Source organism: Streptomyces sp. NPDC001339, assembly GCF_042895955.1.
Taxonomy (GTDB): domain Bacteria; phylum Actinomycetota; class Actinomycetes; order Streptomycetales; family Streptomycetaceae; genus Streptomyces.
In genome coordinates this window covers 1-57,671 of record NZ_JBIAWT010000004.1, presented here as the reverse complement: position 1 = coordinate 57,671, position 57,671 = coordinate 1, and the positions used below count along the sequence as shown (strand labels likewise).

Sequence of the window (57,671 nt, the reverse complement as noted above, 5' to 3'; positions counted from 1 at the left end):
TGAACACCTGAGAGGGCAATTCCATCGGTTTGGCCGACGTGGCTGGACAGATGGTGTAGTTGTAGTGCCGAGGACAAGCCGTTCGTCCTATAACCGACTCGGCCCGCGTCCGCCATTTCGGGCAACGCGGGCCAAGGTGCAGAATTTAGAGGAAAGAACCGTGATGGTTCGGTTCTCCCGAGGAGGCCGCTCATGACCGCTCGCACCCCTGACGCCGAGCCGCTGCTGACCCCTGCCGAGGTAGCCACGATGTTCCGCGTGGACCCCAAGACGGTCACCCGCTGGGCCAAGGCAGGCAAGCTCACGTCCATCCGAACGCTCGGAGGGCATCGGCGTTACCGCGAGGCTGAGGTCCGCGCACTGCTCGCGGGTATCCCGCAGCAGCGCAGCGAGGCCTGAACAACCGCATAGCCGGGCTGTTTTCGGGTCCCCCAACCCGAAAAGGCCCACTTCGCACCACCTAGCTCCACCTGCTCTACAGAGCTTCCCGTGACGCGGCGCCTGCCCCAACAGGCCCCACGCCCGCTCCATCTGGGTACGTCACCGATCGCGCTGGACTCCGCCGGGTCCAGCGCGATCTTTTTGTATACGGCCGCTCCAGGGCCCCGCGGGGCGCTCGGGCCGACCTGCCGCCGCCACCGCCTCCGGCGGCGCTCAGCGCCCCTTCAGGCGCCCTGAGGGGGCCTCCGCGAACAGACTCCGTGGTCTCCTTCCGGGTCCGCCTCGAGGGTGGTGCAATTGCACATATTAAATTGACAGGTTGTAGGGAGGCGGTAAGTTCCCCTTCCCGCCCAACTTGTTCAGTGACACCCGTCACATCGTGTGCCGCTTGTGGCCCAACGCCCCCTGGGGTAAAGGACACTCCCTGTCAGCAGCCCGGGCCGTAACTCACACCCTGTCACCGCACAGCGGGCGGCACAGGCGTCATTGGTCACCGACTCGCGGGACTTTTGTCCTCGCCGGCGGACGACGGCACGGGCGCGGGCACCGGCGGTCCGGCGGGCCCCGTACGCGGCTCCATGGCGAGCCTCAGCAGCTGATGGCAGATGGGACAGTGCCGCGTCAGATGGCGGTACCCCGTGGCGGCCGACAGATGCGCCCGCAACAGCGCCTTGATCTCATGCCGTACCGCAGTTGTCATCGCACAGTCCTCCCCGTTCGGGCTGGCGCCTTTCCATGTGCTTACCGGTGGCGCTACGTGCCGTCAATCCCCACGTTCCGCTGCGCTTGGCCGGCTTCCCACGTTGTCGGCCGTCCCGCCGCGGGTGTTTCTCGCCGTTGCGCCTGCGGCGGGCGTGGGTGTGCCGGCCACGGGTCCACTCCTCCGGACTTCGTCCTGCGGCGCGGCCCCTCCCGTAGGTGGGAGGAAAGACGGTTGGTGGGGGCGGACGCGAGCGGTCCCCCACCGCTCGTGGACGAGGGACACCCAGCCACCCACCACAGTCCCAGTCCTGCCGCAACGGCGATCAGCCACAACGACGAGGGTCCGGCAGCATCGACGACGGCAGAAGCGACGACATCACCCACCACCCACGGGAGGGGGCGCACCGCAGGACGCCAGTCCGGAGGGGCGCACCCGCGACGTACAGCCCCGCGCAGCGGCAACGGCCCGCCGCAGGCGAAACGGCGAGGAACGCCAAGAACAAACGGGGCGCCGCGACGGGCGCAACGGCGAGAAACCCCCACGGCGGGAGAGCCGAAACCAAACAGAGGGAAAACAAAAAACTGGCCCGCATCCGTGATGGATGCGGGCCGTTGCGGTCCTGACGGGATTTGAACCCGCGGCCTCCACCTTGACAGGGTGGCGAGCACTCCAAACTGCTCCACAGGACCTCGTGTGTGCTTCCCGCTTGCGGCGGGCTGCGAAGCAAGACTGTACAGCAGGTCAGGGGGTGCGGTCGAACTCGATCCCGGAGACCGGCCCCCGGGCGGCAGCGGGGGCCTGTGGCCCGGGAGCCGCACCCGGCCCCCGGGTCAGGGCGCGGCCGCGTCCACGGCCTTGACGATCCGCTTGTCGGAGACGGGATACGCCGTCCCCAGGGCGTGCGCGAAGTAGCTCACCCGGAGTTCCTCGATCATCCAGCGGATCTCCAGGGCCGCCGCCGGTACCGGGCGGCCGGGCGGGAACTGCTCCAGCAGCCAGGCGTATTCGTCCTGCATCTCCTTCACCTTCGCCATACGGGTGCGGTCCCGTTCGGCGTGGGTGGGCAGCTGCTGGAGCCGGCGGTCGGCGGCGACCAGGTAGCGCATCAGGTCCGGCAGCCGCTTGGCGCCGTGTGCCGTGACGAAGCCCGGCTTGATCAGCGCCGCCAGTTGCTCCTTGACGTCGGCGAGCGACGGCAGCAGCGAGGGGAACGTGGTCGCCTTGAGCCGGCGCTCGCACGCCTGCCAGGCGGCCAGCACCTCCTGGACCTGCTGGATGGTCCGCAGCGTGACGTCCACGAGGTCGGTCCGGACCGCGTCGAACAGCTTCCGGAAGGACTCCTCGTCCCACGCCGGGCCGCCCCGCGCCGCGATCAGCCGGTCGGCCGCGGCGGTCACGCAGTCCTCGAAGAGCGCCGCGATCGAGCCGTGCGGATTACGGGACAGTGCGAGCTTCTGCTGGTTGCTGAGCTTGTCCTGGGCGAACTTGGCGGGGTTGGTGGGGATGTTGAGCAGGATGAGGCGGCGGGTGCCCGCCCACATCGCCGTCAGCTGCTCGGCCTCGGTGTCGAAGAGCCGTACCGCGACGCTGTCGCCCTCGTCGACCAGCGCCGGATACGCCTTGAGGGGCTGGCCCGCCCGCCGGGTCTCGAACGTGCGCGGCAGGCTGCCGATCGTCCACGACGTCAGCCCGGTCCGCTGCTCCAGGCCGGCCAGCGCCGGTCCGCCGCCCGCGGCCCCCTGGCCGCCGCCCCTGCGGTCCTTGGCGGGCCGCTCGGCGGCCTGCTCGAAGGCCTTGGAGATGGCGGCCCGGGTCTTCGGCCTGAGCTTCAGCCGGAGCGCCTCCAGGTCCTTGGCCTCGGCGAGCTTGCGGCGCCGCTCGTCGACCACGCGGAAGGTGATCTTGAGGTGGTCGGGGATCCGGCCGGTGTCGAAGTCGGCGGCCTCGACGGGGACGCCCACCATCCGCTGCAGCCCCGCGGCCAGGGACGCCGTCAGGGCGCCCTGGAGCGGAACGGTGGAGTCCAGGAAGCGGGCGGCGAAGTTGGGCGCCGGGACGTAATTGCGCCGGATCGGCTTGGGCAGCGACCGGATCAGCTCCGTCACCAGTTGCTCCCGCAGACCCGGGATCTGCCAGTCGAAGCCCTCCGAGGAGACCTGGTTGAGCACCTGGAGCGGGATGTGGACGGTCACGCCGTCCGCGTCCGCGCCCGGCTCGAACTGGTAGGTGACCTTGAACTTCAGCTTTCCCTGGCGCCAGGAATCCGGGTAGTCGTCCTTGGTGACGGCCTCCGCGGATTCGTTGATGAGCATGGAGTGCTCGAAATTCAGCAGCTCCGGCTCGTCCCGGTGTTTCTGCTTCCACCAGGAATCGAAGTGCGCCCCGGAGACCACCTCCGCCGGGATGCGCTGGTCGTAGAAGTCGAAGAGCGTCTCGTCGTCGACGAGAATGTCGCGGCGCCGGGCGCGGTGCTCCAACTCCTCGACCTCGCCGAGCAGTTTGCGGTTGTCATGGAAGAACTGGTGGTGGGTGCGCCAGTCGCCCTCGACCAGGGCGTTGCGGATGAACAGATCGCGCGAGGTCTCCGGATCGATCCGGCCGTAGTTCACCTTGCGCTGGGCGACGACCGGGACGCCGTAGAGCGTCACCCGCTCGTACGCCATCACCGCGGCCATCTTCTGTTCCCAGTGCGGCTCGCTGTACGTGCGCTTGACCAGGTGGCCGGCGAGCGGCTCGATCCACTCGGGCTCGATCTTCGCGTTCACCCGCGCCCACAGGCGGGACGTCTCGACCAGCTCCGCCGACATCACCCAGCGCGGCGGCTTCTTGAAGAGCGCCGAGCCGGGGAAGACCGCGAATTTGGCGCTGCGCGCGCCCACGTATTCGTTCTTGGCCTCGGTGTCCTTCAGTCCGATGTGCGAAAGCAAACCCGAGAGCAGGGCGGTGTGGATAGGGTCCGGCGCCGCGTCCTGCTCCGACAGGTGAATCCCCATGGACTTGGCGACCGTACGCAGCTGGGAGTAGATGTCCTGCCACTCACGTATCCGGAGGTAGTTGAGGAACTCGCTCCGGCACATCCGGCGGAACGCGGAGGAGGACAGCTCCTTCTGCCGTTCGCGGATATAGCGCCACAGATTCAGGAACGCGAGGAAGTCGGAGGTCTCGTCCTTGAAACGGGCGTGCTGCTGATCGGCCTGCGCCTGTTTGTCGGCCGGGCGCTCCCGCGGGTCCTGGATGGACAGCGCCGCCGCGATGACCATGACCTCGCGGACACAGCCGTTGCGGTCCGCCTCGAGCACCATCCGCGCCAGCCGCGGGTCCACCGGCAGCTGCGACAGCTGCCGGCCGGTCTGGGTGAGCCGCTTCTTCGGATCCTTCTGCTGCGGATCGAGCGCCCCCAGCTCCTCCAGGAGCTGGACGCCGTCCTTGATGTTGCGCCGGTCCGGCGGATCGATGAAGGGGAACTTCTCGATGTCGCCGAGCCCGGCCGCGGTCATCTGGAGGATGACGGAGGCGAGGTTCGTACGGAGGATCTCCGCGTCCGTGAACTCCGGACGGCTGAGGAAGTCGTCCTCCGAATACAGCCGGACGCAGATGCCGTCGCTGAGGCGACCGCAGCGGCCCTTGCGCTGATTGGCGCTGGCCTGGCTGATCGGCTCGATCGGCAGCCGCTGCACCTTGGTGCGGTAGCTGTAGCGCGAGATACGCGCCATACCGGTGTCGATCACGTACCGGATGCCGGGGACGGTCAGCGACGTCTCGGCGACGTTGGTGGCCAGCACGATGCGCCGGCCGGTGTGCCGCTGGAAGACTCGGTGCTGCTCGGCGTGCGACAGCCGGGCGTACAGCGGCAGCACCTCGGTGTCCCTGAGCCGCTGCTTGTTGAGGGCGTCGGCGGTGTCCCGGATCTCGCGCTCACCGGAGAGGAACACCAGGATGTCGCCCGGCCCCTCGGCCTGCAGTTCACCGACCGCGTCGCAGATGGCGGTGATCTGGTCCCGGTCGGCGTCTTCGCCGCCCTCCTCCAGGAGGGGCCGGTAGCGCACCTCGACGGGGTACGTCCGTCCGCTGACCTCGACGATCGGCGCGCTCGGCGCCCCCTCGCCGTCGCCCTCACTGGTGCCGGTGCCGCTCTGCCCACCGTCCACGGAGGCGAAGCTCCCGAAGTGCCGGGCGAAGCGCTCCGGGTCGATCGTCGCCGAGGTGATGACGACCTTGAGATCGGGGCGGCGCGGCAGCAGCTGCGCCAGATAGCCGAGGATGAAGTCGATGTTGAGGCTGCGCTCGTGCGCCTCGTCGATGATGATCGTGTCGTACTGGCGCAGCTCGCGGTCCGTCTGGATCTCGGCGAGCAGGATGCCGTCCGTCATCAGCTTGATGTGGGTGTCCGGGCTCACCTGGTCGGTGAAGCGGACCTTCCAGCCGACGGACTCGCCGAGCGGGGTGCGCAGCTCCTCGGCGACCCGCTCCGCGACCGTACGGGCGGCGATCCGGCGCGGCTGGGTGTGCCCGATCAGGCCCCGGATGCCCCGCCCCAGCTCCAGACAGATCTTCGGGATCTGTGTGGTCTTACCGGAACCCGTCTCACCGGCGACGATCACGACCTGGTGGTCGCGGATCGCCTCGAGGATCTCGTCCTTCTTCTGGCTTACCGGCAGCGCCTCGGGGTAGCGGATCTCGGGCACGGCGGCGCGGCGGCCTGCCACGCGCAGCTCCGCCTGCTCGACCTCCGCGGCGATCTCGGCGAGCACGGCGGACCGGGCCTCGGGCTTCCGGATCCGGCGTACGCCGTCGAGCCGGCGCCCCAGCCGCTGCTGGTCGCGCAGCATCAGCTCGGGCAGGCGCGTGAGCAGGCCGGGCAGGGTGAGGGCGGCGCCGTCGGGCAGGGCGGGAGCAGGCTGACTGGACATACGTCCCCCAGGATCGCACCTCGGGTGAATGACTGGCGAACCATTTGCGCGGGCGACCGATCGCCGGTGCCGGCCGCGGGGAGCGAACGGGGAGCGGATACGGCGGGGGAGCGGATACGCAGAAGGCGGTAGCGGATACGCAAAAGGCCCCGGTTCCAGGAACCGGGACCGTGCGGCAAGAGGTGTGGCTGGGGCCGGGGTCGAACCGGCGACCTTCCGCTTTTCAGGCGGACGCTCGTACCAACTGAGCTACCCAGCCGCAGCGGTCCTGACGGGATTTGAACCCGCGGCCTCCACCTTGACAGGGTGGCGAGCACTCCAAACTGCTCCACAGGACCTTGCTTTGTGCGAGAGCGGCGTGCACCAGTCTCGCACAGGGTGTTGCGTGCCCCCAACGGGATTCGAACCCGTGCTACCGCCTTGAAAGGGCGGCGTCCTGGGCCACTAGACGATGAGGGCTGGTGGCCACCTTGGCGTCGTTGCCGGCGCCGTCGGGGACGAGAAGAAGCATATGGGATGGGAGGTCCGTTCGCCAAAACGGTTTACCCGGGGCCCGTGGGAAGCGCTTTGGGAAGCGTTTCTGGAGGGGCAGGAAGAGGTGGGGGAGGCGCCGGTGGCGGCTGGGTTCAGTGGCGGGGCTGGTGATCGGACGGGGGCCGGGTTGCTGGGCCGGACGAGTGAGGCGAACCGGACGGTGCCGGTGTTGGTGTGGGTGTCGGTGCCGGGGTGGGCGTCGGTGTGGCGGCGGGCTGGTTCTCGTGGGGAAGGTGGCGGCTGACCTCCGCGCGGGCCAGGCCCAGCCCGCCGAGGGTGATCTCGTCCCACGCCTGCAGCCGTTTGGTGCGCCGGTCCAGGTAGAGCACCGACGCCTGGACCGGCTCCGGCTTCTTGTTCTGCACCGCGCGCAGCCCGCCGCCGCCCGTGGAGCCCTCGACCATCAGCCGGGTGCCCCGGGGGAGTGTGCTGTGCGCGCGGTGGTGGAGATGGCCCGCCAGCGCCAGCGGGACCAGGCCGTCCGCCTCGGTCACGGCGGCGGGGTTGTGGGACAGCGCGAGGTCGGCGGGCCGGCCGGCGAGCCGCTCGGTGCGGAGCGCGTCGGCGAGCCGGCCGCCGGCGGTGCGCTCCGCGGGGTCGCCGGCCGGTACGACCGAGCGGTCCGGGGTGAACTGCGGGTCGCCGACACCGGCGATGCGCAGGCCGGCGATCGCGGTGGCCTCACCGTTGTCGAGGACGGTGATGTTGCGGCGGCCGGCCAGGTACTTCTGGGTGGTGCGCGAGTCGTGGTTGCCGCGTACCCACACGTACGGCGCGCCGAGGGTGGACGCCGGGTCCAGGAAGTGGTTCTCGGCGGCCGAGCCGTGGTCCATGGTGTCGCCGGTGTCGACGATCACGTTGATCCGGTACTGGTTCACCAGAGAGGCGATGATCCTCCAGGCGGCCGGGTTGAGGTGGATGTCGGAGACGTGCAGGACGCGGATGGTGGTGGGGTCGGGCCGGTACGCGGGCAGCGTCGAGGTGGCGTCGTAGAGCTTGGTGACGTTGGTGACCAGGCGCGCCAACTCCTTTTGGTAGACGTCGAATTCGCTGACGATGTGGCGGGCGTTGCCGACCACGGACGGGGCCGAGGAGAGCAGCCCGGAGAACTTCGGCTCCAGGACCGACTGCGGGTTCCAGGTGGCGTACGCGGCGCCCGCGGAGGCGGCGAGCAAAGCGAGCGCCAGCCCGCCGGCGGCCAGCGCGCGGCGCGGGCGGCGGTGGACGACCAGGCCCAGCGCGAGGGCGCCGGACACCACGGCGACGCAGGAGTGCAGCGCCAGTCCCAGGGCGCCGCGGGTGAGGTCACGGGTGACCTCGGCCTGGAGGCCGGCGAACCGTTCGGGGTGGTCGACCAGCGCCTGGGAGCGGGCCGGGTCCAGCCGGTCGACGTCCACCCGGAGCCGTACGGGCGCGTAGTGGCTGCTCAGCTCCAGGTCGCCGAGCGGCGGGACGGTGATGCGGGTGCCGCCGGTCAGCGAGGGCCGGAGCGCCATGCTGGTGTCCATCGGGCCGACCGGTGCGTGGACGGTGCCGATGAGGAGCAGCCCCAGCCAGGCGCCGAGGACGGCGACGGCCGCCAGCCCGAGGGCGGAGCGCAGGGGGTGGTGCGGAATGTCGCTGTCGAGGTGTGGGAGGTCTCCGGGGCGTGGGAGGCCACTGGGGTGTGGGAGGTCTCCGGGGAGGCCTCGGAGGTAGGGGAGGCCTCGGAAGTCGGGGAGGCCTCGGAAGTCGGGGAGGCTCTTTCGTCGTCTCCGGGAGCGCGCGCCGCGGGCCATTGGTCCCGTATGCCCCGCCTGATGGTCGTTACGCCGGGGCCGGCGGCGCTGTTGGCGGATACCCGGCGGCGTTGTCGGCGGATGCCCGGCGGCTCCGTTGACGGAGAATGGTGTTGTGCTGGAAATGACGCGCGAGGAGTTCGAGGAACTGGTCGCCGAGGCGCTGGACCGGATCCCGCCGGAGCTGACCCGGCTGATGGACAACGTGGCGGTGTTCGTGGAGGACGAGCCCCCGGCCGCCGACCCCGAGCTGCTCGGCTTGTACGAGGGGACGCCGCTGACCGACCGGGGGGAGTGGTACGCCGGCGTGCTGCCGGACCGGATCACCATCTACCGAGGGCCGACGCTCCGGATGTGCGAGTCTCGCGAAGACGTGGTCGCGGAGACGGAAGTGACAGTCGTTCATGAAGTGGCGCATCACTTCGGGATCGACGACGAGCGGCTGCACGCGTTGGGTTATGGCTGACGAGCGGCTGCACGCGTTGGGTTACGGCTGAGGAGCGCTGCTCGGGGCGGGTACCGGTCCGTTCGCGGGGCGACCGGTACCCGTCACGGCCGCCGGTTCGCGGGGCGATCGGTACCTGTCACGGCCGCCGGTTCGCGGGCGGGTGCCGGTGACCGTGGGGCCGGCGGTGCGGGATCGGCCCGGCGGTGCGCGTGTCCTCGGGCGGGGAGCGGGAGTTGGGCAGGGCGTCCGTGCCGCCGTCCCTGCGCTCCGGATCCGGAGGTCCCGCCGTGCGCCCGAGCCCCTGCCGTCACACATCCCCGAAACCACCCGGTGCCCCCGCACCCGCGCCCGCCCGGGGCCGCGCCGCCTCGTCGCCGTCACCGCCGGCAAGGGGCGCGCTACCGCCGGCAAGGGGTGCGCTCTCCCGCGTCGCCGTCGCCGCCCTGACCGTCTCCGCGCTGGCCGCGTCCCTGGCCGGTTGCCTGAGCGTCAGCGAAGCGGCCCGGCCGAAGCCGTCCGGCAGCGCCGCGCAGCAGGACGGCAAGGAGGCCCGGCCCGCCCCCGGTGTGACCGCGGACGGCCGTGGCGACGGTCGGCGGCGGGCGGTGCGCGATGGTGAGGCGCGGCCGGCCGGCGGCGAGAAGGGGGGCGAGCCGTCCGCGGCGGCGACGCGCACCCCGTCCGCGTCGCCCGGTACGCCGTCCCGGACGGTGAAGCCGTCGGGCCCGGAGCCCGGCGCGAGCGGCGGACACGACGGCTCGGACGGCCAGGGCGACCCGGACGGCCAGAGCGGCTCCGGGACGCCGGAACCCTCGCCGTCCCGCACGCACCGGCCGTCCACCCCGCCCGCCTCGCCCACTCCCGGTACGCCCAGCGCGGAGCCGACCTCGCCGTCGGCCAGCCCCGAACCGCCCCCGCCGAGCGCCCATGCCTCCGGTCCGTCCCCCGTCTCGCCGATGTTTTCCTACGGCGATCAAGGCGATCAAGGCGATCGCGATCACGGCGATCCGAGCGGCGAATTCGGGGCGTGAGGGCTCGCAGGGCCGGTAGCAGAGTCGGTATGGGAGTCTGTACGGGGACTTGTACAGGGGTTGCACGGGGAAACCGTGCGGGGTTGTACGGGCCCGTACGGACCTCGTAGCGGCTCTGTGAGGGCGCTGCCGGAAGGGGAGCGGCAAGGGGCGGCAAGGGCCGCGACAGCGGGGGCGGCGGGCGAGGGCCGGGAGGCCATTTGCCAGCCGGGGGGCTGAGTGCGTATGGTGGTAGATCGTTTGATCCCATTTGCCCGGCGCCATGAAGAAGCGCGCCGCGTGGCGCGTACTCTCCCTTGCCGTGGCCGGACCGCATTGAGGCGGTCGTTGTGAAACACACGGAGTTTGGGCGCGTGCCGAGACTCCGGAAGGTTTCGCATTTCGCATGTCCATTTCCACTGAGCAGTCCGTCGTGCCCGCACTCGACCCGCAGGTCGAGCAGCCGGCCGTCGAGGTGACCGAGGCCGACGACAACACCAGCGTCGAGGCCGAGGCCGAGGCCGCTGCCGACGCCAACGTCGCCGACACCGACACCGACACCGACACCGACGCTGACGCCGAGGCCGAGGCCCCCACCATCACCTTCGCCGACCTGGGACTGCCCGAGGGCGTCGTCCGCAAGCTGGCGCAGAACGGCGTCACCACCCCCTTCCCGATCCAGGCCGCGACCATCCCGGACGCGCTGGCCGGCAAGGACATCCTCGGCCGCGGCCGCACCGGCTCCGGCAAGACCCTCTCCTTCGGTCTGCCGACCCTGGCCCGGCTGGCCGGTGGCCACACCGAGAAGAAGAAGCCGCGCGCCGTCCTGCTCACCCCGACCCGTGAGCTGGCGATGCAGGTCGCGGACTCCCTCCAGCCCTACGGCGACGTCCTCGGCCTGAAGATGAAGGTCGTCTGCGGCGGTACGTCCATGGGCAACCAGATCTACGCCCTGGAGCGTGGCGTCGACATCCTGGTCGCCACCCCGGGCCGCCTGCGCGACATCATCAACCGCGGCGCCTGCTCCCTGGAGGCCGTCGAGGTCGCCGTCCTCGACGAGGCCGACCAGATGTCCGACCTGGGCTTCCTGCCCGAGGTCACCGAGCTGCTCGACCAGGTGCCGGCCGGCGGCCAGCGGATGCTCTTCTCCGCCACGATGGAGAACGAGATCGGCACGCTGGTCAAGCGCTACCTGAGCAACCCGGTCAGCCACGAGGTCGACAGCGCCCAGGGCAACGTCACGACCATGACCCACCACGTCCTCGTCGTGAAGCCGAAGGACAAGGCGCCGGTCACCGCCGCCATCGCCGCCCGCAAGGGCCGCACCATCATCTTCGTCCGCACCCAGCTGGGCGCCGACCGGATCGCCGAGCAGCTCGTCGACGCCGGTGTGAAGGCGGACGCGCTGCACGGCGGTATGACCCAGGGCGCGCGCACCCGCGTCCTCGCCGACTTCAAGGACGGTTACGTCAACGCGCTGGTCGCCACCGACGTCGCCGCCCGCGGCATCCACGTCGACGGCATCGACCTGGTCCTGAACGTCGACCCGGCCGGTGACCACAAGGACTACCTGCACCGCAGCGGCCGTACCGCCCGCGCCGGCCGGTCCGGCACCGTCGTCTCCCTCTCCCTGCCGCACCAGCGCCGTCAGATCTTCCGTCTGATGGAGGATGCCGGTGTGGACGCCTCGCGGCACATCGTCAGCGGCTCCGGCGCCTTCGACGAGGAGCTGGCCCGGATCACCGGCGCCCGCTCGCTCACCGAGGTCCAGGCCGAGTCCGTCAACAACTCCGCCAAGCAGGCCGAGCGTGAGGTGAACCAGCTCACCCGTGAGCTGGAGCGCCTCCAGCGCCGCGCCACCGAGCTGCGCGAGGAGGCGGACCGGCTGACCGCCAGGGCCGCCCGTGAGCGCGGTGAGGACCCGGCCGAGGTGCTCGCCGCGGCCGCCGAGCAGGCCGAGGCCGAGGCCGAAGCCGCCACCGAGACCGCTGTCGAGGCCGCGGTGCCGGCCCAGGCCACGTCCACCGACCGTCGCCGCGATGACCGCCGCGATGATCGTCGTAACGACCGTCGTGACGACCGGGGCAACTTCGACCGCCGCGACCGTCGCGATGACCGTGGTGGCTTCCGTCGTGACGAGCGTCGTGACGACCGTGGTGGCTTCGGCCGCGACGACCGTGGTGACCGTGGTGGCTTCGGCCGTGACCGTCGTGACGACCGTGCCGGTGGCCGTTCCTTCGACCGCGACCGTCGCGATGACCGTGGTGGCTTCCGTCGTGACGAGCGTCGTGACGACCGTGGTGGCTTCGGCCGCGACGACCGTGGTGACCGTGGCGGTTTCGGCCGTGACCGTCGTGACGACCGTGCCGGTGGCCGTTCCTTCGACCGTGACCGCCGCGACGAGCGTGGTGACCGGGGCGACCGCGGTGGCTTCAGCCGTGACCGTCGCGATGACCGTGCCGGTGGCCGTTCCTTCGACCGCGACCGTCGTGACGACCGTGGTGGCTTCCGTCGTGACGAGCGTCGTGACGACCGGGGCGACCGTGGTGGCTTCGGCCGCGACCGGGGCGACCGTCCGAGCCGCCCGTTCGGCCGTGACGACCGTTCCGGCGGCCGGCCCTCCGGCGGCTACCGCCCCAGCGGCGGCGACCGCCCCTTCAACCGTGACGACCGTTCCGGCGGCCGCCCGTCCTCCGGCCACCGCCCGTACGGCCGCCGCGACGACCACCGCGGCGCCCCGGCCGGCTCCTACGGCCGCCGTGACGACAAGCCGCGCTGGAAGCGCAACGGCTGACCGTCGGCGCCGCCGGTCCACCGGCCGCAGCCGAAAGGCCAGTACCGCCGGAGCTGACCTCCGACGGTGACCCAGGGCCCGTACGCACTCAAGTGCCGTACGGGCCCTGTGCGTTGGGGCGACGGCCTGTGGGGCGGGCCCGGCATCCGGTGTACGACGTGCACCTGCTCCGGCCGTCCGGCCGCGACGGCCGTCACGGCGGCCACACGCGATCCGTCCGCCCCCCGCCGAAGCTCCCGAAGCGCCCTTCCGGCTGCCCGGTGCACGCCCTTCCGGCCGCCCGGTGCCGTCCTTCCGGCGGGCCCGTGACACCCGTCCGACCGGTCCATGACACCATTCCGACTAGCCCGACCCCCCATGCCTTCGGGCTGCGGCCGGTCCTCGGGCTATGCTGCTCGGTGCGGGCCATTAGCTCAATTGGCAGAGCAGTGGACTTTTAATCCATTGGTTCAGGGTTCGAGCCCCTGATGGCCCACCACCCGCAGTGCCAGCGGTTCCCCCGCTGACCTGCAACTTAGCGTCCCGTCCGGGCTCCACCGGGCGGGGCGCACTGTCGTTCCCACCCTTCTTTCCGCCCTCATGTGAGCCCGAGGTGAGCCCGGCGGTACGGCTGGTGGTGCGGTTGGCCTGCCGCGGGACGAGCCGTGCGGCTGCCTCGGCGACCTCCATGTCGACCTCGGGGAGCAGGCTCGTGTACGTGTCCGAGGTCAGCGTGATCGTGGAGTGCCGCAACGCCTCCTTGATGGTGCGGAGATCGCCGCCGCCGGCGTGCGTGAGAGTCGCGGCGACGTGTCGCAGGTCTCTCAGATTGATCGGGGGAAGCCCGGCCGCCTTGTGGTGCGCCGGAAGGCCGCTGACACGGTCTCAGGGTGCAGCCAAGCGCCGTCCTCCCGCGTGAAGACCTTCCCCGTGTCCGCCGTCCTCCCGCGTGAAGACCTTGCCCGTGTCCGCCGTCCTCCTGCGTGAAGACCTTGCCCGTGTCCGTCCAGGCCTCGCCCCACTTGAGCCGCGCCTTGTGCTGTCGCGCTCGGTGCGCCCGCAGAACGGCCACGGTGCCGCTGTCGAGGCCGATCGTCGCCGCACTGCCGTCCGTCTTCGGTTCGGACTCGTAGGGCGCCCAGCCGTCCTGCACGATCTCTTTGGAGACCGTCAGCAGACCCGCGTCCAGGTTCACATCGACCCAGTCCTGCCCCACCGCTTCACCCCGCCGCAGGCCGCGGAACGCGACCAGGCGGAAGAACGCGTACAGCCGGTCGCCGGTTGCCTGACCCTGTACGAGGACCCCACCGCCCGAACCATCAGCCGGACACGCATGGCTGACGCGCTCGGCCTGGCCCCGTACTTCATCGCTCACGCCAAAGCCGCCTTCGACCTCATGAGCCGCGACAGTGAGGGCACCCTGCGCCCGCTGCGCGACCTGCTCGCGTGGCTGCGCACTCGTTCCGACCCTGCCGCGGTGTTCACTGCCCGGGAGGCGTGGCAGGCGCTCAAGGGCCGTTCCTGGGCACAGGGTATGGACGCCATGGCCGACGCGTTGACCGCCCTCGAAGACCTCAAAGACCTCGAAGACTACGGATGGATAGCCCTCGTGCCACTGGTCGAGGCGCCCGGCAAGCGTGCGCGCAAACCCTCCCCGCGCTACGAACCGCCCCCATGGATCGGCGCCCCGCCGCAACCCTCAACGTCCGCACGCCCACTGTGCGCCGCCTAAAGCCGAACACCCACCGCGCGCCCACCCTCCGGGGTCACTTCGGAAGGTGGGGGCCTTCACTCCACGAAGCACCTACCTCGAAATGTCGTACCGCGACCAGTCGCGTCTTGCGCGCGCGGGTGCGGGTGCGGGTGCGCGAGTACCAAGCAGTACCGACAGCGGTGCATCGGCTGACCGGCTCGACGCATTGACCGGTCGACACCCCTCCCACGCGCGCGAGGCGAACAACCATCCGCACCCATGTGCTTGGCGTCTCGGCGCGACCTGGGCCAGCTCTGCGACCTGGAGACGGCAGGCGCGGTCCGCCGCCGAGTGCGGTCCGGCGCGGAAGTCGACAGGCGACGCGCTGTGCCATGCGGACGGCTGACAGACAGCGCCCTCCGGCCACGGCTGAGGGCTGACGCGGTCCGGTCTTCCTACATTGACGCCCATGACTAGACGCGCGTTTGTCGGGGGGTACAGGTGGGTGTTCGATCTCCTCGACCTCGCCATGCTGGGAGAGTCCGTGTCGTTGGCGCTCCAGGCAGGGAAGACGGTCGCCGACCAGGTCAGCTATTTCACCTTCCTCAGCAATCTGCTCGCCACGGTCGTCCTGCTGGCCGGGGCCTGGCCGTGGACCGGGCGCGACTCCCGCATCTACGACCTGCTGCGCGTCGCCGCCACCACCTACATGGTCATCACCGGCATCGTCTACAACCTGCTGCTGTCGCACACCCTGCTGGGGATGTCGGCCCTGGTCAACACAGTGCACCACCGGATCATGCCGGTCGTCGTCGTGCTGGACCGGCTCATCGCCCCCGTCAGGCAACGGCCCACACGCCGGGCCCGGCTGCTGGTCCCCCTCCTCCCCCTGCTGTACGTCGTCTACACCGAGGTCCGCGGCCTCGCCGTCGACTGGTACCCGTACTACTTCCTCGACCCCAGGCCGCATGGGTACGGGCGCGTGGCCCTGTACGTGGGAGCCATGATCGTGTCGGGCGCGCTCCTCAAGCTCCTCAAGCTTCTCAAGCCGGGAACGACCTTCGTGGGCCGCGCCGTGGCCAGGAGGCGTCGGGGCAGGGCCGGCCGCCCGGGCCAGCCGCCGGGTCATGATGGTGAGCAGTGACCACGTCAGGTGGGCTTCGGCATGCTCGGGCAGGCGTTCGTAGTCCCGGGCATTGCGGCGGGCTTTCATCAGCCGGCCAAGGGCGCGTTCACTCTTTCGGGTTGCCCGCGCGGCGGTAGCGTCGGTGCCATGATCGTATGGCTCAACGGCACCCACGGCGCAGGCAAGACGACGACCAGTGCACTTGTGCAGCAGCTGATCCCGGATTCACGGGTGTTCGACGCCGAGAAGGTCGGCGAGACACTCATGGACATCACGCCGGGGCTGCCCGACACGGACAACTTCCAGCACTGGCCGCCGTGGCGGCCGCTCGTAGTCGAGACCGCCCGCCGCGTACTCGACTACACCGGCGGCACTCTGGTGATGCCCATGACTGTCCTGATCGAGGAGTACTGGCGCGAGATCAGTACGGGCCTCGCCAACCATGCCATTCCGGTACGGCACTTCGTCCTCCACGCCGACCAGGACACCCTCCGTGAGCGCATCGCGGGCGACACTGTTCTTGGCCCCAACTCCCCGTTCCGTCTCAAATATCTTGAGCCCTATGCCGAGGCGGCCCGCACGTGGCTACACGGTGAGGCCGAGGTCATCGACACCACCCACCTCACGCCCGCACAGGCAGCCCTGCAGATCGCAGAGGCCGTCAAGAATTGAGGGCCGCCCGCCACGCGAAACAGGCCCGGCGAGGATTGGACACGGTTCTGCGGAACGCGTTCGGAGGACACGAGCGCGGAATGTCGAAGCCCTGCAGGTCATGGCGATGCTGTTGGACACCGAAAACACGGAACCTGCACGTACGTCACGCACCTCGGGCTGTTGGCAGCGGGCGCGCTCGTAGTCGCCACTGGGGGATCACCCCCAGGCCCCGGGGCGAGGGACCGCCGGGGAGGGCGCCGGCCGGCCCGTCAGGTTCAACATGTTCAGCCGCCGAGGGCTGCCCTCGCCGACCGCCTGCCCAAGCCGAAGGGCGCCGCACTCCGTGCCCGCCTCGGCCTCGACGAACTCGAACCCGGCCTCCGCGAAACCCTCGCTGGACTGCGCCGTGACGTCGACGGCAACTCCGGTTCCGACAATGGCCTCCGCAGTGCCATCGCGGCCCGCCTCGCCGACCAGCAGGCGGCCCCGTTGCTCAGCACGTAGGCCACCTCGACACCACCCCGCGCCCCGGCACGGCCCCGCCGACCGCGGCGCGGCCGCTACTCGACGATGTCCTGGATAGTAATAATCCCCCGTGCGAGCAGAACCCGTCGGATGCGCTCAGCGATGTTGAGGCTCAGACGGTCATCGAGGGTTTTGTACGTCTCGAGCAGGTAGAGCCCCTCCTCTTTGTTTGTCACCAGAGACTCGGCGCCCGGAAACGTAATGGCCCGGAACTCCTCCTTCAGAGTGGAGAACTTCTTCCACAGGTACGGGGCAACATCCGGGTTTTGCAGGAGGTACTCGTGGATCTGGACACGGTAGAAGCGCTGCAGACGGCGCGGCGTCAGCTCACCGGGATCGATTTTCGACTGTAGACTCAGGTCGTCTCGGACGTCGAACTCCCGGTAGATTTGCTTGACGTTGATCTTCTCGCCGTTCATCTCGAACTCGCCGAATACTTTGTTGCCGGAGCCGACGATGGCGGTCTGGATGGCGCAGAACAAAAGGATCTTCAGGCCGCCCTTGGCCGTAATGGTCTTGAGGATCTCCCCGTCCGAGTAGCTGTCCGTGGAGACGGGCTGGAAGCCTTTGAAGTCCTCGATGGCTACCAGATCCTTGAGCTGCTGGCTGTTCAGGTACGGCTGCTCGGTCATGGCTGGGGCCCCTGTCCTCGGCACGTGCGTGTGTGTGTCGGCCCGTCAGGTGGACCGATCCCTCGCTGACTACCCCGGGCCCAGACGGGGGTATGCGGATAGGACGGACAGTTAAGCCCACGGAGGGACAACGGTTTGATCTTGTGTCTCGTCTGCCTCGGTCGGGCGGCGAGGTGCTTCATGAAATGGTCCCGAGGCTCGCAACTCATCAGCGAGAATTTCCGGCCCGATGGTCGCAAGTGCCCGCAAGGCGCTGGCCTCGCGTGCGGACCGCCAGATGCCGGACAGGGAAAGGAAGTGACCGGGAGCCGGAAGGGGACGACGACAATGCCCAGCGTGGCGAACGGCTCAACGTCGAGGTATCGCATTCCGCCGGTCCCGCACAGGTAGGTATCGCTTCCCGCTGCCGCAGCGAGGTCGGCGAGACGCTCGCCGTGACCGGCCCGCGCGGGCGGGGAGGGTACTGCTTCGCACCATCATGCCTTGCCGGCCCAGCAAGGCGAGCAGAGCATACATAGGCAGACGACTTGGCGATATCGGCCGTGCGATCCGTTGTTCCGAAGCGGTCGAGAACGGGTTCGAGGGCCGTCTGTACGGCTTTCCAGTGGGTGCTGGTGCTGCGGTCCCGTAGTGCTGCCGGACGCGTTCGGCAACCCTGCGGCGGCTCTTGGGCGGCTCGACGAGCCGCCCCTCGTTGATCAGCGTTGGCCGCCCGTTGGGCAGGCGCGGCGCCCGGCGTTCGTCCAGTGCGTGGCGAACGTGACTGGCCTGCGGGCCGTACTGCCCACGCCCAAGTCTGTGCAGGTCGAGGCGCGGCGCCAGATCGAGGCCGACGGGTACGCGTGCGACACCTTGACGCGCGACCTGTTCGCCGACGTCGACCGCGCCGTCCGATACGTCGAGGTGCGCGCCGCCGGCCGCCCGGTCGTGCTGCTCGACGTCGGCGGGTACTTCGCCCCAGCCCTCGACGCGCTGTGCGACCGTTTCTCGAGCCGCATCCTAGGAGTGGACCCCGAGGACTTCCTTGTCGGTCGTTCGGTCGTCCGGTCGTCTTCTCGACCGAGGCCCTGATGCGTAGCCGTGGCGACATCCTGCACGGTCGTACAGCGCTCGTGATCGGCTTCGGCAGGCTGGGGAGCTTTGCCGCGCGTCTGTTGCGTGCCAAGGGCGTACGGGTGACCGTCTACGACATCGACCCGGTGTGCCGTACACAGGCCCTCTCACAGGGGTTCACGGTGGCCTGGCCCGTGACCGCGTGAGCGGCCTTGAGGGCGCCGGGCTCGTGCTGTGCGCGACCGGCTCGCTCTCGCTACGTGGCGAGGACTTCCCCAGGCTGCGCAACGGTGCGTACGTGGCGACCGTGACCAGCAGCGAGGACGAGCTCGAACTCGACGGCCTGCCGGACGTCGTGAGAGGGCATGCGGAGTGAGCCCGACGTGAGCCCGGACGCCTTTGAACGCCCTTCGCCTCTCTCCAGTCTCCAGCGGAAACGGCATCGGTGATCAGGGGGCATCCGGCCGCGTCATGTCCCCCTCGGGACTTTTCATCCATGGGTTCACGGCCCTTCTGTGGGCCGTGTGCGCCCGCGGCGGCCCTCGGGGCCTCGGGCTCACCCGCGTACGCCCCTGTCACGGGTAAGGCACTGAATGCTAACGAACTGGTTAAAAGGCGATCTGACTGTAGGTCAAGTCGATCTAGTCCGGTTTGACTCTTATTCAGCAAAAATTAAGACTTGGTGGCTCTCCGCCTTGTTCGTACGTGGGTGGCCCATACGGGGGCTAGAGGGGTTCTTGAGAACAGCAATGCACAACAGCAGCAGCACCAGCACCAGCACCAGCTCCGGCACCGGCACCAGCTCCGGGTCCGGCTCCGCTCGTACGCGGACGTTCCTCACCCGTGGGATCGTGACCGCTACCGCTCTGGCCGCCATGGGCGGGATCGCCGTGCCGGCGACGACCGCGGTCGCGGCGCCCGCTGGCGAGGTGAGCATGGCCGCGGGCATCGGCACCAGTGAAGAGCAGCGGGTCAACGCGGCGGCGGTGGTCCGCCTCGACGTGATCAACAACCCGGACGTGCTCCTGCTCAGCGACCGTGACTTCGTCTTCGCCCTGTGGGAGAAGGCGAAGGACGCGGGCGAGAGCCGGGAAGCCGTGCGCCTGGCCGCCGAGGAGGCCATGGACCTCGACGCGACCGCTGAGGACCACGTCCGGTTCATCACCACCGGCATCCATGAGGCGAACAAGCTCGACCAGAAGCGGGAGCAGGACCGTGCCGCCATCGAGCGTGAGGCTCGTGAGGCCAAGGCCCGGGCCCTGATCGCGGTGGGCATCCCCAGCAGCCCGGAGCTGCTGGGCCTGAGCGACGACAATTTCATTCGCTCGGTGATGAAGCACTCCGCCGCCGGGCCGGAGGTCAAGGCAGCGGCCGCGGCCGCCCTGGCCAAGGACGACGCGGCCGCATGGCGGGAGTTCATCGACAACGGTGTCCGCGACGCCAAGAAGCGCGACGTGGAAAACGAGCTCAAGGAGCTCGAGAAGAAGAGCCGCGAGGAGGCGCAGCGCCGTAAGGAGCAGGCGGCGCGTGAGAACACCGCCGCGCTGTTCGGCATCACGCCGTCCGAGGCCATGATGCGCCTGAGCGATGACAACTTCATCCGTGAGCTGATCCGCCTCACCCCGGCCGACGCCCAGGGCACGGAGCTGTTCGCGGCGGCGCAGAAGGCGTTGAACAGTTCTGCCGCGGCGGACTGGAGCGAGTTCCTGCACACCGGTGCCGAGCAGGCCTTCAAGCGCGACGACGAGAACCGCCGTAAGAAGATCGCCCAGGCCAACCGCGAGCTGGCCACGCGTATCCAGGCCGCCGCGCAGAAGACCGGCGTGCGTCCGAACCTGGTCGCCGCGGCGAAGAAGGCACTGGCCGGGAGCGACGCGGATGTCGCCGCCTTCCTCCGTGAGGACAGCCTCTACCGGGCCAAGCGGCAGTCCCTGGCGCCGAGCGGCGCCAAGCTGTCGGGCTGGTACGTCCGCCAGTCCAGCGTGGACGGCGGCGAGGCGTTCCTCACCCCCGTCGACGCCAAGGGCAAGCAGGGCGACCGTGAGGACGCCACCTGGGTCGTGGTGGACGGGCTCGCCGCGCAGCCCGGCTGCTACTCCTTCAAGTCCCCCACCAAGCCCGAGCACTACCTGACCCTGAACGGCCTCAAGGTCAAGATGGCCGCCAACGACGGCAGCGCCAAGTTCCGCAAGGACGCCACCTGGTGCGCCCGCAAGGCCCTGGCCGGTTCGGGAACGTCGTTCGAGTCGGCCAGCAACAAGGGCCGCTACCTGCGGCACTTCTGGGGCGACCTCTACGCCGCCAAGAAGGACGACAAGAGCGGCAACCGCTTCGACCGTTCCAAGGACTTCGCCCAGGACGCGACCTGGAAGATCTCCAGCCCGCTCGCGCGCTGACCCGATCCCCGATCAGCCGCCGAGCGCCTGCCCGATCAGCCGCCGAGGGCCTGCCTGATCACCCTCCGATGAGCTCATCCACGTCTGAGCTCGTCGTCCACGTCTGAGCTCGTCGTCCATGCCTGAGCTCGTCGTCTTTGTCTGAGCTCGTCAAACATCTGAGCTCATCCACGTCTTTGACCGAGAAGAACGGAACCCACGATGTCCCGGCCCATCCGAGCCGCGCTGGCCATCGCCGCCAGTGTCACCGCGCTGGTCGGCGCCACCGCGACTGCCACCGCCCACGCCGACCAGGCCACGCTCCGCGCGGCCGCCGCACCTCAGTTCACGAAGCTGCAGCTCGCCAAGAGCGAGAAGTGCCTCACCATCGCCAAGGGCAGCTTCCGTAACGGTGCCAACGCCGAGCAGCAGACCTGCGCCGACGGCCTGGACAACCAGGTCTTCGAGATGATTCCCACCGGTTCGGCAACCTTCGAGCTGCGGGCCAAGCACAGCGGCAAGTGCCTCGAAGTGTCAGGCAGCAGCAAGGAGATCCGCGCCAATGTCCAGCAGTGGTGGTGTGTCGACACCCCGGCTCAGCGCTGGAAGGTCGTCCTGGTCGACACCGCCAAGGAGCTCTACCAGCTGAGCCCCACCCACGCCCTGGACCGGTGCCTGGACATCAGCGGTGGCAGCGTGAAGGACGGCGCGAACGCGAACCAGTGGTACTGCAACGGCAGCGACGCCCAGCGCTGGCGGCTTCTGCCCGTCCAGGCCTGACATTCCCGCCCGCGTCCAGGGCTCCTGAGTTCCTGAGCTTCAGGGCTTCAGGGCTTCAGGGCTCCTGAGCTCCTGGGCGCCAACGATTCTGTGAAGGAAGCGAATTCCACGATGGCACGGATCATCCGAGCCGCGCTGGCTATGGCCGGTAGCGTCGCCGCGCTGGCCGGCGGAACGACCACCGCACACGCGGCAGGACCCGCACCCCTCGCCGCTGCCCCCGCCGCGGAGACGGTCGTGCAGCTGCAGGTGGCAGGCAGCGGCAAATGCCTGGACATCCCCGGGGCCAGTAAGGCCGATGGCAAGCGGGCGCAGCAGTACACCTGCAATGGGACCAATGCCCAGCAGTGGCGCACGGTTCCCGTCGACAAGTCCGCCTTCGAACTGCGCAACGTCGCCAGTGGCAAGTGCCTTGAGGTGAGGCGGGAGAGCAAGGAGGTCCGCGCCGAGGTCGGGCAGTGGGGCTGCAAGGGCCTCAAGCACCAGCGCTGGCAGTTCGTCCTGGTCGACCCCGTCGAGAAGCTCTTCCAGCTGCGTCCGACGCATGTCCAGGACCGTTGCCTGGACATCCCTGGGGGGAAGAAGGACAACGGCGTGCTGGCGCAGCAGTGGTACTGCAACCAGACGCCGGCCCAGCTGTGGCGGCTCACGCCCGTCTCGCCGGCCGCGTGACCGGGTGACCGCGTGACCGGGCGACCGCGTGACCGGGCGACCGGGTGACCGGGCGACCGGGTGACCGAGCGGGTCCGTGCCGTGTGAGGACGGCGGATAGGCGCGCGGTGGAGGGAGGGACAGTGCCGTGCTGACGGCACTGTCCTTCTTGGTCCTTATGGGACTTGGGGCTTGGTACTGGGGCTTGGGACTTGGGGCTCGGGGCCTGCTTGGCCCTGCTTAGCCGTTCTTGGCACTTTTGATCTTTTTGATCCTTTCGTTCCGTTTGTTCCTCTTGTGCATTCCGGCGGACGTGTTGGGGTGCCATGTTGATTCTTTTCTGAGGGGTTTTGTGTGAAGCGTCAGTGGTGGGTTGCGCAGGCGTTGACGGTTGGTGTGCTGGCCGGGGCGAGTGCGGTCGCTGGAACGGTCCCGGCGTGGGCCGAGGCGGGTCAGGATGCGGTCGGCCCGGTCGCTGTCCTGTCTCCTGCCCCGTCCCTGTCCTCCGCCCCGTCCGCGTCGTCGGTCCCCGGGCAGCCGTCCGGTGAGGTTTCGCTGATGAGGACCGCGGCGGCGGACAGTGCGCGCAAGGAGGTCCGTCGGCTGGCTACGGGGCACCCGGCCGCCGAAGTACGCGTCTCGGCGTGGAACGTGCTGCGCAACTCCCGGGGTGACGAGGCGATCGCGGAGTGGTTGGCCCCTGGTGGGGGTTACGACTACGCGCGGGACCGGGCGCGTACTACCCGCTCCCGGAACAAGGCCTTTTGCGAGCGGGTCATCCGTACGCACCCCCAGGAGTTCTCTCCGCAGGTGCGGGCGGCGGCCGAGCGTGCGCTGAAGGGCACGGCCGCTGATCAGGCGGCGTTCGCGAAGACAGGGTATGCCGAGGCCCAGCGGCGTGACCGGGCCGCGCGCGAGGTCGATGACCAGCGCCAGCAGGAAGTCTCCGCCAAGGAGCGGGAGTTCGTGCGGCAGCTGGCTGAGCGTGATCCGGGTGAGCAGGTGCGGGTGGCGGCGCAGTGGGCGCTGCGGGCCGGTGCCACGGACGCGGACGTCGCGGAGTTCTACGGCTATGGGTGGGTGTCCGGTGCCACGCTGGACCTCGAGGCCTACCGGGCGCGGATCGCGGACGCCGAAACAGTTCGCCACCACACCTTGTCGCGCCTGATCGCAGAGGCTGCGGCGGCCGAGGCGGCGGTCAAGGACGCGGCTGATGCGGCGAAGGCCAGGGCCGAGGCCGAACGGGCCTGGCAGGCGGTGGCCGACCACGCCGATGCCGCGCGGAAGGCGTGGCTGGCCGAGCAGGCCGCGGCGGAGACACAGTCGAAGAACTGGCGGTCCATCGCGGAGGCCGCCAAGGGCTCGGCGGACGGGATCTGGAAGAACATCACCGACCCGGCCGAGGCCAACCGGGACACCTGGGCCAAGGAGCAGGCGGACGCGGCCGAGACGGCCGGCTTCTGGCAGAACATGTTCGACCAGGCCCGGGACGGCGAGCAGCGCGTCAAGGGCTGACCGTCCTCGTCTGGTCCGGCCTGTCTGTCTTCTCTGTCTTCTCTATTTTCTCTGTCTTGTCTATCTGGTCTGTCTGGTCTGGATGCCTCCGGCCGGACAGGCCAGACGGCTGCTTTCGCTCTTGCCGGTGCTTTCTTCTCTTCTCTTCTCTTCATTCTCGTCTTCGCTTCATCTCGCTTCTTTTTTCTGCGTTCTTCTTCTCATTCGTCCCTGTCCTGCGCTGGTGCGCGGCGGCAGGGGTCTTTTCCATGTCCTTTCGTTCAAGGGGGATTTCCGTTGATAGGTAGATTCCGGCTTCGGGCCGGACGTTCGCGGGCTGCTGTGGCCGGCACGGCGAGAACGGCTGTGTCGGCTGCGGTGGTGATGGCGTTGCTCAGTGGTACGGCCACCGAAGCAGCCGCCACCGTCACCACCGCCGCTCCGCCGTCCGCCGCCGCCCAGACGGGCTCCTACGCACAGGCGTTGTCGGCGTTCGACCGGCTGGCCGCCTCACTGCCGAAGACGACCACCGCCACACCGGCTGCTGCGCCGCGTTCGGAGCTGGAGCGGATCAGCTCCGAGCGTGACCGGCAACTGGTCGAGGACTTCGCCGAGTTCGACGAGGAGGAGGAGGTCCGCGAGGCCGCGAAGAAGGTGCTGGAGAGCAGCGATCCGAATGCGATTCGGGAGTTCTTGGAGCATGGTGAGGCTGAGGCCCGCCAGCGTGCCAAGGACAAGAAGAACAACACCGACGTTGAGAACGTCAAGAAGATCGAGGCGCTGCGCGGCACGGGTGGGCCGTATTTCAACGCTGAGGTCGAACGTGTCCTGGGTCCGAAGGCCACTGCGCGTGACCGTGCCGATTTCCTCGCTTTTGGTGCGGAGATTGCGCGGGCGCGGGACAAGAAGGACGAGCAGACCGCCAAGGAGCGTGCGGCGGAGCTCCGCAAGCGTGTGGAGATGCTGGTCGGTGTCGGTGGGCCGGAGGTGAAGAAGGCCGCGCAGGCCGCTCTGGACGCCGGGTCGGATAAGGCGATTGAGGAGTTCCTGGAGAAGGGTTACCAGGAGGCCGCGCAGAAGGACGCCGACAATCAGGCCGCGCACGAGAAGGCGCAGAAGGAGGCGCAGGAGGCGGCGGAGAAGCTGCGGGATCTGGCCCAGAAGGCCGCTCGTGCGGCTGAGGCCCGTACCAAGCTGATCGGCTACCACGGGGATGCGGTCAAGGCGCTGAAGGAGGCGGCCAATGCGATGACGTCGGCTGCTTCGGCGGCGCGTGAGGCTGACCGGATGCTGTCGGCGGACCGGGCGGGCAAGCGTCTGTCCGACTACGGCGACGTCAAGGCCGAGGTCGCCCGGCAGGTGGGTTACGCCGGGGATGCGGCCCGTGCGGCCAAGGTCGCGGCCGCGCAGGCGAAGGTGCAGGCCGACGTGCTGGTGGAGACCGGGCTGACGCACGGTGCGCAGTGGTCCGAGGTGGCTTCCGGTATGGCGGCGGCTGCGGAGGCGGCGGTTGCCGCCGGGCAGACCGCGCAGCATGCGGTGGATGCCACTGCCGCCGACGCCGCCGCGCTGAATGGCAAGAACGAGGCGCTGGCGCACGAGCAGCAGGCGAAGCAGTGGCGTGCCAATGCCGAGCAGCAGGCCAAGGCGGCAGCGCAGATGGCCGCGGCCGCGGAGAAGCAGGCGAAGGTCGCTGCGGATGCCGCGGCCCGTGCCAAGCAGGCGCGCCTGGATGCGGAGCAGGCGGAGCGGGAGGCGTGGGAGCACGCCAAGAAGACCCGTCAGGCTCGCCTGGAGGCCGAGCGTCAGGCGAAGATCGCCGCCGAGCAGCGTGCGATCGCCGAGCGTGAGCGTGACCTGGCCGCCCAGGCGCGTGCCCGTGCCGAGCGTGAACGTGACGCGGCTGCTGCGGCCCGTGCCCGCGCCGAGGCCGAAGCCCGTACCGCCTCGGCCCTGCGCGCCCAGGCCCAGGCCGCCGCCGCGCAGGCAGCCTCCGCCCGCGCCGGTGCCGCCGAGAAGGAGGGCATCGCCGCCAAGGCCGACGAACGCGCGCGCACCGAGGAGAGCAACGCCCGCGAGGCGCGCAACAAGGCGTTCCAGGCCGAGCAGAACCACCAGGCCAAGGAAGCCCGGGCCAAGGCGACCGAGGCGATGGCCGCCTCCGGCAAGGGCACCGTTGCCGCCGGTGAGGCACGTGCGGCGGCTGAGGGTGCGCGGGCGGACGCCGACGCTGCCGGTGTGGCGGCCGGTCAGGCCCGTAGTGCTGCTGATGGTGCCAGTGGTGCGGCGGTGCGTGCGCGGTCGGCGGCGACCGAGGCCGCAGGCCATGCCGCCCGGGCACGCGCCGCAGCCGCTGAGGCCACGGCGCACGCGGCCCGTGCCAACCAGGCTGCGAACAATGCCGAGTACGCCGCCGCCAGGGCGAATGCCGCGGCGAACAAGGCCGAGGCCGAAGCTGCAGCCACCCACGCCGCAGCGCAGCGGGCGAATGCCAAGGCGGCTGAGGCCACGGCGCAGCAGGCCCGGGCCGGTATCGCCGCGCACGAGTCGGCTCGTCTGGCGGGGCTGGCTGCCATGCACGCCAACAACGCGCTGCAGGCGGCCAACCGCACCAAGGACGAAGCCGACGGCGCGGTCCGTGAGGCGGCGATGGCGCGGTTGCAGTCCACCATCGCCGTCCAGGCCTCGGGAGCGGCCCGCACCACGGCGGCCGGGATCGCCGACCCGGCCAACACCGCCATCGACCTGACCGCCCCCTTCACCGGAGCGGACGTCGACGCCGACTTCGCCACGCTGGTCGCCAAGGCGGCCCTGGAGACGGGTAAGGAGCAGGTCGCCTCGGCCGAGGCCAAGGCCGCCGAGGCGCTCAAGGCCGCGCAGGCCGCCGAGGAAGCCGCCAAGCGCGCCAACGCCCAGGTGGCGCCGGCGTTCAAGGCCGCCGCTGATGCAGCTCACTCCTCGGCCAACGCCGCCCGCTCGGCCGCCAACGCCATGAAGTCGGCTGCCCAGGCCGCTGAGGACGGCGCCAAGGCCCGTGCCGCCGCAGCCTCCGCCAACAAGGCCGACGCCCAGGCCCAGGCCGATGCCAAGCTCGCCCGCCAGGCCGCCAACCAGGCCTACGCGGACGCGGCAGCGGCCCGTAAGGCGGCCAACGAGGCCGAGGCCGAAGCAGCGCGCGCCCGCGGCGCCGCCGCCGAAGCCGAACAGCACGCCAACGCCGCCAACAGCGCCGCCAACCTCGCCGAACACGAGGCCACCGTCGCCCAAGGCGCCGCAGCCCAGGCCGAAAAGGACGCCGCCGACGCCAACAAGCTCGCCGACTCCGCCGAAAAGCACGCCAAGTCGGCAGAAGAAGCAGCCAAGAACGCCAACAAATACGCCGAGGAAGCCAAGAAGGCCGCTGAAAAGGCCGAGGAATACGAGCGCGAACAGGAACGCAAACGCCGCGCAGAAGCCGCCAAGGCTGCAGGCGAGTCCGGCCCGGAGCTGACCTGGGAGGAAGAGCAAGCGCTCGAATACAACGACTTGTCGCCCGAGGAGTACGAGCAGGCTCGCAAGGCCGCAGAAAAGGGCATCAAGGAGTTCCTGCTTGAAAATGGCGGCAAGATCCTCGTTGACCTCCTCTTCGAGGACATCAAGCAGTGCTTCGTTGAAGGAAACATCGAAAGCTGCTTCTGGACGGTGATCGGTGCCCTCCCCTGGGGGAAGGCTCTTCAGGTCATCAAGGAGCTCCCGGCGATCACCAAGGCCATCACCCGAATTGTCGGTGGGATCAGCAAGTTCCTTGACGAGTCCGCCAAGGCGAAAAAGGTGATCAATAAGAGTGCGGAGATTCTTGAGAAGCTCCGTAAGACTCCCATTGTGTGTCCAGTGGCACAGAACCTATCCGTACGGGAGGGCAACAGCTTCACACCGGAAACCCCGGTGCTGATGGCCGACGGCACGCGCAAGCCGATCAGGGATGTCCACATCGGGCAGAAGGTTCTGGCCACTGACCCCAGCGCCGGAAAGACTGAGGCGCGGGCGGTAACGGATGTGATCGTCGGTGAGGGGCAGAAGAACCTGGTCCAGATCACCGTCGACACCGACGGCGAAGCCGGCAATGCCACCGGTACGGTGAACGCCACTGACAGGCATCCGTTCTGGGTGGACAACAAGGCCAGTTGGCTGGACGCCAAGGACCTCAAGGCGGGTGATCGCCTCCGTACTTCCCGTGGTGAGCTGAGGAAGGTCGTCAACACCCGTGCCTGGACCGAGCACCGCAAGGTCTACAACCTCACCGTCGAAGGCCTCCACACCTATTACGTCGCCGCAGGGTCCACGACGGTCCTGGTGCACAACGCCAAGAAGGACAAAGACTGCAGCCTTCTGATCAAGCGTGTGGCGGTGTTGGACACGGACTGGGTGACAAAGGGTGCCCACATCAACATGATGGACAAGATGGAGGTGCTGATTCGCCCGGACGGGAAGGGCGGCATTATGGGTTTGCCGTTCCGTTCGTCGAAGGGCTACGCCTCGAAGAAGCAGGTCGACGCTGCAATCGACGCGCTCAAGTCGAACAAGAAGCTGCGTGAGAAAATGATTGAGAGGACGAAGGAGGCAAAGAAGAACTACGAGACCAAGGCGTGGAACTTCAAGGAGGACCGGACGGAAGAGCTGGCGGCCTTGATCGAGGCAATGGAGAAGATGTAGATGCCCGACCTGGACTTCTATGCCCATGTGGCCACGCGCGGTGATGTACTGGGAGCGGGCATAGGCTCCCTGCCTGCCGACTGGGAAGCGAAACTCGGGCCTGCCTACGTCGACAACACGTCGCAAGGTCTCATCGGCCGCGACTACGGACTCGTGGAACTCTCGTTCCAGGAGGACGAGGAAACGGGTACGTGGCCTTGTTTCGGCATCAGCCTGCAGATTCACCGTCTGCTGGGCGGCGGCATCGCCGTACCGCCGTCGATTGAGGAGGCTCACGGCACGTTCGCTCATCGCGTGAAGTTCGATGAGCTGAGCGCCGTGATCTCAAGCCAGGGATACTCCATCGAGCCGGACGATGACCCCTCGGGCACCGACGACATCCGGCGATATCGGGTGTCCGAGTCCGGCGCCAGGATTTTCGTCATCGCCGAAGTCGACCCCTACGGGCTCCGTGACGTCGATCCGGACGACCCCACCGAGGAACAGGTGGGGGACGTGTGGGCCATCAGTGTGTCCCCAGCCTGGTGGTCGGCTCGGAGGTAGCGGAAGTAAGTGAGTGAGTCGGGACTCGTCCTGACGGTGTGAAAACGGTACGGCGGGCGTTCTTGTGGGCGCCCGCCGTATCGCATTTTCCGGGTGCGGGTGCGGATACGGACGGGTGCGGGGACGGATGCGGACGGGGGCGGGGACGCGGACCTGTACGAAGCCGTGCCCTTTCGCGCGCCCAGCCGTGCCCTTGCCCTTCAGCACGTAGAGCCGTGCCCCATGCCACCACTGCCGTCCGGTCCCGTCCGCCCGCGCATGAGCCATGACCCCCGCCCGCGTAGGAGCCATGACCCCGCGTACGACCCATGCCCCGTGCCCCATGCCCCATCCGGACGTCATGCCCCATCCGGACGCCGAGGATTCGCCGGACGCCCTCGCAGCGGAAAGCCTTGGGACGGGCGTCGAGGCGGCCGACACGACGGTGCCCGTACGGACGGGTGGAGCGGGAAGAGACCGGTACGGATGCGGCAGGGCGACAGCCCCTCTACGGGCGACGACGGGGAGTGGGAGCCACGGGCCCGCCGTGCCCGGAGGCGGCTGCGGGGGCAGCACCTGGTGCGCTGGCTGCCCGTCGTTCTGCTCATCGGCGGCCTCGCCTTCGAGGAGGTGACGCCGCTCAGCTACACCGGCTCCCCCTTCTTCGCCGCGGCCCCGCTGGTCGCGGCGCCGCTCTTCTCGCTGGGTGCTACCGCCCTCACCGCGCTGGTCGCCGTCGCAGGCGAGATCTGGGTGGCCGCCTACCGCAGCCCCGCCTCGAACGTCCACGAGGCGGTGGCGGAGGCTGCGACGGTGTTCGTCGTGGCCCTGCTGGCGCTCGGCATCAACCGTGCGCTACGGAAGACCGAGGCCCATCTGGCGTCCGTACGGGACGTCGCGGAGGCCGCCCAGCGGGCCGTTCTGCCGGAGCCGCCGGAGCAGCTCGGCGGACGGCTCGCGGTCGCCGCCCGCTACGTGGGCGCGCGGGCGGACGCGCGGATCGGTGGCGACCTCTACGCCGTGCAGGACACCCCGCACGGCGTACGGCTGCTCGTCGGCGACGTACGCGGCAAGGGGCTGGAGGCGGTGGAGGCCGCGGTGGTCGTCATCGGTGCCTTCCGGGAGGCGGCCGAGCAGGAGGCCACGCTGGAGGCGGTGGCGGGCCGGCTGGAGCGGGCGCTGCGGCGGGAGGCCGAGCGGCGCGCGGGGATCGAGCTGGTCGAGGGGTTCGCCACGGCTGTCCTGGCGGAGGTCCCGGCCGTCGGGGAGCCCGTGCTGCGGATTCTCAATCGCGGCCATCCGGCGCCTCTGATGCTCACCCCGGACGGCGGGCTGCGCGAGCTGACGCCCTCGGCGCCGGCGCTGCCGCTGGGGATGGGCGAGGTGGCGAGCTGGCCGGACCGGGTGGACGAGACGTTCCTCCCGGCCGGTGCACTGCTGCTCTTCTTCACGGACGGCGTCACCGAAGCCCGCGATTCCCACGGCCGCTTCTACGACCCGTCGGCGCGGCTGCGGGGCCGCCACTTCGCCGGACCGGGCAGCCTCCTGGACACCCTCATCGAGGACGTGGCACGGCATACGGGCGGCGAGCAGGCGGACGATATGGCGCTGCTGGCGGTGCAGCGGCCCATGGGGGCGTAGTGAGGCGTGTGAGCTCCCGGTGTTGACGACGTGTCGACGACCGGCGTGTCGACGACGTGTTGATGACCGTGATCCGACGTCGCGCACGTCGTCACTCTAGGTGATGTCCGTGCGCCCCTCCGCATCACAATGGGCACCTGCATCGGATAACAACTGACGCACAATCGCCGAGAGATCGTTTAGCGCTCTGTGGTCAATTCGCCCTATTTGAGTGGGAATGGCGGGAAAGTTCCACGGTGCATCTCATAGGGAGTGGACAAGGATCCCGGGGGAGGCTTGGAAAATGGTCACGGCTTCTATTACTGTCCGATAACGCAGCGCGGTCGTCCCAGCCGCCGCAAGAGGCGGCACCGCGCGCCGACGCCGAATCTCGTACGCGCATTTCACGCACCTTCAACACCTCGAACGGCCCGAACGGTACGAACCGCGCGAGCTGCCCGAACCGCATGAACGGCATGAACTGCACAAGGGAACCGGGGAACCACCACCTTGGGGTGAATCGGACGCCTCAGCCAGAGGGTGCCCGTAGGAGACCTTCCTGCTCCGAACCCGTCAGCTAACCCGGTAGGCGAGAAGGAAGGAAAGGAGTCCGCCCCCGTGGCGTCCAGCAGGCCTGCCCCCGAGGCTCCGTTCGCATCCGCTCCTGCATCCGTATCCGCATCCCCGGCCCCCTTCCCCTCTGTATCTGCATCCGCATCTGCATCCGCAGCCCCCGCTGCTCCGGCCTCCCCGGATGAACTCGATGCCCGAGGCGCCTTCGACGGCCCCGGCTACGCGCGCGGCGGTGCGGACATCGCAGCGGGCCATGACGCCGACCGTGACGGTGAAGGTGACAGCGACGGCGGCAGTGACGGTGACGGCCCGTGGGAGGAGTGGAACCCCACCGAGGAGTCCGTCCGCGCCGTCCGTGGCAAGCACCGGGTGGTCAAGCAGCGCACCGGCGGGCTCGCCCGCGGCGGTACGGTCCTCGGTGTCGGCGTCATCGCGGCGGTCGGCGCGGGGGGTATGGCCACGGCGGAGGACCGCCCGCCGGTCCCGATCTCGATGCCCGACATCGGCGGGCTGGCTCACGAGATAGCCGACAGCCTGCCGGACGCCGAATCCCTCCCTGGCGTGGGCGACCTCATATCCGGCGCTGGTGCCGACGACGGCGCCAACTCCAGCGCCAACTCCGGCTCCGGCTCCGGCTCCGAGGCCAACTCCCCCTCGGCTTCAGGCCCACTCAGCGAGGCCATCGGCGCAGGCAGCGGCACCGGCGCCGGCGAGGCCCTGCGCAGCCGCATCCTCCAGCAGGCCGACGCGCAGCAGGACGCCGCCGAGGCGGAAGCTCGCGAAGCGGCCGAGAACGCCGCCGTCAAGCAGGCCGCGAAGGAAGCGGCCGAAGCCCAGAAGGCAGCCGAGAAGGCCGAGGCCGCCAAGAAAGCCGCGGAGCTGGAGGCCAAGCGTGAGGCTGAGGAGGAGGCCCGCCGTAAGGCGGAGGCCGAACGCCTCGCCCAGTTGGCGAAGAGCTTCACCGCCCCCGTCTCCTCGTACACCCTGACCGCCAGCTTCGGCCAGGCCGGCGACCGCTGGGCCGCGGACCACACCGGGCAGGACTTCGCCGCGCCGACCGGCACGCCCGTCAAGGCGGTTCACTCCGGCACCATCACCCAGGCCGGCTGGGCCGGTGCGTACGGCTACCGCATCGTGCTCACCCTCGACGACGGCACCGAGCTCTGGTTCTGCCATCTGTCCTCGATGGTGAAGACCTCCGGCAAGGTCACTACGGGCGACGTCATCGGCCGCGTCGGCGCGACGGGCAACGTCACCGGCCCACACCTCCACCTGGAGGTACGCCCCGGTGCCGGGGACCCGATAGACCCGGTGCCATGGCTTCGGGAGCACGGAATAGCCATCTGATCAACGTCACCATCTGATCAACGTCGCCATCCGGGCAACGTCACCATCTGGGCAACGGAGAACACGAGGCAACGAGAAACAAAAACAAACGGGGGGGGGAATAAACTCCCTCCCCTCAGCGCTCTCACGCCACATGACCGCGAAACTCAAAACTGTTGGTTCGCTCTCCGTCTCCCCGCTCTCCCTCGGCGGCAACGTCTTCGGCTGGACGGCCGACGAAGCCGAGTCCTTCGCCGTGCTCGACGCGTACACGGCCGCCGGCGGCAACTTCATCGACACCGCCGACGTCTACTCCGCCTGGGTCCCCGGCAACAAGGGCGGTGAGTCCGAGACCGTCATCGGCAACTGGCTGGCGTCCCGCGGTAATCGCTCCGACGTCGTCATCGCCACCAAGGTCGGCGCACACCCCGACCTCAAGGGCCTGACCGCCGCCACGATCAAGACCGCGGTCGACCAGTCCCTCGCTCGCCTCCGTACGGACTACATCGACCTCTACTACACCCACTTCGACGATGAGTCGCTCGAGGTCGGGGAGTTCCTCACCGCTCTCGACGACCTCGTCAAGGCCGGCAAGGTCCGCGAGATCGGCGCGTCCAACATCTCAGCGGCCCGCCTTGCGGAATCCCTGGCCTTCTCCACTCGCGAGGGCCTGGCCCGTTACGTCGCCCTGCAGCCCCATTACAACCTCGTCTCCCGTGACACCTACGAGGGCGAACTGGCTGCCGTGGCCGCCCGCGAGGGCGTCGCCGCGGTCCCCTACTACGCTCTCGCCTCCGGCTTCCTCACCGGCAAGTACCGCCCGGGCACCGCCATCGACAGCGCCCGCTCCGAGAAGGCCGCACAGTATCTGGCCACCGATCGCGGCCTCCGCGTCCTTGAGGCCCTCGATACCGTCGCCGCCGCCCACGGAGCCGAGCCGGCCACCGTGGCCCTCGCCTGGCTCGCCGCCCAGCCGACTGTCGCCGCCCCCATCGCCAGCGCCCGCACGGTCTCCCAGCTCCCACCCCTCCTGGCCGCCGCCGACCTGACCCTCACCGAGCCCGAACTCACCCTCCTCAACGACGCCTCGGCCTGAATGACGGTGCACGGACGCGGCAGGCGCTCGCCGCCCCGCCCGTGCACCGGCCAGCCTCAACCCCGACGGTCGACCACCGCCCACGACGCCAGCGCGACCCCACCCGCCACTGCGAACACCGAAGGCCAGGCCCCAATCTTCTTGGCCAGCACATGTGACCCCGCGAACGCCGCCACGTAGGCGCCACTCAACGCCACCGCAGCCGTCGGCCCGGCCTTCTCCTGCCACTCCTTGGCCGCCACAGCCCCCGCCGCCGCCAGCGCCACCCCACCCAGGGGCCGCTTCTTCGTCCAACGGGCCAGGCCGTAACCACCTACAAGCCCACTCGCCGCCACTACTGCCGCCGGAACACGCGCCATCGCCATAACCTTCCACGTCAGAGCCAACTTCCCTGAGCCTACGCCGGGCCTTGCAGCGGACCGGGGAGGCCCGGAGAGCCAGAGAAAGCAGCAAGCAGGGCAATGATCGTGTGGCCCGGCGGAACCATGGAGGACCGCGATCATGGCTCGATTCCGCCGTCTGCTCGTCTCATCGTCTTCAACAGCAGCCACAAGTGATCGAATCCCGTAACTTTTGGTGCATGGGTATACGTGATCTGCTCCTCGATGTGGCCAACAGGTTCGACACCACGCTCACCACTACGAGCGGGAACCCAGGCCAAGAAGTGCTGAAGGCAGCGGGCGACCGCCTCGCGACGGCCCTGCCCTACGGCATGAAGGCGAGAGGCCACGGCGGAAAAGGCGGAGCCGCGGCAACACCATGGATTCAGATCTATGAATCGACTACGGGAGGGAGCGGAACTGACGGGCTCTACCTCGCTTATATCTTCGCGGCGGATCTCAAGTCAGTCGCTCTGACGCTTCAGCAGGGCGTAACGGTGTTCAGCAACCAACTGGAGACGACCGGCAAGAAGCTCCGCACTCACTTGACCGTAAGGGCACAGTCCTTGCTGGCTGAGCTTCCTCGCGAACTCGTCGCTGACTGGTCCGATCAGCCGGAGTTCAAACACACCGGGTGGCGGGCACGGGCGTACGAGGCCAGTAGCGTAGCCGCTCGCTGCTATGAGATCGATCAACTTCCTGCTGAGGAAGACCTCTGTGCAGACCTCGGCAACATGGCCACGATCCTCAAGGCGACACTCGCTGTTGAGCCGCACATTGAGGTCATGAACGAGCCTGAGGGACCCATCGTTGAGTACCGCACCAGCGGACATGTCACCTACGAGGGCCTGGAGGGATTTCAGCCCAAAACGAGCGATGACTATTACGTGCAGCTTGCGGCGGCCGAGCAACGCAGGACGCGGGCACACGAGGGGCTCATTCGGCGTTTTGGGCCCTACATCCTGAGGCGGGGGTTTACGCCGATTACACATCGTGTGCATCCTCGGGACCTGGTGCTCCAGGCGAATGGCGACGAATGGCTGGTGGAAGCCAAAGCGGTGAAGAAGGGCAACCCCACGCAGGCAGTGCGCGAGGCCGTAGGGCAGCTGCTGGAGTATCGCTATTTCTGGTACGCGCTGAGGGGAGAGCCCAAGCCGCACCTCCTGGGACTATTCTCCGAGGATATTGGCGTCTACACCAACTACCTTGAGGAACATGGCATCGGGGCCATCTGGCGCACACCTGATGGATGGGCGGGCTCTTCCACAGCGATCTCGTGGGGTATGGCTGACGTGGTCTCACAGTCTCTGACTTGAGCCATGCGCTTCGGGAGGTTGTGCGCCTGATTTCCGCCGGCCATACTCCCCGTAAGCTTCCACAACTATCTGCAAACGCCTGCGCGGCTGGCGCGTTCCGCTATGCCTCGATGTCGTATTCCAGCACGTATGCGGACGAGTCCAGGATCATCTCGTTGACTTCCACAGGGCGGCCGCCATCCGTGAAAGCGGTGCGGAAGATGATGATCACGGGTGTGCCCATGGTGAGGCTGAGTCGGTTTTCCTCATCCCGAGACGGCATCCGGCAGCGGATCTCTTCCGGGAAGTGCACGGGCTCGTGGCCCAGTTCAGCCAGGCGCGCGTAGGTGCCGCCAGGCCCGGTGTCCTCTTGGATAATCAGGGAGCCAGCCACCAGGTCAGTGGGAAGGAAACTCGTGGCCAGCAGTATCGGCTTGCCTTCGAGGATGAAGCGGCGCGAACAAAGACACCCGCGCCACGCCCCGTGCCCGTAGGGCAGCCGGGGCTGTTGCGTGGCGAGGCTCGGCCCTGGTCCGCCCGTACGTGCTCACGCCCGAAGAACTGCACCAGCGACGGTTGCGGCGCGGGCGGCGACGGTCATTGTGGCTGGCTGTGCACGGAATCGATGCGGGGCCGCGCTGGATTCACGGCGTGGAGGTGGTGAGCTGATGGCCCGCATGTGCCGCCCCGTTCGCCTGGGGGGAACTGGTCCCGGAGCCAAAGCCGGTTGCCGGGTGCGATGTGTGCGCCGCACTGGCACAACAGCGCGCGGAAGCCTACGCCGTGGGAGACACGTCGAAGGCGACGGATCGCAATGTCGAGATGCGCCGCCACCCCCATCCCAAGACGGTGCGCTGATGACGAGCTCCGGGCGCACTGGCTACGAGCTGTCCGCGTTCCAGTACTTCAACGCCGCCATGACCGACCCGATGGCGGGCGGTGCGCCGCCTGCTGCGTAGAGCAGGACGGGGTCCCCTCGGTACGGCTCTGGCTACCCCGCCTGCACAGCCTTGCCCGACCGGACTTCTTTGAGTGAGTCTCGCCGGAGCCGCTGGGTTCGCCCTCTTCCTGGTCTGCCAGGCAGCCACCCTGCCGGGTCACAGCCTCCAGCGCATCCGTAAGCGCCCGCTGTCCCCACGGCTGATAGTGCCGCAAGCGCTGGAGGAGGAGGTGTTCCCGGGTGGTGAAGTCGGGGGTGGGGCCGGTGAGGTGGGCGCGGCGGCGGTGGAAGGAGAGGGTGGTGGCGAGGGCGGTGTATTCGGTGACGGCGCGGGCGGCGGCGGGGCCCTGGGTGCGGTGGGCGATGTCGCGGGCCAGGGTGCGGGTCTTGAGGGAGGAGAGGGCGGTGGGTTCGGTGGGGGCGAGCCAGCCGGCGGTGATGTAGGGGGCGAGGTAGCGGCGGAGGGAGAGGAGCTCCTGGTTGCGGGCCCAGGTGGCGAGGGCGGTCAGGGTGAGCAGGACCGGGACCATGAAGAGGCCGTAGACGAGGAGGAAGCCGGGGGTGTTGAGGGTGGCGGAGGCGTTCCAGACGGCGTGGAGGAGGACCGAGGTTGCCAGACCCAGGGCGGCCACGGCTGTGCGGGCGGTGCGGCGGCGGGGGTAGCGGGTGGCGGCGATGCCGAACGCGAGGCCGGTGGGGATGGTGAAGAGGGGGTGGGCGAAGGGGGAGACGATGATCCGGATGAAGAAGGTACCGGCGGTGAGGGAGTCCAGGCCCGAGTGGCCCAGGGACTGGTCCTCGCCGAAGGCGTTGCCGAGATAGAGGATGTTCTCGGTGAAGGCGAAGCCGGTGGCGGTGATGCCGGCGATGACGATGCCGTCCGTGATGCCGTCGAAGTCGCGCCGGCGGAAGCGGTAGAGGAAGAGGACGGCGGCGGCCTTGACCGTTTCCTCGACGAACGGGGCGATGGCTGCGGCGCCCCAGACCTCGGCCCCGGAGGGCGAGGTGGGGGCGATATTGGCGGCCAGCCAGTCGGTGGCGAAGCCGTTGGCCAGCAGGGCGACCAGGGTGGCGGCGCAGGCGCCCCAGGCGAAGGCGAAGGCGAGGTTGCGCCAGGGCTCGGGTTCCAGGCGGTCGAGCCAGCAGAACGCTGCGATGAGGAGCGGTACGGGGAAGACGGCCAGGCCCAGGCCGACGAGGAAGCCTTCGGTGCCGGTCTCGCGGCGGACCAGCGCGATGATCAGGACACCGGAGAGCGCCAGGAGGGATATCAGGGCCGTCGCGCGGACGGTTCTGCTCTGCCACGGGGGTGTGCGGTGCGGGTGCGGGTGCGGGTGCGCGGTGGGGGCGTGCGCGGTGCAGGGGGTGTGTGCCGGGGGTGCGTACGGGGGCGGAGGTGGTGCGCAGGGGGGTGGGGGCGGATGGGGGGAGGACGGGGACACCTGTCGACTCTAACGAGGAGGTTTGCGGCGTAGGGAGGGGCCATTCCTGGTGGGGCGCCTACTGGCTAGTGGTGCCCAGTGGGGTGCCTGGTGGTGCCCAGTGGGTGCCTGAGGGAAGCCTCTGCCGCGCCTGCACGAAGGTCACGAGGTCACGAGGTCACGAAGGCCACGAAGGTCTTCGTGCAGGCGGGTGCCGGAGGTGCGGAGCCCTTGTTGGTGGAGGAGGCTGTGGATACCCGCGCCGTTACCGGCTACCGGCTACCGGCTATCGGCTTACGCGCTGCGGCGGCGGAAGAGCAGGTCGTGGACGATATGCCCCTTGTCCAGGCCCTGGCCCTCGAACCTGGTCAGCGGGCGGAAGTCCGGCCGGGGGGCGTAGCCGGGGTGGAGGTTCTCCAGCGTCGGCTCGGCGGAGAGGACTTCCAGCATCTGCTCGGCGTACGGCTCCCAGTCGGTCGCACAGTGGACCAGGGCGCCGGGCGCGAGCCGGGAGCAGGCCAGCGCGACGAATTCCGGCTGGATCAGGCGGCGCTTGTGGTGGCGCTTCTTGGGCCAGGGGTCGGGGAAGAAGACGCGCAGGCCGGCGAGGGAGCCGGGGGCGAGCATCTCGCGGAGGAGGATGATCGCGTCGCCGTTCGCCACGCGGATGTTGGACAGGCCGTTCTGCTCTGCGAGGCGGAGCAGATTGCCCTGGCCCGGCGTGTGCACGTCACAGGCGAGGATTCCGGTCGACGGGTCGGCGGCGGCCATCTGTGCCGTGGCCTCGCCCATCCCGAAGCCGATCTCCAGGACGACCGGCAGGCCGTCGAAGAAGGTGTCGAGGTCGATTCGGGACAGGCCATCGATGTCCAGGCCCCACTTGGGCCACATGCGACGCAGTGCATCGGCCTGACCGGGGGAGACACGGCTGCGGCGCGGCTGGAAGGAGCGGATCCGTCGCTCGTGGTGCGAGCCCGCCGGGTCGGCCGCGGGGCCGGTGCCGTCGGGGAACATGGGCGCGCCGCGACGGGGGGTGGCGGCTGAGACGGCCGTGGAGCCGAGGCCGCGGGCTTCCTGCGGGGTGGCTTCCTGTGGAGTGGCTTCCTGCGCGGCGGTGGCCCGTGCGGCGGCGGCAGCGGCTGCCGGAGCGCCGGCTTCCGACGGGTTGGCTTCCGACCGGTTGGCTTCAGGGGTGGCGGGGTTCTCGGACACAGTGTGTCGATTCTACGGGGGCGGAGGACGGGCCTGCGGGGATGGAGGGCTGGGGGGCTGGGGGGGAGGGCGGTTGTACGGGTGGAGGGCAGGGTGGGCGTGAGGCCGGTGGCGATATCGGAAGTACCAGGTGATGGCGGGGCGGACGGGGTGAAACCCCTGGTCGGAGGCGTTGGCTCGGTGAGTGGCGGCGTGCATACGATGCGGGGCCGACGTGGCATAACCAAGCCAGCAAGCCAGCAAGCCAGCAAGCCAGCAAGCAAGCCAGCAAGCCAGCAAGTAAGTAAGCAAGCGAGCAAGTAAGCAAGTAAGCCAGGGGGTCTGTTCATCGTGTCGCAGGGTGGCCAGGGAAGCGCCGAGAATCCGCAAGGGGCGAAGCCGGACGGCCAGGGGAGTCCGGGAGCGTCGGCCAGTGGTCCGCCCGTGCCGGGCCAGGCCGCTCCGTCCGCCGCGGGGCAGGCTGCTCCGTCGCCCGTTCCGCCGCAGGGCCAGCCCATGGGCGCGGCCGGTTATCCGCCCGCGGGACAGCCCGTCGCCCCGCCCCCTGCTGCCCCCAACCCCTATGCCGCTCAGCCTGGTCAGCCCATTTCGCCTGGTCAGTCCGGTCAGTCCGGTCAGCCCGGCCCGGGTGCGGCGCAGCCGCCCATGGGCCAGCCTCAGGGGTCACCTCAGCAGGGCTATGGCTACCCCTCCTCCGCGCCGCATGGGTCCGTACCGCATGGATCCGTCCCGCACGGAGGCCAGCAGCCGCCCCCGCCCCCGCCCTCGCCGTACGCCCAGCAGCAAGCTCCCGTGCCCGGACATGTTCCCGTGCCAGGGCAGGCTCCTATGCCCGGGCAGGCTCCTGTGCCCGGGCAGCCGCCGTTCCCCGGTGGGCCCACGGCGGCAGCGCCGTTCCCGGGGGCACCGTTCCCGGGAGGACCGGGGCAGCTCGCCGCCCCGTCCCGTAGCGGGGCTCCCGTGCCGCTCATCCTGGCGATCGTGATGGTCGTCCTGATCGCCGGCGGTGTCGGCGGGTACTTCCTCCTCACGGGGAACGACTCCGCCGGCTCGGCCGCCGACCGGCCGGCGAACGCCTTGCCGCGGCTGTGGGAGATGCCCTCGTCCGCGTCCGCGCGCGAACGGCAGGACGAGAACGGTCTGCGCTCGATGTGGTTCAACAGTGACGACGTCATCTACGGCGATGGCGAGGGCGTGCGGGCGTACAACCGCAAGACCGGCAAGAAGTCGTGGACGGTGGAGACGCCGAAGGGCGCGGGCGAGGTCTGCGCGATGTCCAAGGACTCCAGCTACGAAGGCGTGGGCGTGGTCGTCTTCGACGCGGGCGGCGACGACTGTTCCTACGTCTCCGTCGTCGACACCGACACCGGCCGCACGCTGTGGTCGAAGAACCTCCAGGACACGAGCGGCGCGGAACACCGGCCGCGGGTCGTGGTGAACAAGAAGGTCGTCGCGGTCACGATCGGGCGGACCTACGCCGGCTTCTCGGTGTCCGGCGCGGACAAGGTCTGGGAGCTGACCTCGCGGGGGCGCCAGTGCACCAACTCCGTGGGTCTGAGCCCGCAGTATCTGGCCTGGGTCAGCAACTGCCCCGATGAGAAGCCGCAGGCGCAGCTGTCGCTCCAGGACCTGGAGTACCCCAGCATCCATTCGAAGATCGACGGCGAGAAGCGGCCGATCGAGCAGATCCTCTCGGACCGGCCCCTGACGCTCCTCATGCTCGACGGCAGCTCCGCCGATCCCGACCGCTTCATCCAGACGTATACGAAGGAAGGGCAGCCGGATCACTCGTTCAAGCTCGAAGGAGAGCTGAAGGACCTGGCCTTCGATTCGCGCAGCACCTATGTCGACGATGACGAGCAGGTGCTGGTGGCGCAGTACGGCGCCGGCAAGGGGCTCGCGGCCATGGACCTGAAGACCGGAAAGCTGCTGTGGAAGAAGCGCGGCTCGGCGGCGACCGCGGGCGTGGACGACGCGGGGGTGATCGCGGTCACCACGTCACCCGACAGCGGCGCGAGCGCCCGCGATCCGCTGCTGGTCTCGATCGGCCTGCGTGACGGCAAGGAGAAGGTGATGGGCGCGGTCTACGACCCGGAGCATTCGCTGCCCTCTCCTGACTCCATGTCACTCGCCTGGAACGGCATCGACAAAACGCTGTTCGTGCAGGGCGAGCGGCTCAGTGACAACCGGCCGAGCGTCCAGGCGTTCAAGGTTCCTCCGGGCAGGTGAACCGCCGGGCCGGTGCCGCTTCTGTTCTGTCATATGCGGCCCGGCCCCAGCACCCCCCCCAGCACCCCCATCACCCTGTCACCCGCATCCCCCCTCACCCCCTCACCCCCTCACCGCCCCACCACCCCCAGCACCCGCCGTGCCACCTCCCGGCCGATGGGCAGTGACGCCGTGGCTGCCGGGGACGGGGCGTTGAGGACGTGGATCATGCCGGGGGTCTCGGCGAAGAGGAAGTCGTCGACGAGGGTGCCGTCGGGCAGGACGGCCTGGGCCCGGACGCCGGCCGGGGAGGGGATCAGGTCCTCCTCGCGGGCGGCCGGGAGGAGGCGGCGGACCGCGTCGGTGAAGGCGCGCCGGGACAGGGAGCGGTGGAGTTCGCCGGCGCCGTAGCGCCAGTGGCGGCGGGCTATCCGCCAGGAGCCGGGGAAGGCGAGGGTGCCGGCGAGCTCGGTGGGGCGGATCGTGCGCCAGTCGTAGCCCTCGCGGGCCAGGGCGGGGACGGCGTTGGGGCCGATGTGGACGGCGCCGTCGATACCGCGGGTCAGATGGACGCCCAGGAAGGGGAAGGCCGGGTCGGGGACGGGGTAGACCAGGCCGCGGACGAGGGCGGCGCGCTCCGGAGCGAGGGTGTAGTACTCGCCGCGGAACGGGACGATCCGCATGCCCGGGTTGTCGCCGGCCAGCCGGGCGATCCGGTCGCAGTGCAGACCGGCGCAGTTGACCAGGGCGCGGGCGCGGTGGACCGTGCCGTCGGCCGTACGGACCGCGACCCGGCCGGGGCGGCGGCCGATCACCGTCACCTCGGCGCCGTAGACGATCCGGGCGCCGGCGTCCTGTGCCAGCCGGCCGTACCGGCGGGCGACCGCGGCGAAGTCGCAGATGCCGGTGGTGCCGACGTGGATGGCGGCCAGGCCGCGCACCTCGGGTTCGTACTCGGCTATCTGGGCGGGGCCCAGCTCACGCACCGGAAGGCCATGCTCCCGGCCGCGCTGGATCAGACCGTGCAGCCGGGGGAGTTCGCTGCGGTCGGTGGCGACGATCAGCTTGCCGGTGACCTCGTGCGGGATGTCGTGCTCGGCGCAGAACTTCACCATTTCCGCCGAGCCCTGGAGAGCGAAGCGGGCCTTGAGCGAGCCGGGTGGGTAGTAGATGCCGCTGTGGATCACCCCGCTGTTCCGCCCGGTCTGATGGCGGGCCGGACCGGGCTCCTTCTCCAGGACCACCACGCGCGTGCCCGGCGCGGCCCGCGTGATCGCATGGGCCGTGGAGAGCCCGATGATGCCGGCACCGATCACCAGCACATCGCAGTCGTACGCCGCCACTGCACCTCCCAACCGCATAGCCGCAGGTCCGCCCCTCGCCGCGGATCCGCGCACCCTCACCGACGACGTACCCCATCATGACGGGCACCACTGACAGTGCAGTGCGGCGAGGGCCGACCGGGGCGAGGGCCGGCCGGGGCGAGGGCCAGCCGGGGTGGGGGGCCACCCGCTGGGGACGCGAACGCCCCGCCCGCCCTTCGGAACCCGCACCCGCCCTTCGGAACCCGCACCCGCCCTTCGGAACCCGCACCCGCCCTTCGGAACCCGCGCACCCGCCTTTCGAAACCGATGCCTGCCCTAGCCGGCGCCCGCCCGTCTACGCCGGCGCCCGCCCGGCACCCGTCCGTCTACGCCGGCGCCGCCAGCAGCGGTCTCGCCCGTTCCCGCAGCTCCACCACCCGGGGCTCATCGCCATAGGGCTCCAGGCGGTGCAGCAGATCGCGGACGTACTCCGTCGTACGGGCCGAGGAGATCCGCCCCGCCACCTCGACCGCCCGGGTGCCCGCCGCGCAGGCCGCGTCCAGGTTGCCGGACTCCAGTTCGGCCACCGCGGACACCACCAGGCGCAGCCCGTGGGAGCGTACGAACTCCTCCGTGGGGCGGGAGAGCGCCTGCTCGGTGAAGCGGCGCACCTGACGCGGCAGCCGCAGGTCCCGGTAGCACTCGGCGGCGTCGGCGGCGAAGCGTTCGTACGAGTAGAAGTCCAGCCACGACGGGTCGGGGTCGCCGCTGCGGGAGCGCTCCAGCCAGCCCTCGGAGGCCTTCAGCGCCACCTCGCAGGCGCGCGCCTCCCCGGCCTTGGCCTGCGCCCGCGCCTCCACCAGGCGGAAGAAGCTCATGGTGCGGGCGGTGGCCAGACCGCGGTTGCGTTCCAGGGCCGCCTGCGCGAGATCGACGCCCTCGTCGGCGAAGCCGCGGTAGGTCGCCTGGAGGGACATCGACGCCAGGACGTACCCGCCCAGGGGGACGTCGGCGGCCGCCCGGGCGAGCCGCAGCGCCTGGATGTAGTAGCGCTGTGCCGCCTCCTGCTGGCCGGTGTCGAAGGCCATCCACCCCGCGAGCCGGGTGAGTTCGGAGGTCGCCCCGAAGAGCGCCCGGCCTACCTCGTCGCTGTACGAGGCGAGCAGCAGCGGCGCCGCGTCCACCCGGAGGCACTCCGGCACCATGGACGAACGCCAGTCCCCGCCACCGTACTTGGAGTCCCAGCGACGCGCGTCCTCGGCGGCCTCGCGCAGCTTGCTGACGTCGCTGTGGCCCACGTGCTGCGGACTCCCGGCGTCACCGGCCGCCGCGGCGTCCTTCTCCCGCGCCTCTGGCGCCTCCCGTGCCACCGAACTGTCGGCCGGGGATATCAGCCAGCGCGAGGCGGGAGTGGCGTAGGCGGTGACGGCGAAGGATCCGGCCAGGCTCTGCCAGATGCCGCCGCTGCCGGCCCGCCGCCCGGCCAGATCGAGACGGTAGAGCTCGGTCGCCGAGCGCACCGCCGCGCCCACATCGCGGGGGAAGGCCAGGCCGACCTCGGGAGCCGGGTCCACGTCGGCCAGCCCGATCTCGTGCAGCGGCACCGGTCGGCCCAGCTTGCTGCCGATTGCGGACGCGATCAGATGGGGCGCGGCGCCCTGGGGCACCATGCCCTTCGAGACCCATCGCGCCACCGATGTCTTGTCATAGCGAAGTGTCAGTCCGCGCTGCGCACCGAGGTCGTTGACCCGGCGTGCCAGTCCGGCATTGCTGATACCCGCGAGGGCGAGAACCGTGCCGAGCTTCTCGTTCGGCCCGCGTATATCCCTGGACATGCGCACCCCTCGAACCAGCGATAGCCGCCCCGCTACCCCGGGGCATGCGTCCACCCAGAGTAGTTCGCCGGATCCCGACCGTTAAGGGCCGGTGTCCCGGATGGCGAGATTCATGTTCAAACAGGGGTGCGGGAGTTGGCATGTGCTCCGGGTACGTGTGCCCGTGCGCCCTTCCGTGCGCGCTGGCCGCCCGCCACCCCGAGCGCTTCCATGGCTGTTGCGTGGGTCGGCCCGCTGCACTGGATCCAGTGGGCTGGGGGACACCGTCACCTCATTCCCCGCGGGTGGCGGTCCGGTCCGGGGGGCGCAGCCCGCTTCCCGGACCGTCGCGCGCGTCGACCGGTGCCGGTCGCGCCATTGGTGGACGTGGTGTACGGATGTGTCAACTGTGAGGTGCAGAAGGCACTTTGGCCGAAAAACGGTGGGTGCTGCAATCGCGCCGCGGTCATTGCTCGCGGCTATTGTCCGCGGTCATCCCTCGTAGCCATCTCTCGTAGCCATCCTTCGTAGCCATCCTTCGTAGCCATCGTCCGGAGCCGTCGCCCGCGGTCGTCGCCTGCAGCCTTCCCGGGGGCCACACGGGGGGCCACACGGGGGGCCACACGGGGCCGAGGGGCCGGCGCATCGGCATCGCGTTGCCCCTCCGCCTTCTGCGTTTCCCTCTCCCTTGCCTCTCCCTTCCCTCTCCTTCTCCCTGCTCCTTCTCCCTGCCCCTTGTCCACGGTCACACCGTGAACTGCCCGTATTACGGGCCCGCTCCAGCACTTCCCCCGCGCCGTCGGCATGGCAGCATGGGCGTCGCAAGAGCTTGACGACAGCGTGGCGACAGCATGGCGACAGCTTGGTAATCCGTTGCACGGGGCGGCCGTTGGCCCCGATGAACGGGCGCGGGGAATCGGGTGGAGGCGGCAATGCGCTGGTTGGTGGGGTGGAGCAGTGCCGCCACGGGGGCGCCCGCCGCCATGGGTGCGCCCTCCGCGGGACCGGTAGGCGCGGAGGCGCGCACCGTGCTCCCCGTAGGCGCCCAACTCCTCTGGGACGGCCCGGATCCGCTGTGGGCGGTCGGCGACTGGCGGCCGGACGAGGTCCGTGTCGTCCAGGCCGATCCCGAGACCCGGCTCGCCGTGTTCGGCGTCTGCGGGGCCACCGACGACCAACTGCGGGTGGGCCTGCTCGCGGCCCGTGGAGGCGCGCTGCGTCACCTCACCGCCTGGCCCGGCGGCTACACCGCCGTCGTCCAGGTAGGACGGCGGATCACCGTCACCGGAGACCTGGCCGGCGCCCGCCCCGTCTTCCACACCCCCTGGGCCGGCGGCACCGCTTACGCCACCGCGGCCCTCCCGCTCGCCGACCTGACCGAGGCCGGCCTCGACATCGGCCACCTGGCCGCGCTGCTGGCCTGCCCGGACGCCCCCGAGGCCCTCGGCGACGGCACACCGTACGAAGGCGTCCGCCGCATTCCGCCCGGCCACGCCCTGGTGCTGCGCGGCGGCGCCCGCGACATCACCTCCTACGAGCCCACCGCGTCGCTCGCCGTCGCCGCGCCCCAACTCGCCCCGGAACAGGCGGTGGACGGCGTCCGCGATGCGCTGCTCGACGCCGTACGGGCCCGGCTGGCCGCCCCGCGGCACGCCGTCGACCCGGACGGCCTCGACGGGCTCGACCCCGGCCCGGTGCCCGGAATGGGCCCCGCCGAGCGGCGCGCCGCACGCGGCGGACCGGCCTCCGGTATCGGTGCCGACCTCTCCGGGGGCAGCGCCTCGGGAACCCTCGCCCTTCTGGCCGCCGGCCTCCCCGGCCGCCCCGGAAGGCTGGGCGGCCACGGTGAGCGCCTCCTGGCCGTCACCTTCAACGACCGTGCCACCCAAGGAGGTCAGGCCCACCGGGACGCCGAACTGGAGCGCGCCCGCAGCATCGCCGACAACCCGCGGCTGCACCACATCGTCGTCGCGGCCGGCGAGGAGGCCCTCCCGTACGCGGACCTCGAAAGCGGCCCGCTCACGGACGAGCCGGGGCCCGCCCTCGTCACCGCGAGCCGCCACCGCCGCAGGCTGCTGGCCGGCAGTGCGGACCACCTCGTCGGGCACGGTGCCCGCCAGGTCCTCGACGCCCACCCGGCCCGGCTCGCCGACCTCCTCATGGACCGTCGCCGACGCCATCTGCTGCGCCCGGTCACCGCGTTGGCCAAGGCCGACGGCCCCTCCGCCCACTCGGTCCTGGTGCCCTTCACCGTGTACCGCGCGGCCCGCAGGCTCGCCCGTACGCCGTACCCGGACGGTATCGCCGACGCGGCACGCCGCCTGCTGGAGCGGGAGTTCGCCGACGAGCCGGTGGCGGGCGGGGCCGTGGACGCCTCGCTGGCCGCGCTCGCCTGGTGCCGGCCGGGGCCCGCGGCCCGCTGGCTCACGGGCGAGGCGCTCGCCGAAGTATCGGTTCGGCTCAGCGAGGCGGCGACCCGCTCGCCCGCCGCCGGCCGCCCGGGGGAGCGGCGGGCCCGCGCGGCACTGGCCCGCCAGGCCGCCGACCACCGCGTCTTCGAGCAGGCCGCCGAGGTGCGCAACCAGCGGCTGCACGCCCCGTTCCTCGACAACCAGGTGGTGCTCGCCTGCCGAGCCCTGCCGGACACCCTCCGGGTGCAGCCCGGGGCGCGGGCCGCCGTGCTGCGCTCCGTACTGGCCGGCGCGGGCGTACGGGACCTCCCGCCCGGATGGGGCGCCACCTCGCATCACCCCCAGGCCGCGGCGGTACGCACCGGGCTGCGCAGCGCCATCGGCGACCTGGTGCGGCTCTTCGACGCGCCGCTGCTGGCCGACGCCGGGCTGATCGAGGCACGGGTGGTCCGTACGGCGCTGCGGGCCGCGGCGGAGGGGGCCGGGCTGCCGCTGGACGGGCTGGCGGAGCTGGTCTCCACGGAACTGTGGCTGCGGCGGCTGGTGGCGCGACGGGGGACGTGCTGGACGGGGGCGGAGGCGCCGCGGCAGCGGGCGGTCGCCGGGGGAGTGGTGCCGCGTGCGCGGTTGTCGTGAGGGGCCGGCCGTGCTCCTCCCGGGCTTTGCCCGAGGCCAGGATTCCGGCCTGCTGTTCAGCTCGTCGCACAGCTCGTCGCACGGCCGCCGTGCTGTGCGACGAGCTGAACAGCGCGTGCGACGGCGCACATGAGGCACTGCACGCCGAGGACACACGCCGCCTGCTCGCCGAGGCCATCGAGATACGCGCACCGCGCCCCCGAGCGCCGGTCCTGAACGAGCCTCGGTCCCACCCCGGCCCCTGCCCCGGTCCTGGCCCCTGCCCGGTCTCGGCCCTGCCCCTGCCCGGCCTCGGGCCGGCCCTGGCGTCGGCTCCGCCCGCCGATCTTGTCAGCGACAGCTGATCTGTGCCCGCGCCCAGTCGCCGACGGCCACCACATCGAGGGGCGACACCGGCTCGACGACGAGCCGCAGCGTCTTACGGCCCGTCAGCGGGACATGCACCGGAACCCCCTGCTCCGCGCCGCGCACCACCTTCGAGTGCCACAGCCGCTCCCCGTCCCCGTAGACGGCGAAGCGCAGCGCCCCCAGCCCCAGGCTGAGATCGTCGACGCCCACGACGGCGTCGTACGCGGTGCACTGGCGGTTGAGGTCGATGGTCACCGAGGACGGCGCATGCATGCTCACGCTGTTCGGATACGTCGTGCCGGCGATCTCGGCCGACGGCCGTCGCCACAGCCATCCGCTGCCGAGGGTACGCACCTCGGGCTTGCTGCCGTCGCCCCAGACGTCATGGGCGAGCGCATTGACCTGATACGGCGTCGGCGCGGGCAGCGGTGGCTTCGGGGAGGGCCCGGGCGGCGTGGGCGTGGGCGTCGAGGTGGGTGTGGGCGTGGGAGCGGGGGTGGGTGTGGGTGATGTCGGTGGCGTTGCGGGCGCTGACGCGGGTGGCGTCGGGGCCAGGGTGAGCGGCGGCTTCGGCGAGGCCGGCGCGGGCATGGGCATCGGCGTCGGCATCGACTCGGGGGGCTGCGCGGGACCCGTCCGCTGTGCCGGGGCCGGTGCGGCGCCGGACGCCGGCGGCAGTGGCTTTGCCGGCCCCGGGGACGGCTTCCGCGGTACGGCCGGGGCCGGCCGGGGCGGCTCGGCCTGAGCCTTCGGCGCGGGCGCCGGGCTGCCGGTGAGCGCCAGCGCCAGCGCCGTTCCCGCCACCACCGCGGCCCCTACCCCGATGCCGACCTTCACCGCCGTGCCGAGGCCTTGGCTCACCGCGGTACCACCGGCTCCGCCCGCCGCCCCGGAGCCACCGCCCGCTCCAGCTCCAGCTCCAGCGGTCGTAGCCGTAGCGGAAGCCGAAGCCGAAGCCGAAGCCGAGGCCGAGGCCGAGGCCGAAGCGGAAGCCGCACCAGCCGCGGCGCCCGCGCCCGCGGCACCCGCCACCGCCGCCTTGACGGCGTACCCGGCGGCGAGCCAGCCGACGACCGCGACCGGCAGCAGCGCGCCGATCCGCTGATTGACGTCCTCGACCTCCAGCGCGGCCAGTCGGCACCGGGCGCACCGCTCCAGATGCTTGCGCAGCCCCCGCTCGGCCCGGATCCGCAGCCCGCCACGGGTGTACGCGCCGAGCCGGTCGGCGTATCGGGCGCAGTCCCCGCCGGCGGTCAGCGACTGGCTGACATGGGCCTGCAGATACGCCTGCCGCAGGCCCTCCCGGGCACGGTGCGCCAGCACCGCGGTGGCGTTCGCGGTCAGCCCGAGCAGCGGGGCGACCTCGCTCGGCGACTCCTCCTCGACCGTCGTGTGCCACAGCACCGTCTGATAGCGCTCCGGCAGGCTGCGGAACGCCTGCACGGCCATCGACTGCTCGGCGTCGTGCATGGCGCGTACGTCAGCGCCCGGATCCTGCGTGTCGTCGTCCCTCGCCGCACCGGCCGCGGATACCGCGAACACCGCGAAATCCTCGACCAACTGCTCCCGCCGCGCGGTCTTCGCCCAGGACGCGGCGACCCGGCGGACGGCCGTCAGCAGATAGGCGCGGACGGCCGTGTCCGGGCCCGCGCCGCCGCGCACCGCCTGCAGCGTACGGGCGAAGACCTCACCGGTCAGGTCCTCCGCTGTGTGCACGTCCCGGCAGCAGTTACGGGCATGGCGCCGGACCGCCGCGGCGTGCCTGCGGTACAGCTCCTCGTACGCGCTGTCGTCTCCGGCCCGCATGGCGGCGATCAACTCGGCGTCAGAGGGCGGGAGTTCCCTCAGCTCCCCCTCGCTGGCATCGACTGCCGGGGCCGGCCCGCGGCCGCGCTCACGCTGCGGCGGCACACTCGGGGCATCGCCCGCCGGGGCACCGGCCCGGTCGCCCCCCGGACCGCCTGCCTGGTCGCCCCCCGAGGCAGGCCCGCCTGCCTGGCCGTCCCCTGAGGCGGGCACGCCTGCCTGGTCGTCTCCCGAGGCCGGCCCGCCGGACGCGGGGCCCGCACTCCGGGCAGCCGACGGATCTTCCGACGCGGGCCCCTGCGGCCCGGCTTGGCCCGGCCCCTGCGGCCCGGCCTGGCCCGGCGCTTGTGGCCCGGCTTGGTCAGGTACCTGCCGGTGCGCTGCGGTCTCGCCCCTGCCCCGGCGCGGTGCGGTCTCGCTCCCGCCCACCCCGGCGCCGGTACCGCGTCGCTCGTCCCGCCCGTCACCACTCATCGCCGAGGCCCCCGAAACCGCCGTCACACCGGAACACCGCGCCAGCGTGCCACATCGGATCCCGGCGCTTCAGCGTCCGGTGGGGCAACCACTCATCCGGGGCGGGTACGCGCACGGCCGCGCGGGCATTCACCCGTACGGGCCATACAGCACAAACAGGCCATACCTCATGCGGTATCCGTACGGGCCGCATCGCTTTGGGATCCGCGACGTCCCTCCCCACGACACCCCTCCTCCCTCCTCCCTCCCCGAGGAGCACCGGAACCGTACGCGCCGCCCACCCATCCCCACCCCGCAGGCCACACCCCGTCGGACAACGCCCCGCAGGCCACACCCCACCGGGCCGCCCCACCCCACCGGGCCGCCCTGCCCGGCGGCGGACCCGGCGGCCGGAGCGGACCCGGCGGCCGGATCCGCCCGGACCGAGCCGGCCGGCGGATGTCACCGCACGGGGCGCGAACGCAGCCCGCGACCTGCCAGCCGCCGCCCCGGAGCCGGAACGTCACCGCACGGGGCGCGAGCGCAGCCCCTCCAGAAGGATCTCCAGCAGCCGCGCGGACGCCGCCTGCTGCTGCGCGGCGTCGGGCAGCGCGGGCGCACCCGTGGCGATCACCAACAGCACGTCGGAGACCGTCACATCGGCGCGCAGCTCACCGGCCGCCCTGGCCCGGTCCACCAGCCGTCCCACGACCTCCAGCAGTGCCCCGGCGCCGGGTGCCTCCTCGGCCCCGCCCGATGTCCCCTCGGCGGCCGCCGGCCCGTCACGCCGAACCGCCGGGCGCGGATCGGTGAGCGTCCCCGCCGCGCCGGGCGCCATCCGCTGCTGCGGCACCCGCGCCTCGCCCAGGCCGTCCGGTATCCGCGACCCGTCCGCGGCCTCCGCCGTTGCCGGCCCGGGCCGGCCGGTGTCCGCACTCACCCGCAGGATGCCCGGTGGCAGCAGCCGGCCGGCACCCGAGGCGACCGACGTCCGCAGGAAGCACGAGAGCGCCGACCACGGGTCGTCCTCCTGGCCCAGCGCCGTACGCGCCTGGTCCGTCAGCCGTGCGGTCTCCTCCTCGGCTATCCGCCGGACCAGGACGTCCTTGCTCGGGAACCGGCGGTAGACCGTGCCGACACCGACCCGGGCCCGCCGCGCCACGTCCTCCATCGGTGCGCCGTACCCCAGCTCGCCGAACACCTCGCGAGCGGCCCGCAGCACGTGCTCCAGATTGCGCTGGGCATCCACCCGGAGCGGAGTGCTCCGGCCGCCCGAGGCCAGGTCGGCGCTGGTGCCGCCGCCCGCGTCGGTGCGGCCGTTCCCGCTCCCGCTGCCGTTCCCGCTGGTGCCCTTGCCGTCGTCGGCGACGTGAGCTGCCACAGCCACGGCCGTCGGCCATTGAGAGCCCTGCATATGCATATAGATCCCCCGGTAAATGACGTCTCCCCCCGGAGACTCCCCGCCCTGACAGTCGGGGCGTACCGCCGAAAGGAGGTGCACCTCGACGACATACGAACATAGTTGAGCCCACGTCAAGATTGAAGGGGGCCGTCCGCGGACCGCACCCCCCGATCGGCCCAATGGCCTGATCCGGCCACATCAGGCGCATTCCCGCCACTGTCCACACACCCTCTGACCAGCGCACCTGTCCCCGAACGCGCGGAATTCGCCGCTCTGTCCCCAGGGCGGCGCCTGGTCATACATTTCGATGGGCCTGTGGACAAAGGAGCCACGGCGGTGCGTCATGGAACAGTGCTGTGCTTTCCCGGGGCGCAGTGCCCGAGGCCGGTGCCGCGCCGCCGGCCGGTCACCGGATCGCTGCCGCCCGGGCCTGGTCGACACCGCGAGGAGAACCTCTGTGAAGGCTGTGTCTTCGAAGTCGTCGAAGACTTCGCCACCGTCGCCGCCACCGCCACCGCCACCGCCACCGTCGCCAACGCCGTCTTCGTCGTCGTCCTCGACATCGGACGAACCGGACCACGTGGCGAGCATCCTCATCGTCGGCGGCGGCTACGTGGGGATGAACACCGCCCTGCGCCTCCAGCAGAAGCTGAAGAAGGAGCTACGGCAGGGCACCGCCCAGGTCATCGTGGTCGACCCCGATCCGTACATGACGTACCAGCCGTTCCTGCCCGAGGCCGCGGCCGGCTCCATCTCCCCGCGCCACGTCGTCGTACCGCTGCGCCGGGTCCTGACGGAGTGCACCGTCGTCGTCGGCGAGGTCACCGCCGTCGACCACGCCGCCCGCCGGGCGACGATCGCCACTCTGGCCGCGGAGGAGGCCGGCGAGGGCGCCCTCGAGGTGGCCTACGACGAGATCGTCCTGGCCCCGGGCTCGGTCTCGCGCACCCTGCCCGTGCCCGGCCTGGCCGACGTCGGCATCGGCTTCAAGACCGTCGAAGAGGCCATCGGACTGCGCAACCACGTCCTCGGACAGCTCGACATCGCCTCCTCCACCCGCGACCCGGAAATCCGCGACGCCGCGCTGACCTTCGTCTTCGTCGGCGGCGGCTACGCGGGCGTGGAAGCACTGGCCGAACTGGAGGACATGGCTCGCTACGCCGTGCGCTACTACCACAACATCACGCCCGAGGACATGAAGTGGATCCTGGTCGAGGCCACCGACCGGATCCTGCCCGAAGTGGGCCCCGAGATGGGGCGCTACGCCATCCGGGAGCTGCGCGGCCGCAATATCGACGTACGCCTGGAGACCCGCCTGGAGTCCTGCGAGAACCGCATCGCGGTGCTGAGCGACGGCTCCCGCTTCCCCACCAGGACCCTGGTGTGGACCGCCGGCGTCAAACCCCACCCCGTCCTGGCCGCCACCAAGTTGCCGCTGAACGGCCGTGGCCGCCTCAAGTGTGCCGCCACGCTCCAGGTGGACGGCGTCGAACACGCCTGGTCCGCGGGCGACGCGGCGGCCGTACCCGACCTGACGGCCGAGCCGCCCGCCACACCCGACGAGCCCCACCCGACCTGCGCGCCCAACGCACAGCACGCCCTGCGCCAGGCCAGAGTGCTCGCCGAGAACGTCGCGGCGGCGGTTCGCGGTGGCCCGATCGTGGACTACGCGTACAAATACGCCGGTTCGGTGGCCTCCCTCGGCCTGCACAAGGGCGTCGCCCATGTCTACGGGCGCAAGCTGCGGGGCTACCCGGCCTGGCTGATGCACCGCGTGTACCACCTGGGCCGGCTGCCGACCTTCAACCGCAAGGCCCGGGTGCTGGCCGAGTGGACCCTCGCGGGCCTGTTCAAACGTGAGATCGTCTCGCTCGGCTCACTGGAGAACCCACGCGCCGAGTTCGAACTCGCCGCGGACACCGGCCGGCACTACGAGTCCACCTGACGCGCCCCGCTCACCAGGGGAGTTGACGTGCCGTCGGCCCGGTGGCGGCCGGAGGGAGCGGCCCGTGGAACCCCGCACCGGCCACCGGCCGACTGACGGATGTCCCTCCGGTCGGCCACACTGGACGTGTGACCATGGGTGGGCTCGTATCTGCAAAGAGTGACAATCACGAGGATTCTGGACGTTTGCTGCATTCCGCAAAAGGGCGCCGACAGCGCCCCCAGCCGACCCTTCCCCGGCCCCTGGCCGGGAGGTCCCGCCATGCCGACGGCCCGATCCCGCGCGACGACGCGAAGTAAGAGGTACCCCTCCGTGATCTTCACGCGCTGGAGCGCCAAGTTCCCCGGCACACAGCGGCGCGCCGCCGCACGGTCCGACCGCGCCGCCGCCCGCCCCGCCCCCGGCTCGTCGGCCACCCCGCCCGACGAGCCCCCGGCGCCCGGCGGCACACCCGCCGCGGCGGACGACACGCCGACCGCCCCGACGGACGCCACCACCGGCTCCGTCCCCGCCGCCCGCGCCGAGCACACCGAGGCGGCCCCCTCCCAGGGCCCCACCCCCGAGGCGCTGCCGCCCACCGTCGACGCCCTCTCCGTCCACGACATCCTCGGCACCATCCCCGCCCTCGTGGCCGTCCTCTACGGTCCCGAACACCGCCTCGCCTACGTCAACGGCGCCTACGCCGCGGTCTTCGGCCCCCGCCCGGCCGGCCAGACCGCCCGCGAAGCCCTCCCCGAACTCGACACCCTCGGCCTGCTTCCCCTGATGGACCAGGTCCTGCGCAGCGGTAGGCCCCGCACCGTCAAGTCCCGCAAGGTCCCCGGCGGCGCGGGCGGCGACCGCTCCCGCGACGGTTACTACACCTTCACCTGCACCCCCATCGCGGTCGCCGCCAGCGGGCCGGCGCCCGACCCCGAAGTCGCCTGCGTCGCACCGCACCGGGGCGTCCTCGTCTTCGGCGCCGACGTCACCGACCAGATCGAGTCCGCCGAACGGTTGCGCGCCAGCGAGGCCCGCCAGCGCGAGGCCGCGGTCACCCTCCAGCGCTCCCTGCTGCCCCAGGAACTGGAGCAGCCCGACGACCTCCGCGTCGCCGCCACCTACCAGCCCGGTGGCACGGACGCCGCGGTCGGCGGCGACTGGTACGACGTCATCACCCTCGGCGCCGGCCGTACCGCCCTGGTCATCGGCGACGTCATGGGCCGCGGCGTGCGCGCCGCCGCCGTCATGGGCCAGCTGCGCACCGCCGTCCGGGCCTACGCCCGCCTCGACCTCCCGCCCCACGAGGTCCTCCAGCTGCTGGACGGCCTGGCCGCCGAGATCGACGCCAACCAGATCGCCACCTGCGTCTACGCCGTCCACGACCCCAACGAGGGCCGCCTGGTCTACGCCTCGGCCGGCCATCTTCCCATCCTCGTACGGGACCCGGACGGCACCGTCCACCGCGCCGAGGAACCCACCGGACCACCCCTGGGGACGGGCGGCTGGCTGCACACCTCGGGCTCCGTCCCGCTGGGCCCCGGCAGCAGCGCCGTCCTCTACACCGACGGCCTCGTCGAGCGGCGCGACAAGGACATCGACGAGGGCGTCGAGGCCCTGGAACGCGCCTTCGCCGGCGCGGCCGGCGCCCCCGAGATCGTCTGCGACCGCCTGCTGCGTTCCCTCGGAATCACGGCGACGCACGACGACGACGTCGCCATCCTCGTCCTCCAGCACCCCGAGCGCACCGGCCACGACGCGGAGCTCTTCCACAACGCCGCCCTCGAACTCCACGGCGGCATCGAAGCGGCCCCACGCGCCCGCGCCTTCGCCTCGGGCGTCCTCGCCTCCTGGCGCTTCTCACCCGAGCTGTACGACCTCGGTGTGCTGGCCGCCAGCGAACTGGTCGCCAACTCCCTGCAACACGGTCATCCGCCCATGCGGCTCCGTCTGCGCCGCACCGACCGCCGCCTGATCATCGAGGTCACCGACGGCGACGAGCACCTTCCGCGGCGCCGCCGCGCCGAACCGGCCGACGAGGCCGGCCGCGGTATCTCCATCGTCGCCACCATCGCCTCCTCCTGGGGCTCCCGCCGGACCCCGGGCGGCGGCAAGGCGGTGTGGTGCGAATTCGCACTGCCACGCGGATAGCCGGGGGATAGCGCATAGCCGGGGGGTACGGGTCGGCCTGGGCGGCCTGGGTACGGGACAGCCTGGGTACGGGACGGCCTGAACAGCCGAGCGGCCGGGCCGGCGGCCAACGCCACCCACCCGGCCGCTACCTCTGGCCCTGGCCGACCGGTCCTGACAGCCGGCTCAGACCGAGCAGCCGGCTCAGACCGAGCAGGCCACGGCCTCCGCCGCCGTTTCCGCCGAAGCCCGCCCCGCGGGCACCGCGGCGGCCGCCCGATGCGGATTGTCCTGCGCGGGCCGCAGCATCCGCCCCAGCCGGAGCGACAGCACGCTGATCCCCACCGCGCACACCACCAGCAGCCCGATGTACGCCGCGTACATCCCATGGCCGACCATCAAGGCCCCCACTGCCGGCCCCACCGCCAGCGCCAGCTGTTTGACCAGCGCGAACGCCGAGTTGTACTGACCGATCAGCGAGGACGGTGCCAGATCCGCCACCAACGGGGCCACCGTCGGCGACAGCAGGGACTCACCGATCCCGAACAACGCGTACGTCGAGATCAGCAGCGTCGTCGCCACCGCCTGGGCACCGTGCACCAGCCCGGACAGCCCGGCCGCCAGCCACGCCACCGTCCATATGAGCCCGACCAGCGCCATCACCCGGCTGCGGCGCCGCCGCTCCACCAGCCTGAGCACCACGAACTGCGCCGCCACGATCGCCGCCGTATTGGCCGCCAGCGCCATACCCAGGTGCGACGGCGGTATCCGTGTCACCTCGGTCGCGTACGCCGCCAGCCCCGACTCGAACTGCCCGTAGCAGGCGAAGAACAGCACGAACCCCAGCACGCACAGCCACATCATGCGCCGGTCCGCGAACAGCGTCCGCCAGCCGCCGACGACAGGCTCCTCGCCCGGCACTCGGTCCTCGACCTTGGGTACCCGCGGCAGCCGTACGGTCGCCACCGTCACACCGAGCACCAGGAACATCGCGGCCTCGATGGCGAACAGCCGTACAAAGCTCGATGCGTCCGACGCGTCGACCAGTTGTCCGCCCGCCAGACCGCCGACGCCCAGGCCCAGGTTGTTCAGGAAGAACTGGGTGGCGAAGGCCCGCGACCGGGTCACCGTCGTCGAGCACCACACGATCATCGTCGCCAGCGCCGGCTGGATCACCGCTATACCGGCACCGAGCGCCGCGGCAGCGGCGATGACCAGCGGCTCACTGGCGGACAGCCCGATCCCGAGCGAACCCACAGCGGCGAGGACCGAACCGACGATGGCCACCGGCAGGGGACCGCGTCGGTCGATGGCCCGACCGGTCAGCGGCAGGACGGCGAGCGCGGATACGGCCAGCATCGCCAACACGGCACCGGCCGTACTCGCGCCAAGATCCCGCACCTTCGCCACATAGACGTACAGATACGGAACCGTGAAGCCGTTGCCGAACGCGCTCAGCGCGTTCCCCAGCTGGATCCGGCGCAGCGCGGCGCCCATCGCGGTGGTCACACTCACCTACCTAGGTCAGGTCGTCAGCCGATCAAGAACGAGCAAGCCGGATGACAAGAACGAAGAAGAGGACAAACGAAGGGACAAGCAAGAAGGACGAGCAAGAAGGACAAGCAAGCAAGAAGGGCAGACGAGGAAGACGAACCGCCGCGCTGCCCAGGCATCAGAGCCAGGCATCAGGGCGAGAACCGCGCGACGGCCGCCTGCGGCAGGCGGCACCGGGCCGGACAGTCTCACCCTCAAGACTTCAACACTAAACTTCGAAACTAAAGACTACACGCAGAAGAACTTCAACGCCAATCGTTTCCGTGCCATACTGCGCCGCATGCCTGAGCCCTCCGATGCGGCCACCGCGCCCGCCGAGCCGAGCCTCGAGGAACAGATCGCGGCGTACCAGCGCGAGTTCCAGGACCTCGACCCCCAGGTGGAGCAGGTCGTCTCCGCACTTCAGCGCCTCAACCGGCGGATGAACGTCGCCTACGGGCGGCAGACCGCCACCCTCGGCCTGAGCAACGCCGAATGGGAGGTCCTCAAGGCCCTGGTCGTCTCCGGAGCCCCCTACCAAATGGGCCCCGGCGAACTCGCCAAGCGCCTCGGCCTCACTCCGGCCGCCATGACCCACCGCATCGACCGCATGGCGAGCGAGGGCTTGGTCACGCGCGAGCGCGACGAGGCCAACCGCGTCCGCGTCATCGTCGAGCTCACCCATGAGGGCCGCGAGAAGTGGCTGGAGGCGATGCGCATGGCATCGGTCTTCGAGGAGGATCTCCTCCAGGACCTCTCCGACGACGAGCGTCATCTCCTCGGTCAGGTGCTGTCCCGTCTGCTGCGACGAGTCGAGGAGACCCAGCCGGACGCCGGCGGACGTCTGAGCGACCTTGACTGACGGAAGCGGCCTTGACTGACGGGAGTTGACACGCTCCCGCCCGGTCTGTAGTGTCCTCCGAGTTGCCACAGCGCCGGAACGGTTCTGCGGCAGCCATCCCGCCGCATCGCGGCACACCACTACTGCACGACTCCTCAACGGGAACGATTTCGGCATGCCGGAATTCGGACCGAGGCTCGATTA

General features: G+C 70.5%; 34 protein-coding genes, 5 tRNA genes, 3 pseudogenes and 1 riboswitch. Of the genes and pseudogenes, 24 read left to right on the top strand and 18 right to left on the bottom strand.

What is annotated here, in order from left to right:
- Positions 1-192: 192 nt before the first annotated feature.
- On the top strand, positions 193-399 hold the full coding sequence (gene bldC, locus ACFY12_RS12420) for a developmental transcriptional regulator BldC (RefSeq protein ID WP_003949541.1): 207 nt from the start codon (positions 193-195) through the stop codon (positions 397-399).
- Positions 400-931: 532 nt separating this feature from the next.
- Here bldC and ACFY12_RS12415 read toward each other — a convergent pair.
- From ACFY12_RS12415 to ACFY12_RS12385, 7 genes are all read right to left on the bottom strand, one after another.
- Positions 932-1,141 carry a DUF6274 family protein gene (locus ACFY12_RS12415; RefSeq protein ID WP_390715749.1) on the bottom strand — a complete coding sequence of 70 codons (210 nt, stop codon included), beginning with the start codon at positions 1,139-1,141 and terminating at the stop codon, positions 932-934.
- A 617-nt stretch (positions 1,142-1,758) separates the two neighbouring features.
- Positions 1,759-1,833, bottom strand: a tRNA-Asp gene (locus ACFY12_RS12410).
- Positions 1,834-1,974: 141 nt separating this feature from the next.
- Positions 1,975-6,054: an ATP-dependent RNA helicase HrpA gene (gene hrpA / locus ACFY12_RS12405; protein ID WP_390715748.1), complete on the bottom strand. Its 4,080-nt coding sequence runs from the start codon at positions 6,052-6,054 to the stop codon at positions 1,975-1,977.
- 185 nt (positions 6,055-6,239) lie between these two features.
- A tRNA-Phe gene (locus ACFY12_RS12400) sits at positions 6,240-6,313 on the bottom strand.
- A gap of 4 nt (positions 6,314-6,317) precedes the next feature.
- Positions 6,318-6,392: transfer RNA gene (locus ACFY12_RS12395), tRNA-Asp, on the bottom strand.
- 48 nt (positions 6,393-6,440) lie between these two features.
- Positions 6,441-6,513 (bottom strand) — tRNA-Glu (locus tag ACFY12_RS12390).
- Positions 6,514-6,680: 167 nt separating this feature from the next.
- Positions 6,681-8,366, bottom strand: coding sequence for a metallophosphoesterase (locus ACFY12_RS12385; RefSeq protein WP_390715747.1), 1,686 nt, complete (start codon positions 8,364-8,366; stop codon positions 6,681-6,683).
- Between the two features lie 115 nt (positions 8,367-8,481).
- On the opposite strand from ACFY12_RS12385, the gene ACFY12_RS12380 reads away from it, so the two are divergent.
- The 4 genes from ACFY12_RS12380 (at position 8,482) to ACFY12_RS12365 (ending at position 13,096) form a co-directional block, all read left to right on the top strand.
- The gene (locus tag ACFY12_RS12380) at positions 8,482-8,832 is read left to right on the top strand and encodes a metallopeptidase family protein (protein ID WP_390715746.1); all 351 of its coding nucleotides are present in this window, start codon (positions 8,482-8,484) and stop codon (positions 8,830-8,832) included.
- Between the two features lie 269 nt (positions 8,833-9,101).
- On the top strand, positions 9,102-9,845 hold the full coding sequence (locus ACFY12_RS12375) for a hypothetical protein (protein ID WP_390715745.1): 744 nt from the start codon (positions 9,102-9,104) through the stop codon (positions 9,843-9,845).
- A gap of 385 nt (positions 9,846-10,230) precedes the next feature.
- Complete coding sequence (locus ACFY12_RS12370; RefSeq protein WP_390715744.1) at positions 10,231-12,618, top strand: DEAD/DEAH box helicase; 2,388 nt, start codon at positions 10,231-10,233, stop codon at positions 12,616-12,618.
- A gap of 402 nt (positions 12,619-13,020) precedes the next feature.
- A tRNA-Lys gene (locus tag ACFY12_RS12365) sits at positions 13,021-13,096 on the top strand.
- A 151-nt stretch (positions 13,097-13,247) separates the two neighbouring features.
- Here the strand turns inward: ACFY12_RS12365 and xerC are convergent.
- Positions 13,248-13,882 (bottom strand): annotated as a pseudogene (gene xerC, locus ACFY12_RS12360) (tyrosine recombinase XerC); the annotation flags it as partial.
- A gap of 48 nt (positions 13,883-13,930) precedes the next feature.
- Here xerC and ACFY12_RS12355 point away from each other — a divergent pair.
- The 3 genes from ACFY12_RS12355 (at position 13,931) to ACFY12_RS12345 (ending at position 16,088) form a co-directional block, all read left to right on the top strand.
- Positions 13,931-14,329, top strand: coding sequence for a hypothetical protein (locus tag ACFY12_RS12355; protein ID WP_390715743.1), 399 nt, complete (start codon positions 13,931-13,933; stop codon positions 14,327-14,329).
- Positions 14,330-14,795: 466 nt separating this feature from the next.
- A complete protein-coding gene (locus tag ACFY12_RS12350; protein ID WP_390715742.1) occupies positions 14,796-15,434 on the top strand; it encodes a Pr6Pr family membrane protein in 639 nt (212 codons plus the stop codon).
- A 129-nt stretch (positions 15,435-15,563) separates the two neighbouring features.
- A complete protein-coding gene (locus tag ACFY12_RS12345; RefSeq protein WP_390715741.1) occupies positions 15,564-16,088 on the top strand; it encodes an AAA family ATPase in 525 nt (174 codons plus the stop codon).
- A gap of 542 nt (positions 16,089-16,630) precedes the next feature.
- Here the strand turns inward: ACFY12_RS12345 and ACFY12_RS12340 are convergent.
- On the bottom strand, positions 16,631-17,227 hold the full coding sequence (locus ACFY12_RS12340) for a hypothetical protein (protein WP_390715740.1): 597 nt from the start codon (positions 17,225-17,227) through the stop codon (positions 16,631-16,633).
- A gap of 780 nt (positions 17,228-18,007) precedes the next feature.
- Between ACFY12_RS12340 and ACFY12_RS12335 the strand changes: the two are divergent.
- The 10 genes and pseudogenes from ACFY12_RS12335 to ACFY12_RS12290 form a co-directional block, all read left to right on the top strand.
- A pseudogene (locus tag ACFY12_RS12335) lies at positions 18,008-18,632 on the top strand (adenosylhomocysteinase); the annotation flags it as partial.
- A gap of 397 nt (positions 18,633-19,029) precedes the next feature.
- Entirely contained in the window at positions 19,030-20,676 is a 1,647-nt protein-coding gene (locus ACFY12_RS12330; RefSeq protein WP_390715739.1) for an AbfB domain-containing protein, read from the top strand.
- A gap of 201 nt (positions 20,677-20,877) precedes the next feature.
- Complete coding sequence (locus tag ACFY12_RS12325) at positions 20,878-21,435, top strand: RICIN domain-containing protein (protein ID WP_390715738.1); 558 nt, start codon at positions 20,878-20,880, stop codon at positions 21,433-21,435.
- Between the two features lie 111 nt (positions 21,436-21,546).
- Complete coding sequence (locus ACFY12_RS12320; protein ID WP_390715737.1) at positions 21,547-22,107, top strand: RICIN domain-containing protein; 561 nt, start codon at positions 21,547-21,549, stop codon at positions 22,105-22,107.
- Positions 22,108-22,644: 537 nt separating this feature from the next.
- Positions 22,645-23,601: a hypothetical protein gene (locus ACFY12_RS12315; RefSeq protein WP_390715736.1), complete on the top strand. Its 957-nt coding sequence runs from the start codon at positions 22,645-22,647 to the stop codon at positions 23,599-23,601.
- Positions 23,602-23,964: 363 nt separating this feature from the next.
- The gene (locus tag ACFY12_RS12310; protein WP_390715735.1) at positions 23,965-28,272 is read left to right on the top strand and encodes a polymorphic toxin-type HINT domain-containing protein; all 4,308 of its coding nucleotides are present in this window, start codon (positions 23,965-23,967) and stop codon (positions 28,270-28,272) included.
- On the top strand, positions 28,273-28,815 hold the full coding sequence (locus tag ACFY12_RS12305; protein WP_390715734.1) for a hypothetical protein: 543 nt from the start codon (positions 28,273-28,275) through the stop codon (positions 28,813-28,815).
- 465 nt (positions 28,816-29,280) lie between these two features.
- Positions 29,281-30,435: a PP2C family protein-serine/threonine phosphatase gene (locus ACFY12_RS12300; RefSeq protein WP_390715733.1), complete on the top strand. Its 1,155-nt coding sequence runs from the start codon at positions 29,281-29,283 to the stop codon at positions 30,433-30,435.
- Positions 30,436-30,876: 441 nt separating this feature from the next.
- Positions 30,877-31,021, top strand: a riboswitch (cyclic di-AMP (ydaO/yuaA leader).
- An 11-nt stretch (positions 31,022-31,032) separates the two neighbouring features.
- Complete coding sequence (locus ACFY12_RS12295; protein WP_390715732.1) at positions 31,033-32,334, top strand: M23 family metallopeptidase; 1,302 nt, start codon at positions 31,033-31,035, stop codon at positions 32,332-32,334.
- Between the two features lie 133 nt (positions 32,335-32,467).
- Positions 32,468-33,409 carry an aldo/keto reductase gene (locus tag ACFY12_RS12290; RefSeq protein ID WP_390715731.1) on the top strand — a complete coding sequence of 314 codons (942 nt, stop codon included), beginning with the start codon at positions 32,468-32,470 and terminating at the stop codon, positions 33,407-33,409.
- Between the two features lie 56 nt (positions 33,410-33,465).
- Here ACFY12_RS12290 and ACFY12_RS12285 read toward each other — a convergent pair whose 3' ends face one another.
- Positions 33,466-33,768, bottom strand: coding sequence for a hypothetical protein (locus ACFY12_RS12285; RefSeq protein ID WP_390715730.1), 303 nt, complete (start codon positions 33,766-33,768; stop codon positions 33,466-33,468).
- A gap of 221 nt (positions 33,769-33,989) precedes the next feature.
- Between ACFY12_RS12285 and ACFY12_RS12280 the strand changes: the two genes are divergently transcribed.
- Entirely contained in the window at positions 33,990-35,105 is a 1,116-nt protein-coding gene (locus tag ACFY12_RS12280) for an MrcB family domain-containing protein (RefSeq protein ID WP_390715729.1), read from the top strand.
- A 100-nt stretch (positions 35,106-35,205) separates the two neighbouring features.
- Here ACFY12_RS12280 and ACFY12_RS12275 read toward each other — a convergent pair.
- The 3 genes and pseudogenes from ACFY12_RS12275 to trmB form a co-directional block, all read right to left on the bottom strand.
- Positions 35,206-35,553, bottom strand: a pseudogene (locus ACFY12_RS12275) (UTRA domain-containing protein); the annotation flags it as partial.
- Positions 35,554-35,990: 437 nt separating this feature from the next.
- Complete coding sequence (locus ACFY12_RS12270; RefSeq protein WP_390715728.1) at positions 35,991-37,466, bottom strand: PrsW family intramembrane metalloprotease; 1,476 nt, start codon at positions 37,464-37,466, stop codon at positions 35,991-35,993.
- 273 nt (positions 37,467-37,739) lie between these two features.
- Positions 37,740-38,657 carry a tRNA (guanosine(46)-N7)-methyltransferase TrmB gene (gene trmB, locus ACFY12_RS12265; RefSeq protein ID WP_390715727.1) on the bottom strand — a complete coding sequence of 306 codons (918 nt, stop codon included), beginning with the start codon at positions 38,655-38,657 and terminating at the stop codon, positions 37,740-37,742.
- Positions 38,658-39,617: 960 nt separating this feature from the next.
- Between trmB and ACFY12_RS12260 the strand changes: the two genes are divergently transcribed.
- A complete protein-coding gene (locus tag ACFY12_RS12260) occupies positions 39,618-40,886 on the top strand; it encodes a PQQ-binding-like beta-propeller repeat protein (RefSeq protein ID WP_390715726.1) in 1,269 nt (422 codons plus the stop codon).
- Between the two features lie 110 nt (positions 40,887-40,996).
- On the opposite strand, the gene lhgO is transcribed toward ACFY12_RS12260, so the two are convergent.
- The gene (gene lhgO / locus ACFY12_RS12255; protein WP_390715725.1) at positions 40,997-42,208 is read right to left on the bottom strand and encodes an L-2-hydroxyglutarate oxidase; all 1,212 of its coding nucleotides are present in this window, start codon (positions 42,206-42,208) and stop codon (positions 40,997-40,999) included.
- 347 nt (positions 42,209-42,555) lie between these two features.
- Positions 42,556-44,004 (bottom strand): MFS transporter, encoded by a 1,449-nt coding sequence (locus ACFY12_RS12250; RefSeq protein ID WP_390715724.1) that lies wholly within the window; start codon positions 44,002-44,004, stop codon positions 42,556-42,558.
- Positions 44,005-44,915: 911 nt separating this feature from the next.
- Here ACFY12_RS12250 and ACFY12_RS12245 point away from each other — a divergent pair.
- On the top strand, positions 44,916-47,030 hold the full coding sequence (locus tag ACFY12_RS12245; protein ID WP_390715723.1) for an asparagine synthase-related protein: 2,115 nt from the start codon (positions 44,916-44,918) through the stop codon (positions 47,028-47,030).
- Between the two features lie 330 nt (positions 47,031-47,360).
- Here ACFY12_RS12245 and ACFY12_RS12240 read toward each other — a convergent pair whose 3' ends face one another.
- Together ACFY12_RS12240 and ACFY12_RS12235 are read right to left on the bottom strand one after the other, a co-directional pair.
- Complete coding sequence (locus ACFY12_RS12240) at positions 47,361-49,289, bottom strand: sigma-70 family RNA polymerase sigma factor (protein WP_390715722.1); 1,929 nt, start codon at positions 49,287-49,289, stop codon at positions 47,361-47,363.
- A gap of 871 nt (positions 49,290-50,160) precedes the next feature.
- Positions 50,161-51,057, bottom strand: coding sequence for a TetR/AcrR family transcriptional regulator (locus tag ACFY12_RS12235; protein WP_390715721.1), 897 nt, complete (start codon positions 51,055-51,057; stop codon positions 50,161-50,163).
- Positions 51,058-51,658: 601 nt separating this feature from the next.
- Here ACFY12_RS12235 and ACFY12_RS12230 point away from each other — a divergent pair.
- Positions 51,659-52,984, top strand: a complete 1,326-nt coding sequence (locus tag ACFY12_RS12230; RefSeq protein WP_390716253.1) for an NAD(P)/FAD-dependent oxidoreductase — start codon at positions 51,659-51,661, stop codon at positions 52,982-52,984.
- Between the two features lie 312 nt (positions 52,985-53,296).
- Entirely contained in the window at positions 53,297-55,114 is a 1,818-nt protein-coding gene (locus tag ACFY12_RS12225) for a SpoIIE family protein phosphatase (protein WP_390715720.1), read from the top strand.
- Positions 55,115-55,297: 183 nt separating this feature from the next.
- Here the strand turns inward: ACFY12_RS12225 and ACFY12_RS12220 are convergent, their stop codons facing one another.
- Entirely contained in the window at positions 55,298-56,602 is a 1,305-nt protein-coding gene (locus ACFY12_RS12220; RefSeq protein WP_390716252.1) for an MFS transporter, read from the bottom strand.
- A gap of 325 nt (positions 56,603-56,927) precedes the next feature.
- Here ACFY12_RS12220 and ACFY12_RS12215 point away from each other — a divergent pair, with 325 nt between their 5' ends.
- On the top strand, positions 56,928-57,488 hold the full coding sequence (locus ACFY12_RS12215) for a MarR family winged helix-turn-helix transcriptional regulator (RefSeq protein WP_390715719.1): 561 nt from the start codon (positions 56,928-56,930) through the stop codon (positions 57,486-57,488).
- Positions 57,489-57,671 lie beyond the last annotated feature (183 nt).

Excerpts from the sequence above, each read along its gene's own strand:
- ACFY12_RS12285 (WP_390715730.1), bottom strand. The coding sequence starts at position 33,768 with ATGGCGCGTGTTCCGGCGGCAGTAGTGGCGGCGAGTGGGCTTGTAGGT.
- ACFY12_RS12290 (WP_390715731.1), top strand. The coding sequence starts at position 32,468 with ATGACCGCGAAACTCAAAACTGTTGGTTCGCTCTCCGTCTCCCCGCTC.
- bldC (WP_003949541.1), top strand. The coding sequence starts at position 193 with ATGACCGCTCGCACCCCTGACGCCGAGCCGCTGCTGACCCCTGCCGAG.
- ACFY12_RS12300 (WP_390715733.1), top strand. The coding sequence starts at position 29,281 with ATGCGGCAGGGCGACAGCCCCTCTACGGGCGACGACGGGGAGTGGGAG.
- ACFY12_RS12370 (WP_390715744.1), top strand. The coding sequence starts at position 10,231 with ATGTCCATTTCCACTGAGCAGTCCGTCGTGCCCGCACTCGACCCGCAG.
- ACFY12_RS12330 (WP_390715739.1), top strand. The coding sequence starts at position 19,030 with ATGCACAACAGCAGCAGCACCAGCACCAGCACCAGCTCCGGCACCGGC.
- ACFY12_RS12415 (WP_390715749.1), bottom strand. The coding sequence starts at position 1,141 with ATGACAACTGCGGTACGGCATGAGATCAAGGCGCTGTTGCGGGCGCAT.
- ACFY12_RS12305 (WP_390715734.1), top strand. The coding sequence starts at position 28,273 with ATGCCCGACCTGGACTTCTATGCCCATGTGGCCACGCGCGGTGATGTA.
- ACFY12_RS12245 (WP_390715723.1), top strand. The coding sequence starts at position 44,916 with ATGCGCTGGTTGGTGGGGTGGAGCAGTGCCGCCACGGGGGCGCCCGCC.
- ACFY12_RS12315 (WP_390715736.1), top strand. The coding sequence starts at position 22,645 with ATGAGGACCGCGGCGGCGGACAGTGCGCGCAAGGAGGTCCGTCGGCTG.
- ACFY12_RS12340 (WP_390715740.1), bottom strand. The coding sequence starts at position 17,227 with ATGACCGAGCAGCCGTACCTGAACAGCCAGCAGCTCAAGGATCTGGTA.
- ACFY12_RS12345 (WP_390715741.1), top strand. The coding sequence starts at position 15,564 with ATGATCGTATGGCTCAACGGCACCCACGGCGCAGGCAAGACGACGACC.
- hrpA (WP_390715748.1), bottom strand. The coding sequence starts at position 6,054 with ATGTCCAGTCAGCCTGCTCCCGCCCTGCCCGACGGCGCCGCCCTCACC.
- ACFY12_RS12355 (WP_390715743.1), top strand. The coding sequence starts at position 13,931 with ATGGCTGACGCGCTCGGCCTGGCCCCGTACTTCATCGCTCACGCCAAA.
- ACFY12_RS12250 (WP_390715724.1), bottom strand. The coding sequence starts at position 44,004 with ATGTCCAGGGATATACGCGGGCCGAACGAGAAGCTCGGCACGGTTCTC.
- ACFY12_RS12215 (WP_390715719.1), top strand. The coding sequence starts at position 56,928 with ATGCCTGAGCCCTCCGATGCGGCCACCGCGCCCGCCGAGCCGAGCCTC.
- ACFY12_RS12320 (WP_390715737.1), top strand. The coding sequence starts at position 21,547 with ATGGCACGGATCATCCGAGCCGCGCTGGCTATGGCCGGTAGCGTCGCC.
- ACFY12_RS12280 (WP_390715729.1), top strand. The coding sequence starts at position 33,990 with ATGGGTATACGTGATCTGCTCCTCGATGTGGCCAACAGGTTCGACACC.
- ACFY12_RS12310 (WP_390715735.1), top strand. The coding sequence starts at position 23,965 with ATGGCGTTGCTCAGTGGTACGGCCACCGAAGCAGCCGCCACCGTCACC.
- ACFY12_RS12325 (WP_390715738.1), top strand. The coding sequence starts at position 20,878 with ATGTCCCGGCCCATCCGAGCCGCGCTGGCCATCGCCGCCAGTGTCACC.
- ACFY12_RS12385 (WP_390715747.1), bottom strand. The coding sequence starts at position 8,366 with ATGGCCCGCGGCGCGCGCTCCCGGAGACGACGAAAGAGCCTCCCCGAC.
- ACFY12_RS12235 (WP_390715721.1), bottom strand. The coding sequence starts at position 51,057 with ATGCATATGCAGGGCTCTCAATGGCCGACGGCCGTGGCTGTGGCAGCT.
- ACFY12_RS12230 (WP_390716253.1), top strand. The coding sequence starts at position 51,659 with ATGAACACCGCCCTGCGCCTCCAGCAGAAGCTGAAGAAGGAGCTACGG.